The 55,549-nt window shown below is 69.3% G+C and carries 52 protein-coding genes and 5 pseudogenes; 35 read left to right on the top strand and 22 right to left on the bottom strand.

From position 1 onward, the window contains the following. Positions 1 to 94: 94 nt before the first annotated feature. The 3 genes and pseudogenes from AB0D57_RS03605 to AB0D57_RS03595 all read right to left on the bottom strand — a co-directional run. Positions 95 to 1,114 (bottom strand): hypothetical protein, encoded by a 1,020-nt coding sequence (locus AB0D57_RS03605; RefSeq protein WP_362066545.1) that lies wholly within the window; start codon positions 1,112 to 1,114, stop codon positions 95 to 97. Positions 1,115 to 1,170: 56 nt separating this feature from the next. After that, positions 1,171 to 1,412: pseudogene (locus AB0D57_RS03600) on the bottom strand (transposase family protein); the annotation flags it as partial. A 206-nt stretch (positions 1,413 to 1,618) separates the two neighbouring features. Next, positions 1,619 to 2,439, bottom strand: a pseudogene (locus AB0D57_RS03595) (helix-turn-helix domain-containing protein); the annotation flags it as partial. Positions 2,440 to 2,606: 167 nt separating this feature from the next. On the opposite strand from AB0D57_RS03595, the pseudogene AB0D57_RS03590 reads away from it, so the two are divergent. Then, a pseudogene (locus AB0D57_RS03590) lies at positions 2,607 to 2,789 on the top strand (IS5/IS1182 family transposase); the annotation flags it as partial. Between the two features lie 24 nt (positions 2,790 to 2,813). On the opposite strand, the gene AB0D57_RS03585 reads toward AB0D57_RS03590, so the two are convergent. Further along, positions 2,814 to 3,251, bottom strand: a complete 438-nt coding sequence (locus AB0D57_RS03585) for a hypothetical protein (protein ID WP_003974483.1) — start codon at positions 3,249 to 3,251, stop codon at positions 2,814 to 2,816. A 337-nt stretch (positions 3,252 to 3,588) separates the two neighbouring features. On the opposite strand from AB0D57_RS03585, the gene hemL reads away from it, so the two are divergent. From hemL to AB0D57_RS03535, 10 genes are all read left to right on the top strand, one after another. After that, positions 3,589 to 4,905 carry a glutamate-1-semialdehyde 2,1-aminomutase gene (hemL, locus tag AB0D57_RS03580; protein ID WP_362066543.1) on the top strand — a complete coding sequence of 439 codons (1,317 nt, stop codon included), beginning with the start codon at positions 3,589 to 3,591 and terminating at the stop codon, positions 4,903 to 4,905. Further along, positions 4,902 to 5,627, top strand: coding sequence for a histidine phosphatase family protein (locus tag AB0D57_RS03575; RefSeq protein ID WP_362066541.1), 726 nt, complete (start codon positions 4,902 to 4,904; stop codon positions 5,625 to 5,627). The genes hemL and AB0D57_RS03575 overlap by 4 nt, the downstream gene beginning before the upstream one ends. A gap of 130 nt (positions 5,628 to 5,757) precedes the next feature. After that, positions 5,758 to 7,104 (top strand): hypothetical protein, encoded by a 1,347-nt coding sequence (locus AB0D57_RS03570; RefSeq protein ID WP_362066539.1) that lies wholly within the window; start codon positions 5,758 to 5,760, stop codon positions 7,102 to 7,104. A gap of 66 nt (positions 7,105 to 7,170) precedes the next feature. Continuing rightward, a complete protein-coding gene (locus AB0D57_RS03565; protein ID WP_362066537.1) occupies positions 7,171 to 7,800 on the top strand; it encodes a TlpA disulfide reductase family protein in 630 nt (209 codons plus the stop codon). A 54-nt stretch (positions 7,801 to 7,854) separates the two neighbouring features. Further along, a complete protein-coding gene (locus AB0D57_RS03560; RefSeq protein WP_362066681.1) occupies positions 7,855 to 8,592 on the top strand; it encodes a cytochrome c biogenesis protein CcdA in 738 nt (245 codons plus the stop codon). 3 nt (positions 8,593 to 8,595) lie between these two features. Continuing rightward, a complete protein-coding gene (locus AB0D57_RS03555; RefSeq protein WP_362066535.1) occupies positions 8,596 to 10,386 on the top strand; it encodes a cytochrome c biogenesis protein ResB in 1,791 nt (596 codons plus the stop codon). Further along, positions 10,383 to 11,468 (top strand): c-type cytochrome biogenesis protein CcsB, encoded by a 1,086-nt coding sequence (gene ccsB / locus AB0D57_RS03550; protein ID WP_362066533.1) that lies wholly within the window; start codon positions 10,383 to 10,385, stop codon positions 11,466 to 11,468. Before AB0D57_RS03555 ends, ccsB begins: the two co-directional genes overlap by 4 nt. Before the next feature lie 86 nt (positions 11,469 to 11,554). Beyond that, a complete protein-coding gene (locus AB0D57_RS03545; RefSeq protein ID WP_362066531.1) occupies positions 11,555 to 12,169 on the top strand; it encodes an RNA polymerase sigma factor in 615 nt (204 codons plus the stop codon). Further along, complete coding sequence (locus AB0D57_RS03540) at positions 12,166 to 13,095, top strand: CU044_5270 family protein (RefSeq protein WP_362066529.1); 930 nt, start codon at positions 12,166 to 12,168, stop codon at positions 13,093 to 13,095. Before AB0D57_RS03545 ends, AB0D57_RS03540 begins: the two co-directional genes overlap by 4 nt. Positions 13,096 to 13,168: 73 nt before the next feature. Continuing rightward, on the top strand, positions 13,169 to 13,567 hold the full coding sequence (locus AB0D57_RS03535) for an SRPBCC domain-containing protein (RefSeq protein ID WP_362066527.1): 399 nt from the start codon (positions 13,169 to 13,171) through the stop codon (positions 13,565 to 13,567). Between the two features lie 34 nt (positions 13,568 to 13,601). Here AB0D57_RS03535 and AB0D57_RS03530 read toward each other — a convergent pair whose 3' ends face one another. From AB0D57_RS03530 to AB0D57_RS03515, 4 genes are all read right to left on the bottom strand, one after another. Next, complete coding sequence (locus AB0D57_RS03530; RefSeq protein ID WP_362066525.1) at positions 13,602 to 15,146, bottom strand: hypothetical protein; 1,545 nt, start codon at positions 15,144 to 15,146, stop codon at positions 13,602 to 13,604. Between the two features lie 42 nt (positions 15,147 to 15,188). After that, positions 15,189 to 17,285: a hypothetical protein gene (locus tag AB0D57_RS03525; RefSeq protein ID WP_362066523.1), complete on the bottom strand. Its 2,097-nt coding sequence runs from the start codon at positions 17,283 to 17,285 to the stop codon at positions 15,189 to 15,191. Positions 17,286 to 17,435: 150 nt separating this feature from the next. Next, a complete protein-coding gene (locus AB0D57_RS03520; protein WP_362066521.1) occupies positions 17,436 to 18,413 on the bottom strand; it encodes a 2-oxoglutarate and iron-dependent oxygenase domain-containing protein in 978 nt (325 codons plus the stop codon). Continuing rightward, positions 18,394 to 18,852, bottom strand: a complete 459-nt coding sequence (locus AB0D57_RS03515; protein ID WP_362066519.1) for a nucleoside deaminase — start codon at positions 18,850 to 18,852, stop codon at positions 18,394 to 18,396. Before AB0D57_RS03515 ends, AB0D57_RS03520 begins: the two co-directional genes overlap by 20 nt. Positions 18,853 to 19,123: 271 nt before the next feature. Between AB0D57_RS03515 and AB0D57_RS03510 the strand changes: the two genes are divergently transcribed. Next, a complete protein-coding gene (locus AB0D57_RS03510; protein WP_362066517.1) occupies positions 19,124 to 20,086 on the top strand; it encodes a LysR family transcriptional regulator in 963 nt (320 codons plus the stop codon). Positions 20,087 to 20,118: 32 nt separating this feature from the next. Here the strand turns inward: AB0D57_RS03510 and AB0D57_RS03505 are convergent, their stop codons facing one another. Then, positions 20,119 to 20,529 carry a hypothetical protein gene (locus tag AB0D57_RS03505; protein WP_362066515.1) on the bottom strand — a complete coding sequence of 137 codons (411 nt, stop codon included), beginning with the start codon at positions 20,527 to 20,529 and terminating at the stop codon, positions 20,119 to 20,121. A gap of 110 nt (positions 20,530 to 20,639) precedes the next feature. Between AB0D57_RS03505 and AB0D57_RS03500 the strand changes: the two genes are divergently transcribed. Both AB0D57_RS03500 and AB0D57_RS03495 read left to right on the top strand, forming a co-directional pair. Beyond that, complete coding sequence (locus AB0D57_RS03500; protein ID WP_362066513.1) at positions 20,640 to 21,590, top strand: helix-turn-helix transcriptional regulator; 951 nt, start codon at positions 20,640 to 20,642, stop codon at positions 21,588 to 21,590. Beyond that, the gene (locus AB0D57_RS03495) at positions 21,541 to 21,660 is read left to right on the top strand and encodes a DUF397 domain-containing protein (RefSeq protein WP_362066511.1); all 120 of its coding nucleotides are present in this window, start codon (positions 21,541 to 21,543) and stop codon (positions 21,658 to 21,660) included. The genes AB0D57_RS03500 and AB0D57_RS03495 overlap by 50 nt, the downstream gene beginning before the upstream one ends. Before the next feature lie 42 nt (positions 21,661 to 21,702). Here AB0D57_RS03495 and AB0D57_RS03490 read toward each other — a convergent pair whose 3' ends face one another. Beyond that, the gene (locus tag AB0D57_RS03490) at positions 21,703 to 22,944 is read right to left on the bottom strand and encodes a WD40 repeat domain-containing protein (RefSeq protein WP_362066509.1); all 1,242 of its coding nucleotides are present in this window, start codon (positions 22,942 to 22,944) and stop codon (positions 21,703 to 21,705) included. 25 nt (positions 22,945 to 22,969) lie between these two features. Beyond that, positions 22,970 to 23,950, bottom strand: a complete 981-nt coding sequence (locus tag AB0D57_RS03485) for an FAD-dependent oxidoreductase (protein ID WP_362066507.1) — start codon at positions 23,948 to 23,950, stop codon at positions 22,970 to 22,972. 124 nt (positions 23,951 to 24,074) lie between these two features. Between AB0D57_RS03485 and AB0D57_RS03480 the strand changes: the two genes are divergently transcribed. The 3 genes and pseudogenes from AB0D57_RS03480 (at position 24,075) to AB0D57_RS03470 (ending at position 26,681) form a co-directional block, all read left to right on the top strand. Next, complete coding sequence (locus AB0D57_RS03480; protein WP_362066505.1) at positions 24,075 to 24,968, top strand: LysR substrate-binding domain-containing protein; 894 nt, start codon at positions 24,075 to 24,077, stop codon at positions 24,966 to 24,968. Between the two features lie 147 nt (positions 24,969 to 25,115). Continuing rightward, positions 25,116 to 25,300: pseudogene (locus AB0D57_RS03475) on the top strand (helix-turn-helix domain-containing protein); the annotation flags it as partial. 382 nt (positions 25,301 to 25,682) lie between these two features. Then, entirely contained in the window at positions 25,683 to 26,681 is a 999-nt protein-coding gene (locus AB0D57_RS03470) for a DMT family transporter (protein ID WP_362066679.1), read from the top strand. On the opposite strand, the gene AB0D57_RS03465 is transcribed toward AB0D57_RS03470, so the two are convergent. Together AB0D57_RS03465 and AB0D57_RS03460 are read right to left on the bottom strand one after the other, a co-directional pair. Beyond that, on the bottom strand, positions 26,569 to 27,465 hold the full coding sequence (locus tag AB0D57_RS03465; RefSeq protein ID WP_362066503.1) for a LysR family transcriptional regulator: 897 nt from the start codon (positions 27,463 to 27,465) through the stop codon (positions 26,569 to 26,571). The genes AB0D57_RS03470 and AB0D57_RS03465 overlap by 113 nt on opposite strands. 10 nt (positions 27,466 to 27,475) lie before the next feature. Further along, positions 27,476 to 27,874: a PLD nuclease N-terminal domain-containing protein gene (locus AB0D57_RS03460; protein WP_362066501.1), complete on the bottom strand. Its 399-nt coding sequence runs from the start codon at positions 27,872 to 27,874 to the stop codon at positions 27,476 to 27,478. 247 nt (positions 27,875 to 28,121) lie between these two features. Between AB0D57_RS03460 and AB0D57_RS03455 the strand changes: the two genes are divergently transcribed. Beyond that, positions 28,122 to 29,573 (top strand): menaquinone biosynthesis decarboxylase, encoded by a 1,452-nt coding sequence (locus tag AB0D57_RS03455; protein WP_362066499.1) that lies wholly within the window; start codon positions 28,122 to 28,124, stop codon positions 29,571 to 29,573. After that, positions 29,573 to 30,475: a menaquinone biosynthesis prenyltransferase MqnP gene (gene mqnP, locus AB0D57_RS03450; protein ID WP_362066497.1), complete on the top strand. Its 903-nt coding sequence runs from the start codon at positions 29,573 to 29,575 to the stop codon at positions 30,473 to 30,475. Before AB0D57_RS03455 ends, mqnP begins: the two co-directional genes overlap by 1 nt. 17 nt (positions 30,476 to 30,492) lie before the next feature. Here the strand turns inward: mqnP and AB0D57_RS03445 are convergent. Then, positions 30,493 to 30,690: pseudogene (locus AB0D57_RS03445) on the bottom strand (RNA-guided endonuclease TnpB family protein); the annotation flags it as partial. Positions 30,691 to 30,711: 21 nt separating this feature from the next. Next, complete coding sequence (locus tag AB0D57_RS03440) at positions 30,712 to 31,794, bottom strand: transposase (RefSeq protein WP_362066495.1); 1,083 nt, start codon at positions 31,792 to 31,794, stop codon at positions 30,712 to 30,714. Positions 31,795 to 32,120: 326 nt separating this feature from the next. Between AB0D57_RS03440 and AB0D57_RS03435 the strand changes: the two genes are divergently transcribed. From AB0D57_RS03435 to AB0D57_RS03410, 6 genes are all read left to right on the top strand, one after another. Continuing rightward, positions 32,121 to 32,795, top strand: a complete 675-nt coding sequence (locus AB0D57_RS03435) for a UbiX family flavin prenyltransferase (protein WP_362066493.1) — start codon at positions 32,121 to 32,123, stop codon at positions 32,793 to 32,795. Between the two features lie 102 nt (positions 32,796 to 32,897). Continuing rightward, positions 32,898 to 33,353: an Lrp/AsnC family transcriptional regulator gene (locus AB0D57_RS03430; RefSeq protein WP_362066491.1), complete on the top strand. Its 456-nt coding sequence runs from the start codon at positions 32,898 to 32,900 to the stop codon at positions 33,351 to 33,353. Between the two features lie 85 nt (positions 33,354 to 33,438). Next, positions 33,439 to 34,602, top strand: a complete 1,164-nt coding sequence (mqnE, locus tag AB0D57_RS03425; RefSeq protein WP_362066489.1) for an aminofutalosine synthase MqnE — start codon at positions 33,439 to 33,441, stop codon at positions 34,600 to 34,602. A gap of 47 nt (positions 34,603 to 34,649) precedes the next feature. After that, a complete protein-coding gene (locus tag AB0D57_RS03420; RefSeq protein WP_362066487.1) occupies positions 34,650 to 35,204 on the top strand; it encodes a GNAT family N-acetyltransferase in 555 nt (184 codons plus the stop codon). 92 nt (positions 35,205 to 35,296) lie between these two features. Beyond that, the gene (locus tag AB0D57_RS03415) at positions 35,297 to 35,599 is read left to right on the top strand and encodes a DUF4229 domain-containing protein (protein WP_362066485.1); all 303 of its coding nucleotides are present in this window, start codon (positions 35,297 to 35,299) and stop codon (positions 35,597 to 35,599) included. 472 nt (positions 35,600 to 36,071) lie between these two features. Next, entirely contained in the window at positions 36,072 to 36,713 is a 642-nt protein-coding gene (locus tag AB0D57_RS03410; RefSeq protein WP_362066483.1) for a TetR/AcrR family transcriptional regulator, read from the top strand. Here the strand turns inward: AB0D57_RS03410 and AB0D57_RS03405 are convergent. Further along, entirely contained in the window at positions 36,655 to 37,542 is an 888-nt protein-coding gene (locus AB0D57_RS03405) for a MaoC/PaaZ C-terminal domain-containing protein (protein ID WP_362066481.1), read from the bottom strand. The two genes, AB0D57_RS03410 and AB0D57_RS03405, sit on opposite strands and share 59 nt — an antisense overlap. Positions 37,543 to 37,843: 301 nt before the next feature. Between AB0D57_RS03405 and AB0D57_RS03400 the strand changes: the two genes are divergently transcribed. Further along, on the top strand, positions 37,844 to 39,748 hold the full coding sequence (locus tag AB0D57_RS03400; protein ID WP_362066479.1) for an AMP-dependent synthetase/ligase: 1,905 nt from the start codon (positions 37,844 to 37,846) through the stop codon (positions 39,746 to 39,748). A gap of 10 nt (positions 39,749 to 39,758) precedes the next feature. On the opposite strand, the gene AB0D57_RS03395 is transcribed toward AB0D57_RS03400, so the two are convergent. Next, positions 39,759 to 40,265 (bottom strand): GNAT family N-acetyltransferase, encoded by a 507-nt coding sequence (locus AB0D57_RS03395; protein WP_362066477.1) that lies wholly within the window; start codon positions 40,263 to 40,265, stop codon positions 39,759 to 39,761. Positions 40,266 to 40,323: 58 nt separating this feature from the next. Between AB0D57_RS03395 and AB0D57_RS03390 the strand changes: the two genes are divergently transcribed. Beyond that, positions 40,324 to 41,127 carry an exodeoxyribonuclease III gene (locus AB0D57_RS03390; protein ID WP_362066475.1) on the top strand — a complete coding sequence of 268 codons (804 nt, stop codon included), beginning with the start codon at positions 40,324 to 40,326 and terminating at the stop codon, positions 41,125 to 41,127. A gap of 6 nt (positions 41,128 to 41,133) precedes the next feature. On the opposite strand, the gene AB0D57_RS03385 is transcribed toward AB0D57_RS03390, so the two are convergent. Further along, complete coding sequence (locus tag AB0D57_RS03385; RefSeq protein WP_362066677.1) at positions 41,134 to 41,769, bottom strand: MerR family transcriptional regulator; 636 nt, start codon at positions 41,767 to 41,769, stop codon at positions 41,134 to 41,136. Positions 41,770 to 41,946: 177 nt separating this feature from the next. Between AB0D57_RS03385 and AB0D57_RS03380 the strand changes: the two genes are divergently transcribed. The 4 genes from AB0D57_RS03380 (at position 41,947) to AB0D57_RS03365 (ending at position 45,658) form a co-directional block, all read left to right on the top strand. Then, positions 41,947 to 43,518, top strand: a complete 1,572-nt coding sequence (locus AB0D57_RS03380) for an NAD(P)/FAD-dependent oxidoreductase (protein WP_362066473.1) — start codon at positions 41,947 to 41,949, stop codon at positions 43,516 to 43,518. Further along, positions 43,515 to 44,432: an alpha/beta hydrolase gene (locus AB0D57_RS03375; protein WP_362066471.1), complete on the top strand. Its 918-nt coding sequence runs from the start codon at positions 43,515 to 43,517 to the stop codon at positions 44,430 to 44,432. Before AB0D57_RS03380 ends, AB0D57_RS03375 begins: the two co-directional genes overlap by 4 nt. After that, entirely contained in the window at positions 44,429 to 45,313 is an 885-nt protein-coding gene (locus AB0D57_RS03370) for an SDR family oxidoreductase (RefSeq protein ID WP_362066469.1), read from the top strand. Before AB0D57_RS03375 ends, AB0D57_RS03370 begins: the two co-directional genes overlap by 4 nt. An 84-nt stretch (positions 45,314 to 45,397) precedes the next feature. Then, the gene (locus tag AB0D57_RS03365; protein ID WP_362066467.1) at positions 45,398 to 45,658 is read left to right on the top strand and encodes a hypothetical protein; all 261 of its coding nucleotides are present in this window, start codon (positions 45,398 to 45,400) and stop codon (positions 45,656 to 45,658) included. A gap of 92 nt (positions 45,659 to 45,750) precedes the next feature. Here the strand turns inward: AB0D57_RS03365 and AB0D57_RS03360 are convergent, their stop codons facing one another. Continuing rightward, positions 45,751 to 49,050, bottom strand: a complete 3,300-nt coding sequence (locus AB0D57_RS03360; protein WP_362066465.1) for a S41 family peptidase — start codon at positions 49,048 to 49,050, stop codon at positions 45,751 to 45,753. Between the two features lie 223 nt (positions 49,051 to 49,273). On the opposite strand from AB0D57_RS03360, the gene AB0D57_RS03355 reads away from it, so the two are divergent. Together AB0D57_RS03355 and AB0D57_RS03350 are read left to right on the top strand one after the other, a co-directional pair. Continuing rightward, complete coding sequence (locus tag AB0D57_RS03355; protein ID WP_362066463.1) at positions 49,274 to 49,873, top strand: TetR/AcrR family transcriptional regulator; 600 nt, start codon at positions 49,274 to 49,276, stop codon at positions 49,871 to 49,873. A 134-nt stretch (positions 49,874 to 50,007) separates the two neighbouring features. Next, positions 50,008 to 52,230, top strand: coding sequence for an MMPL family transporter (locus AB0D57_RS03350; RefSeq protein ID WP_362066461.1), 2,223 nt, complete (start codon positions 50,008 to 50,010; stop codon positions 52,228 to 52,230). Positions 52,231 to 52,364: 134 nt separating this feature from the next. Here the strand turns inward: AB0D57_RS03350 and AB0D57_RS03345 are convergent, their stop codons facing one another. The 3 genes from AB0D57_RS03345 to AB0D57_RS03335 form a co-directional block, all read right to left on the bottom strand. Beyond that, positions 52,365 to 52,859, bottom strand: coding sequence for a hypothetical protein (locus tag AB0D57_RS03345; RefSeq protein WP_362066459.1), 495 nt, complete (start codon positions 52,857 to 52,859; stop codon positions 52,365 to 52,367). Then, positions 52,856 to 53,779 carry a hypothetical protein gene (locus tag AB0D57_RS03340; protein ID WP_362066457.1) on the bottom strand — a complete coding sequence of 308 codons (924 nt, stop codon included), beginning with the start codon at positions 53,777 to 53,779 and terminating at the stop codon, positions 52,856 to 52,858. The genes AB0D57_RS03345 and AB0D57_RS03340 overlap by 4 nt, the downstream gene beginning before the upstream one ends. Before the next feature lie 84 nt (positions 53,780 to 53,863). Next, positions 53,864 to 54,310: an ATP-binding protein gene (locus AB0D57_RS03335; protein WP_362066455.1), complete on the bottom strand. Its 447-nt coding sequence runs from the start codon at positions 54,308 to 54,310 to the stop codon at positions 53,864 to 53,866. Between the two features lie 136 nt (positions 54,311 to 54,446). On the opposite strand from AB0D57_RS03335, the gene AB0D57_RS03330 reads away from it, so the two are divergent. Next, the gene (locus AB0D57_RS03330; protein WP_362066453.1) at positions 54,447 to 55,292 is read left to right on the top strand and encodes a helix-turn-helix transcriptional regulator; all 846 of its coding nucleotides are present in this window, start codon (positions 54,447 to 54,449) and stop codon (positions 55,290 to 55,292) included. Further along, the gene (locus AB0D57_RS03325; RefSeq protein WP_362066451.1) at positions 55,289 to 55,486 is read left to right on the top strand and encodes a DUF397 domain-containing protein; all 198 of its coding nucleotides are present in this window, start codon (positions 55,289 to 55,291) and stop codon (positions 55,484 to 55,486) included. Before AB0D57_RS03330 ends, AB0D57_RS03325 begins: the two co-directional genes overlap by 4 nt. Positions 55,487 to 55,549: the final 63 nt, after the last annotated feature.

Raw genomic sequence — 55,549 nt, 5'->3', positions numbered from 1 at the left:
GCCCAGCTATACCAAGATCAAACCCTGCCAACTCCTTGACGCATGACAGGTGTTTGGATCGAGGATCGTCCTGAGGGTTGGGCGGGCCGTTCGTTTAGCTCAACGCGTTCACGAGTGCCTCGCAAAGGGTCTTTGCGTCGTCGAGCGCTCGGCGGCAATCGGCATCTGTCAGTACGAGGCGCTGGCCCATCCTCGCGGATGAATTGGGCACCCTGGTCAGGTACTTCGCGTCCACGATGCCGTCGTTGTGGGTGAAGACGTGTCGGGCGGCCCAGGTTCCGAGGAGATGCTGCCAAGTCTGCGGGCCGAGGGCGGTCCGTACGTCCGAGAAGCCGGCGTCGATGATCAGGTCGGCCATAGGGTCGAGACGCTGGAAGATGGCCCCTTTGCCGTTGAGGAGGCTGTTCGCGTTCGGTACGGCCGCGTGGAAGAGGGAGGAAGCCAAGGCTTCCACGACTCCGACCACGTTCTCCACGGTGTCGACCCAGTTGCGAGTGAACACTCCCTGCTCGCGCAGCACTGCCTTCGTGTCCGACGGCAGTGCTTCCAACACGTCGAGGCGTGCGGTGTCGGCCTGGAGCGCGTCGAAGGCGACCGATGCGGCGGGGAGCTGCCCGCACACGGGGCAGTACCGGTGTTCCCCGAAGACAGCGTAGTTATTCTGGCAGCCTCCGCATGTGCGGACGCGGACGAGCCGCTCCTCGTCGATGCCTGGCAACGGGCGGGGGTAAAAGGGCCGCGACTCGTACGAAAAGGAGACGCAGTCGCTGTGTGAGCTGCGAGCCAGCCCGCCGAACATCTTGTCCAACTCCTGGCTGACCATCTGCATAGCGAAGTCACCTGCGGCTTGCATGATGCGATCGCGCTGCTGCTCGGTCATGAATTCCGAGTGCTCCGCGTAGTGTCCACAATAGACGCACCAGAGGGTGAGGTCGTCCGGGAGCGCCTCATACTGCTGGGCGTCCATACGGAAGATCAAGGAACACTCCGGGCACTGGCGGCCGAAAAACCCGTTGTCATCGGAAGGGATGCTGACCCGCATCTCGAACGATTCGGTCTGGCGGCCGACGAGTTCCGCGCCGTCGGCCATTCTGAACCTGTGGTTGTCGCGCATTAGTTGATTGTTCCCCTCGGCACTGACAGTGCCCTGTGACTGAGCGTTTTCCAACCTCAACTTGAGCAGCTCAGGTGCGGTGTGAGGATGGCCTGGATGAGGCAGGTGATGCGGGTGGTGGAGCAGCGCAGCTTGCGCAGGAGCTGCCAGGCCTTGTGGGTGGCCATGGCCTGTTCGACGAGTGCGCGGATCTTCGCGTGTGAGCGGTTGGCGGCCTGCTGACCTGCGGACAGCGTCTCCCAGCGCCCCCAGAGGGGAACGCGGACGGTGTCACCGGCGCCCGGTAGCCCTTGTCGGCTCAGCACTCCACGCCGCGAGGGCCGGGGGGTCGCCCTGCGCCGCGAGCGTGAGCGTCAGCCGGCTCGGGGTGCGCTCGACCGCGCCCGTGACGGCGCCACGACCGCGGAGTTCACCGAAACCGGAGAACTGGCACTGGTCGCCTGACCGCAGCCCCAGACCGGGCGTCCAAGGTCGGTGACGTGAAACGCGGCCGCGCGGAGACCATCACGCGGAGGAGCGGGGGTGGTTCTGGTCGCGCCAGGCCCGAGGGGAGATTCCGTATGCCTGTTTGAACACCTTGCTGAAGTGGGTCGCGTCCATGAAGCCCCACCTTCGTCCTATAGCGGCGATGGTCCGCAGTCGGCCGTTCGGGCCGGCCAACTCTCGCCTGCATTCGGCCAGGCGGCGTGTACGGATCCAGTCTCCGAGGCTGATGCCCGACCGGGACAGCACAGCGTAGAGATGACGCACGGAGATGTCGTGTGCGGCGGCGATCCGTGCCGCCGACAGATCGGGATCGGCCAGGTGCGCCCGGAGGTAATGAGTGATCCGCAGGCTGAGTATCGCCTCCAACGGTGCTCTGGCCAGGCTGATTTGCCGTGCTGGGACGTCAGGGCGGCACGGAGGAGTTCGATGCTGGGTTCCACGACGGCGTCGGCGTGCGCGCCTTGGTGTATTGCGTCGCTGACGGCCAGTTGGGAGAAGTAGATGAAGGCGAGGCGCGCAATGGGGTTGTCGGGTCCCAGGGGGACCGCGGAGATGTCTCGTAGCAACCGCTCGGGGAGCGCGAGTGCCGCGCGGGGGAAACGGAAGAAGTGGTCGTCGATTCCCTCGTCGAAGAGAAGTGCGTAGGGGGCGGTCGATTCGTAGACGGCGAAGTCTCCCGGCCTCAGCAGGCACTGGTGACCGTTCTGCACCACCAGGCTGGTGCCCGTCGTCTGAAGACTGAGGAAGACGGCCAGCTCCTCGTCCTCCCGGGCCAGCCGCTCCGTCCGACGGAGAGTGGCCGCGGTCGCCCGCGCCGAACAGATCCTGAGGGGCCCAACGGCGTCGAACCCACCACTCTTGCAGGCTGAGTCGCTGGCACCGCTCAACCGACCCACGGAGGCGTTCCCAACCTGCGGGGCGAGCTGGGTAGTTGGGCTGACAGAACGGTGAAGCCCCTGATAGATGGGTTTTCGACCAAGAGGACTTTCTCCACCAGAGGCTTCGCGTGTTTGTCTACCCGTCCGGGCTGGACCTGTCCAGCTCTGCCCTGCGCTTCCTCACCACTCGCCTGCGAGAACACCGCCGGGTGCTCGGCACCCGCTGGCGGCGCCTGAGCGCCGGCTGGCAGGCCCTGCTGGCCCTCGCCCACCTCCGCAACGGCCACCCCTACGCCCAGCTCGCGGCTGGAGCCCGCTACCAGTGAAACCCCAGCTCACGGCCACACAAGGCAATACGGCTGATGCCCCGCCTCATGCAGCCGATGGCTGAAGTCCTGCCACTCGTGCAGCAGCTGGTACACGTTGAACGCGTCCCGCGGCCCGCCCCGGTCCGGGACCGTCGACCAGATGAAGGCGGCCGCGCCGACCGCTTCCTCGCCGATGCCGCGGAGGGGGTCGACGACGGTCATGGGGAGTTTCACCACGGCGTAGTCGGGGTGGAGGACGACCAGCTCCAGCGGGGGCACCTTGTGGAGGGGGACGCCCTCGATGCCGGTGAGGACCATCGCGGCCATCGTCTCCGGCTTGATCTTGGTGAACATGCCGTTCATGCCGAGCTCGTCGCCGCCGAGTTCTTCGGGGCGCATCGAGATCGGTACCCGGGCCGCCGTCGCGCCGTCGGGCGCGCCGAAGTATTTGTACGTCACCCCCACCCGGCCACCATTCCCGCTCCCTGCCCCGAGCCGGTCTGCCCTACGGTCCATGTAGTCCATACCGTCCATACGCGTCGACTGGTCGATCCGCTCAGGTGTCTCTGCCGCTTCCTCCGCCTCGCGCCGGTGCTTCCCCCGCCGGGCACGCCGAGGACCGAGGTCATCGGTCCCCTCGCCCAGTCCGCCACCGCGATGCATATCTCCACCCGACTGCTTTTCTAAGGCGCGCGACCCCCGCCACGCAACCCGATCATCGTGACAGTGACCTCCCCCACGGCCGCACGCCGAAACGTGCGTTGAAACACCTGTCCGCAGGATCTTCGCAGCCTCTGACACCATGGCTCATGTGAGCTATCCGTACGAAGCCCCAGTTTCGCAGAATCTCTTCGACCGTGCGGCTGCCGTCACGCCCGGCGGCGTGAACTCTCCGGTGCGAGCGTTCCGTGCCGTGGGCGGTACGCCCCGCTTCATGGTGTCCGGTAACGGTCCATACCTGACCGATGCCGACGGGAGGGAATACGTCGACCTTGTTTGTTCGTGGGGGCCGATGATTCTCGGGCATTCGCAGCCCGACGTCATCGCCGCCGTCCAGGAGGCCGTGGCGCGCGGCACCTCTTTCGGTACGCCGGGGGAGGGCGAGGTCGCCCTCGCCGAGGAGATCGTCGCGCGGGTCGAGCCCGTGGAGCAGGTCCGGCTCGTCTCCAGCGGGACCGAAGCGACCATGTCCGCCATCCGTCTCGCGCGCGGGTTCACCGGGCGCTCCAAGGTGATCAAGTTCGCCGGGTGTTATCACGGGCATGTGGACGCCCTGCTCGCGGCGGCGGGGAGCGGTGTGGCGACGTTCGCGTTGCCGGACACCCCCGGTGTCACCGGCGCCCAGGCCGGGGACACGATTGTCCTTCCCTACAACGACCTCGAAGCCGTGAACGAGGCCTTCCACGCGCATCCCGGTGAGATCGCCTGCGTGATCACCGAGGCCTCCCCGGGGAACATGGGTGTCGTGCCGCCGCGGCCCGGGTTCAACCAAGGGCTCAAGGACGCCTGCGCGAAGAACGGCGCCCTGTTCATTTCCGATGAGGTCATGACCGGGTTCCGGACCAGTAAGGCCGGCTGGTTCGGAATTGATGGGGTTCGTCCCGATCTCATGACCTTCGGCAAGGTCATGGGCGGCGGGTTCCCTGCCGCCGCCTTCGGTGGGCGCAAGGACGTCATGGGGCATCTCGCGCCTGCCGGGCCCGTCTATCAGGCCGGCACGCTGTCCGGGAACCCGGTGGCGACGGCGGCGGGGCTCGCGCAGCTGCGGCTGCTCGATGACGCCGCGTACGACAAGGTCGACGCCGTCTCCGAGCAGATCCGCGGGCTGGTCACGGAGGCGCTGAGCAAGGAGGGCGTCGCGCACCGGTTGCAGAACGCCTCCAACATGTTCTCGATCTTCTTCACCGGGCGCGAGGTGCGCAACTACGAGGACGCGAAGGCGCAGGAGTCCTTCCGGTTCACCGCGTTCTTCCATTCGATGCTGGCGCAGGGCGTCTATCTGCCCCCGTCGTCCTTCGAGTCGTGGTTCGTGTCCACGGCCCATGACGAGCGGGCCGTCCAGCGGATCGCCGACGCCCTTCCGGCGGCGGCACGGGCGGCTGCGGAGGCCACGGCATGAGCGACACGGGGAGCGGGGCCGACATGGGGATCGGGACCGAGAAGAACGACAGCGACATCACCGTCGTACACCTCATGCGGCACGGCGAGGTCGCCAACCCGGACGGGGTGCTGTACGGGCGGCTGACCGGCTACCACCTGTCCGAGCTCGGGCGGCAGATGGCCGACCGGGTCGCCGAGCACCTCGCGTCGCGCGACGTCACCCATGTCGTCGCCTCCCCGCTGGAGCGGGCGCAGGAGACGGCGACGCCCATCGCCAAGGCGCATGGGCTCGACCTGAACACCGATGGGCGGCTGATCGAGGCCGACAACGTCTTCCAGGGGAAGACGTTCGGGGTGGGCGACGGGGCGCTGCGGCGGCCCGAGAACTGGAAGCACCTCGTCAACCCGTTCAAGCCGTCCTGGGGTGAGCCGTACGTGGAGCAGGTCGTACGGATGATGGGGGCGCTGGATGCCGCCAAGGACGCGGCCCGGGGTCATGAAGCGGTGCTCGTCAGCCACCAGTTGCCGATCTGGACCGTGCGCAGCTACGTCGAGCGGCGGCGGCTGTGGCACGACCCGCGCAAGCGGCAGTGCACGCTGGCGTCCCTCACCACCTTCACCTATCGCGGCGACAAGATCGTCTCCGTGGGTTACACCGAGCCCGCCCGGGATCTCGTCCCGGCCCATCTCCTCGCGGGCGCCAAGCCGGTGAAGGGGAAGGGGAAGGCGTTCGGGGCGTAGGACGCCACCCGGTCGGAGTCTTCGTTTAATACTATTAATACGAGTTTGGTGGAACCCGTCCCCTCCTCGCGCCCTCTCATTGGGTGCCGGCTGAGAGCCGGCTGTGAGAGTGCGAGGAGATGGGGACCGAATGCGGGACATCAGCCGAAGGGGAGTCCTCGGCCTCGGGGTGGGTGCCGGGGCCGCGTGGGGACTCGCGGCGTGCGGCACCGCACAACATGACGATGGAAGGGGAGCCGGTGGTTCCGGATCGGGCAAACCGAGTCGGCCCGGCTCTCCCCGGCACACCGCCCGCCCGCTCGGCGACGGCTCCACCGCCTATACGGGCAAGCAGCCGAACCAGCCCGAGAAGCCCGTGCCCCTCGAACCCGGCGAAGCCCCGCCGCAGTTCGTGATCTTTTCCTGGGACGGAGCGGGAGAGGTCGGGAACGGTCTCTTCCCCCGATTTCTCCAGCTCGCCGAAGAACACGACGCGCACATGACCTTCTTTCTCTCCGGGCTGTATCTCCTGCCCGAGTCGAAAAAGCGCCTGTACGCGCCGCCCAATAACCCCAAGGGCGCTTCGGACATCGGCTATCTCACCGACGACCACGTCAAAGAGACGCTGAAGTACGTCCGGCAGGCCTGGCTCGAAGGCCATGAGATCGGCACGCACTTCAACGGTCACTTCTGCTCCGGCTACGGAACCGTCGCCAACTGGACGCCGGAGCAGTGGCGCAGCGAGATCGACCAGGCCAAGTCCTTCGTCACCCAGTGGCGGACCCATACGGGCTGGAGCGATCTGCCTGCACTGCCCTTCGACTACGAGAAGGAACTCGTCGGCGGGCGCACGCCTTGTCTGCTCGGCCAGGAGAACCTGCTGCCCACGGCCAGGGAACTCGGCTGGCGCTACGACGCCTCCTCGCCCGGCGGCCGCCAGTGCTGGCCGCGCAAGAACCAGGGGCTGTGGGACCTCCCGCTGCAGGCGATCCCCTTCCCGGGGCACAGCTTCGAGGTGCTCTCGATGGACTACAACATCCTCGCCAACCAGTCGATCAACTCGACGCAGGCGCCGTCGTACAACTACCCGGGCTGGCGCAAGCAGGCGACCGGGGCGTACATCGCCGGATTCCAGCGGGCATACGAGACAAATCGCGCACCCTTCTTCATCGGCAACCACTTCGAGACATGGAACGGCGGCATCTACATGGACGCCGTCGAGCAGGCCTTCACGCACATAGCCCGGGAGAAGGAGAAGGGCGGGGACGTACGCCTCGTCTCCTTCCGGCAGTTCGTGGACTGGCTGGACGTGCAGCGCCCCGAGGTGCTGGCCAAGCTCCAGACGCTGGACGTGGGGCAGCAGCCGGACGGCGGCTGGAAGACGTTCCTCGGTGATGCGGGCAAAGGCGGTGCGGGCGAAGGCGGTGCGGGCGAAGGCGGTGCGGGCGAAGGCGGTGCCGGCGAAGGGGCTTCCGCGGGGGCTGGGTCGGCCGCCTGAAATGGTGTTTTCCGCCCGCAAGGGGGGTGCGGAAGATCCTCGAAACGGGCATGCGAAACTTTTCACATGAGTGCCGCCTGCCGCGCCGAACAGCGGTCGAACCGCATCCGCACCCGTAGCCGCGCCGCCCTGTTCACCGCTGGGGCCGCCGTCGCCGCGCTTGTCCTGTCCGCGTGCGGTTCCGGGGGCACCTCCGGGGGATCGGGCAACACCAACTTCGTCGCGGGCAAGGACGGTATCTCCACCGTCAAGAAGGGCTCGCGCACCGACGCCCCCGACCTCTCCGGCAAGACCGTCGACGGCGGGCAACTCGACGTCGCGGATTACAAGGGCAAGATCGTCGTCCTCAACGTGTGGGGCTCCTGGTGCGCGCCGTGCCGCGCCGAGGCGCGCAACTTCGTCAAGGTCGCCAAGGACACCGCGGCGCAGGGCGTGCAGTTCGTCGGTATCAACACGCGTGACCCCAGCACCGGTCCGGCCCAGGCGTTCGAGAAGGAGCAGGGGGTCACATACCCCAGCCTGTACGACCCGACCGGCAGGCTGATGCTCCGCTTCAAGAAGGGCACGCTCAACCCGCAGACGATCCCCTCCACGCTCGTCATCGACCGGGACGGGAAGATCGCGGCCCGGACGCTGCAGCCCCTCAGCGAAGAGACGCTGCGCGAGATGCTCGATCCCATCCTCGCGGAGAAGTGACCTGACGTGTCCCTTCTCGCCGCGTCCACGGCCCTTGCCGCGTCGTCCGACGGAATGAACAGCACCGTTTACAGCGGGGCCCTGCTGCTCGCCCTGCCGGTCGCCGTGCTCGGCGGGCTCATCTCCTTCTTCTCGCCGTGCGTGCTCCCGCTCGTACCTGGTTATCTGTCGTACGTCACCGGGGTCACCGGCACGGATCTGGCGGAGGCCAGACGGGGGCGGATGGTCGGGGGCGCGAGTCTGTTCGTGCTCGGGTTCACCGTGGTGTTCGTCTCCGGCGGGGCACTGTTCGGGTACTTCGGGTCGACCCTGTACGAGTACCAGGGCACGCTGAGCAAGGTGCTCGGTGTGCTCATGGTCCTCATGGGTGTCTTCTTCATGGGGCTGATGCCCTGGCTGACCCAGCGTGAGTTCCGCTTCCACAAGCGGCCGGTCACGGGGCTGGTGGGGGCGCCGCTCCTCGGCGCGCTGTTCGGCATCGGCTGGACGCCGTGCATCGGCCCGACCCTCGCCTCGGTGCTGGCGCTCTCCTCCAACCAGGCCAGCGCGGGGCGCGGGGCCATACTGACCGTCGCCTACTGCCTCGGCCTCGGCGTGCCGTTCGTGCTCGCCGCGGTCGCGTTCCGCAAGGCCCTGGGCGCCTTCGGCTGGGTCAAGCGCCACTATGTCTGGGTGATGCGCATCGGCGGCACGATGATGATCGCGACCGGACTGCTCCTGCTGACCGGCGCGTGGGACAGCCTCGTGCAGGAGATGCAGGTCTGGTCCAACGGCTTCACGGTAGGGATCTGATCCATGAGCACGACCGACACCGACACCGACAAGACGACGGGTCAGGCGACCGCCAAGCGGCACATCGGAACCACCGCCGACGGCGATCTCGGCGAAGCCGGATCCCAGCTTTCCACCGCTCCGGTGGAGACGGCCGTGCCCGGCTCGTTCGGCGGGATGCGGGCGCCCGGTGCCGCCGGGTGGCTGGTGTGGACCGGCCGCGAGGTCATCGGCTGGGTCCGCTGGTTCTGGCGGCAGCTGACCTCCATGCGGGTCGCGCTGATCCTGCTGTTCCTGCTGTCGCTGGGGGCGATCCCCGGGTCGCTGATCCCGCAGTCCGGGACCGACGCGCAGCAGGTGGCGGACTTCAAGGACGCGCACAGCGTGCTCGGGCCGCTCTACGACAAGCTCGGGCTGTTCCACGTCTACAGCTCGGTGTGGTTCTCGGCGATCTACATCCTGCTGTTCGTCTCGCTCATCGGCTGCATCGTGCCGCGCACCTGGCAGTTCGTGGGGCAGCTGCGCGGCCGCCCGCCGGGCGCGCCCAAGCGGCTGGACCGGCTGCCCGCATACGCGACCTGGCGCACCGAGGCCGAGCCGGAGCAGGTCCGTGAGGTCGCGCTCAAGGTGCTGGGGCAGCGCCGGTTCCGGGCGCACATCGAGAAGGACGCGGTCGCCGCCGAGAAGGGGTACCTCCGCGAGACCGGCAATCTGATCTTCCACATCGCGCTGGTCGTGATGCTGGTCGCCTTCGCCTGGGGCCAGCTCTTCAAGTCCGAGGGAAACAAGCTGATCCTCGAGGGCGACGGCTTCTCCAACACGATGTCGCAGTACGACGACTTCAAGTCCGGCAACCTCTTCAGCACCGACGACCTCACGCCGTTCAGCTTCAAGCTCAAGGAGTTCACCGGCACCTACGAGCGGACCGGCCCCAACCAGGGCACCCCTCGCACGTACCAGACGGACATCACGTACAGCGAGGGCGCCTACGGCAAGGACAAGAAGAAAGTCGTCAAGGTCAACGAGCCGCTGGAGATCGGCGATTCGAAGGTCTACCTCACCGCGCACGGTTACGCGCCTGTCGTCACGGTCCGGGACGGCAAGGGCAACGTCGTCTACCACGACGCCGTGCCGTTGCTGCCGCTCGACTCGAACGTCACCTCGCAGGGCGCGATCAAGGTCATGGACGGCTACAAGAACGCGAAGGGTGTGAGCGAACAGCTCGGCTTCAGCGCCTTCTTCGTGCCGACCTTCGCGGGCGCGGGCGAGGGCACGATGTTCTCCCAGTTCCCCGCGCTGGACTTCCCCGTACTCGCGCTGAGCGGCTACCACGGCAGCCTGGGTGTCGATTCGGGCATTCCGCAGAACGTGTACCAACTGGACACCTCCAAGATGAAGCAGTTCAAGGACTCGAAGGGCAAGATCCTCAAGGCGCGGTTGCTGCCCGGAGAGACCATGAAGCTGCCGAACGGTGCCGGGTCGATCACCTTCGACAAGGGCGTCAAGGAGTGGGCGAACTTCCAGGTCACCCAGCAGCCCGGCAGTGACTGGGCGCTGATCGGAGCCTTCGCCGCGATCTTCGGTCTCGCCGGCTCGCTCTTCATCCAGCGCCGTCGGGTCTGGGTGCGGGCGACGGCCGGGGCCGACGGTGTCACCGTGGTCGAAATGGCGGGCCTCGGCCGCAGCGAGTCCGCCAAGCTTCCCGAAGAACTCGGTGACCTGGCCGCGCTCGTGCACGAACGGGCGCCAACAAAGACCGACGAACCCGACCCCGACGTCGAACCCCCCGTACCTGCCGAAGGGGCTGAGAAGTGACTCTCGCCACCGCCACCAACGAACACCTCGCCAACGTCAGCAACACGCTGATCTACTCCGCGATGGCCGTCTACACCCTGGCCTTCTTCGCGTACATCGCCGAGTGGCTCCTCGGCAGCCGCAGCAAGGTCGGCCGCACGGCCGCCGCGCTCACCGCCACGAAGGGCACAAAGAAGGCGGCGGCTCCCGCGGTCACGGTGAACAAGGCCGGCGGCACCGCCGTCCTGGAGCGGCCCCAGGTCGTCACCCGGTCCGCGGCCGGCGCCCGTGACGTGCCCGACGGGCCCGGGGCGCACGGCGGGGACGAGCAGGGCGACCTCTACGGCCGTATCGCCGTGTCCCTCACCGTGGTCGCCTGGGCCGTCGAGGCGGCCGGGGTGGTCGCGCGCGCTCTGTCGGTGCAGCGGGCGCCGTGGGGCAACATGTACGAGTTCAACATCACCATCTCCACCTGCGCTGTCACGGTGTACCTGGTGCTGCTCGCGCTGAAGAAGAACGTCCGCTGGCTGGGCCTTCCCCTGGTCACCACGGTCCTCCTCGATCTCGGTCTCGCCGTCACTGTCTTGTACACCGCCAGTGACCAATTGGTTCCCGCCCTGCACTCGTACTGGCTGTACATCCACGTCTCGACCGCGATCTTCTGCGGCGCGGTCTTCTACGTGGGCGCGGTCGGCACCCTGCTGTACCTCTTCAAGGACTCGTACGAGAACAAGCTGGCCACCGGCGGCACGCCGGGCCGTTTCGCGACCTCCGTCATGGAGCGGCTGCCCGCCTCGGCCTCCCTCGACAAGTTCTCCTACCGCGTGAACGCCGCCGTCTTCCCGCTGTGGACCTTCACGATCATCGCGGGCGCGATCTGGGCGGGCGACGCCTGGGGCCGCTACTGGGGCTGGGACCCCAAGGAGACCTGGGCGTTCATCACCTGGGTCGCGTACGCCTGCTATCTGCACGCCCGCGCCACGGCCGGCTGGAAGGGCCGCAAGGCCGCCTACATCGCGCTGATCGCCTTCGGCTGCTGGCTGTTCAACTACTACGGCGTCAACATCTTCGTCTCCGGCAAGCACTCCTACGCGGGCGTGTAGCCCCCGTACGACGCTTACGGCAAAGGCCGGTTCCCTGTGGCGTGAGTCACGGGAACCGGCCTTCGTCGTACGGACAGGTAGGAGGTGTGGAGACGACCCTGGGGAATCTTAGGAAGCGCATCCGCGCGGGGGACCACGAAGCCTTCGGCGAGCTCTTCGACGCGTACGCGCGCTCCGTCTACAACCATGCCTACCGGCTCACGGGCGACTGGGCGCAGGCCGAGGACGTGGTGTCGCTGACCTTCCTGGACGCCTGGCGCCTGCGCGACAAGGTCGACGAGGACGGGGGCTCGCTGCGGCCGTGGCTGCTGGGTATCGCCACGAACGTCACGCGCAATACGCGCAGGGCCGCGCGAAGACACGCGGCCGCCGTCGCCCGGCTGCCGCGCGACGAGGCCGTGCGGGACTTCGCCGACGAGGTCGCCGGGCGCCTCGACGACGCGGCCCAGCTGGATCTCGTACGGACAGCCCTTCGGGAACTGCGGCGGGCCGAGCGGGAAGTGCTGGCCCTCTGCGTCTGGTCGGGGCTCGACTACGCGGCGGCGGCCGAGGCGCTCGGGGTGCCGGTGGGGACCGTACGGTCGAGGCTCTCACGGGCGCGGATAAAACTCGCGAAACATATGGAACTACCCCTGGAGCGCGGACAGATGAAAGGTGACCGCACCACCGCGGTCGGGCCCATGAAGGAGGGGAACCGATGAACCGACTTCCCGAGAAGGACCTTCCGCCGGGCCGTCACCAACTCCTCAAGGAGCATCTGATGACCGAGATCCGGCAGAACGAGCAGGCCCCCCGGCGCCGCAACCCGTGGCTGCGGCCCGCGATCGCGGCGGCCGCCGTCGCCACCGCGGCGGCCGTGGCCTTCGTACTCCTGCCGTCGTCGGGCGGGGACGTGAGCGCGCAGCCGCCGAGCAGGGCGACCGTGGCGCTGTTGGAGGACCTCGCACTGGCGGCCGAGCACGAGGACTCGCCCGACGCGATCCGCGACGACCAGTGGGTGTACGTCGACGCGAAGGTTTCCTACTCGTCGAGCGGCGAGGGCAAGAAGACGGAGATCCCGCCGCTGCACCGGTTCGAGAGCTGGCACTCGGTGGACGGCACCCGTGCGGGGCTGTACCGGGAGACCGGCCGGGGTCAGTGGCGCGGTGAGGCAGACCCGAAGCCGGGCGAGGTCGCCTACGAACTCTCGACCAACTACCGCCACCTGTCGACGCTGCCCACCGACGCGGACAAGATGTACGACTGGCTGCACGAGGTCGCCCCGAAGTACAGCGGCCAGGAGACCGACCAGGCCATGTTCGTCCTCGTCGGCGACCTGATCCGCGAGGCCATCGTGCCGCCGGAGGTGAGCGCCGCGCTCTATCGGGCCGTCGCGAAGATCCCCGGCGTGACGGTGGTCGAGGACGTGGTGGACGCCGCCGGACGCTCGGGCGTCGCCATCGCGCGCAAGGACCCCGACAACCCGAGCCGCGACGAGTGGATCTTCGACAGGAAGACCCACGCATTCCTCGGCGAGCGCTCGGTCGCCACCAGTGACTGGTCGGGCGGGGTGAAGAAGGGCGATGTCACCAGCAACACCGCGATCCTGTCCCGTGCCGTCGTCGACAAGGCCGGTCAGCGCCCCTGACGCGCGCCCCCAGCGCGTGGCCCACGCGTGCCCCAGGCGTGCGAAACCCCCGGTCACGCGCCACGCTGGTGTCATGACCCGAGCCATCGAAGAGGGCACCGTCGAGATGCGGGGGGACACGCGCGTTCTGCACTACCTGCTGCACTTTCCCCAGCCTGTGGAAAACGTCTGGACGGCGCTGGCCACCCCCGAAGGGCTGCGGGAATGGCTGGCTGTCGCTCAGGTGTTCGAGCCGCGGCTCGGTGGCGCGGTCACCCTCGACGGGATCGGCGCCGGACGGGTCACCGCGTGGGATGTCGAGCGCATCGCCGAGTACACCGTGGCGGAGCGGGGGCGGATCCGGTTCCATCTGGAGCCGGGGGTACCGGACGGCTCCACCGTCCGGTTCACCCATGAGCTCGAGGCCGGGCAGGAGCCGCCCGGGTGGCGCGCCCGCTTCGAACGCCTGCTCCACATGCTGACCGCGCGCTGACCATCCGCGCGCTGACCGTCGGTGCGCTGACCGTCTAGGACGGCGGCAGGCACTCCTTCGCCGGTGGCTTCCCCTCCGGCCAGGCGATCTTCACGAAGCGGGCGCGGGACTCCGGGGTCAGCTCCACGATCGGTACGGCCTTGTCGTACGGATTGCCGTGGGCGTCCAGACAGATCCACCCGCTCGCCCCGTCGACCCGCAGCTGCGTGCCCTTCACCTGTGGCCACTGGAGCCCCACGTCCACCAGGGCCGGGATCTTCCCCGTCGGCGACGCCCCACGGATGCCGTGCACGGCGAGCCGCATGGCGTCGTACGCGATGATCAGCTGGCCGTCGTCGAGGGCGATCGGCCCGATCGGGCCGACCGGTTCCTTCTCGGCGTCGGTCAGCAGCTCCTCGAGCGCCTTCGCGTCGGTGGCGCTGCCGCCGGTCTTCGCGGTGTCCTTCAGCCAGGCGTCCGGGTGGGCGAGGGCCGTGTAACGCACGGTCAGCAGCGGGTCATCGAGGGCGGCCGGGTCGAGATCCTTGTCCCCGGCGAGATATGAGCCCTCGTCGCCGGTGAGCACGGTGAACCGGCGGTGGTCGCAGCCGCGCTGGCCCAACATGTTGATGAACTGGCGCAGTTGGGTGTGCCGGCCCGCGAACAGGACGGTGTCCGTGCTGGTCGGCGTGTCACACAGGATGTGGGTGATCTGCTCGAAGACGTTGGCGGTGCTGCCCTCCTTGCTGCGGTCGGCGGGCGGGGTGAACGGCTGCGCCCCGTAGCGCGAGCCCTTGAGCATCTTCTCGAAGGAGCTCTGGAGCGTGCGCGTGTACGGGTCGCCCGTGCGGTCGTAGACCAGGAACGCGTTGGCCGCCGAGACATTGGCGAAGGAGGCGAGAGCGCGAGCCTCGTCGGTGTTGGTGGGCGAGACGCGGGCGAGCCCGGGGAAGGGGTCCTTGCCATCCTGACCGTTGGCGAGGTCGTCGGCCGTGATCGAACTCCCGATCACCGGGATGCCCCGCCGAGTGAGCTCTGTGACCGCCCTCTTGTTGTTCTCGGTGCTCAGCCCGACCCCGGTCACCGCGCGCAGCCGGTCGGGGCCCGTCGTCATGCGCGCCAGCTGGTCGACCGTGTGCTGCCAGTGCGCGCCGGTGCCACCGGGGTTGGCCAGCACCAGCCGGATCTTCGGTTTCAGGCCGGTGGATTCGTGGTTGGCCCGGTACTGGGCCAGATAGGCGCCCTGGAGCTCGTGCAGCACATCGTTCAGGTTGTCGGCGTCGGTCGCGGTGAAGGGTTCGAGGAGAGCGACGGTGACGTAACTGCCGGGCTCCAGCAGGGCGTTCTCGCGGTGGATCGCCCGTACGGTGTCGGCGAACTGCGGACGTCCGAAGGCGTACGTCGTCGACGACACGCCCACGCATTCGTCGCTGTCCTCGGGCCGGACGACGCCCGGGGCGCAGGACCGGTCCTCCTTCGTGGCCGTCATGCCGCCCCAGATGCCGAGGCCCGCGAGGACGGCCGCGAGCGTCAGGGCGACATATCGGCGGAAACGTATCTCCCAGACGTCCTCACGCAGCCACACCCACAAGCGGCCCATCACTGCCCCCTGCCCTCAGTCATCCCTGACCCCTGCCCCGCGTCATCCCTGACTCCCGTCTTCGTCGTCGGCCGGGATGCGCAAGGGGCGGCCGGCGAGCGCGTCCGACGGCCACTCACGCGAGGCCCGCCACAGCAGCGGGTTGCCCGCGGGCCGCAGATTCGACAGTTGCTCCAGCTCGAAACGGAGCCGGTCGGACACCTTCGGGTCCGGCAGCACCAGCGGGTCGGTCAACTGCCACACGGCGTGCAGCAGCCTGCGCACCCGCAGATGCAGTACGGCGTCCACGCCGTCCGGCTGCGGCGGCTGGGCCGCGTCCGTGCGGCCGAGCGCGATGGCCGCGCGGTGGTCGTGGCCGGCGAAGTCGCGGCCCTCCGGGTCGTGCGCGTGGTAGTACGGCGCGGACGCGATGAAGACCAGCGTCGAGAGCCAGCCGCGGGTTTCGCTGACCGGGAAGGCCTCCCGGAGGTACGCCACCGCTAAGTCGGCTTTGCCCAGGGCGAGTTCGTGGTGCAGCCGGTAGCGGCCGCGGTCCGCCTGGTCCCCGTCGCCGTAGTGGTCGATGAGAGCGCGGTGGACGGCGCGCCAGCGGGCGTGGTCCGGGTCGCTGTGGTGCAGCCGCAGCAGGAGCAGCGCGCGCAGGAAGGGGTCGCCGACGAACTGCCCGTCGGCCGTCGCCCAGCCCTCCTCCGCGAGTCGCTCCTCCAGGTCGAGGACGCCCGACGCGCCGAAGTCGTCCGAGAGCTGGACCTCCGCGAGCGCGCACGCCGAGTCGCGGTCGTGGGCCGCGGCGAGCACGGTCAGCTCGTCCAGGCGGCCGCCGGGTACGAGCCGGTCGAGGAGTTCCTGGTAGGTGGGGCGGCCGTCGTGGTCCTCGTGGACGGCGACGTCCGCCGTGAGCATCTGGCCCAGGGAAGCGGACCCTTGGGGCAGGTTCTGCCGGGCGGATTCCGCGAGCAGGGTGACGCCGAGCGGGCTGCCGCCGGACAACCGGTGTGTGGCGTGCGGGAGTTGCGGCGGCATGTCGAAGCCCTGAGCGGTGCCGCCCACGAGGTGCAGCGTGTCGTCCGGGGTGAGCGGAGGCAGCGCGACGAGCAGGGCCCGCGAGGACGGCGAGGTGCCGGGTGTCCAGCCGGTGTGCCGGGCGACCTCGGGCAGGGCGCGGCGGCCCGCGTTGCGCAGCGCCGGGTGGGCGTATCCGCGCAGGGCGGCGAAGAAGACGACCTGGTCGGCGATGCCGTCGGCGCGGTCGCGCAGCACCGGCTCCATGAGGCCGAGGCCCGCCGGATCCTGCACGTTGTCGATCAGTACGACCGGGCGGCCCAGCCGGTGCGAGCGCTGCATGACCCCCGCGTACGCGTCGTCGAGGTCGGCCAGCAGGGCCCGTACGAGATAGAGCTCGGCGTGTGTGCGGGAGTCGCCGCCCGCCCGGAAGTGCGCGGAGAGCAGGATCAGGCCGAGCTTGGGATTGCCGCCGGCGTTCGGATAGTCGCGGTACCAGGCGGCCGCCCGGCGCAGTCGGCGGTGGGCGGGGGCGATCCCCTCGGCGAACGCCTCCAGGGTCGCCTCGATGATCGGTTCGACCACCGGCCCCGTACTGCTCATCGAGGCGACGAGCTTGGCGATGACCTTGCTCACCCAGCGTCCCGCGAACCCCGACAGCCGCGAGCCCGTCTCGTTCAGCAGCAGGATGCGCTCCGCCTCCTGCCGGATACGCGGCACGTCACGGTCGCTCCAGCCGCCCGCCGCCACGGCGAGCAGCCCGGACGCCAGCCGGGGAAAGCCGATCCGCCCGGCGCCCGTCACCGGCTCGGCGAGCTGTTCGGCGACGGTGGTGAGCGCCTGCCCGACGGGAGACCAGGCCTCCGCGGGCCGCTCCGGCGGCGGGCCGGTGAACTGCCGCTCCTCGCCGTCGATCAACGCGACCGGCGTATGGCCGCGGTAGGCGTCCCGCAGCTCGCGCAGCACCGCGCTCTTGCCGAGCCCGCGACCACCCGCGAACACCACGAAGGGCAGTTCCTTCGGGTGTTCGTACGGGGACGCGCGGTGCTGGTACGGGCGCAGGCCGACGAGCCGCGGAGCGAGACCGGGCGGATCGATGTCGAACAACGCTCCGCGTCCGTGCAGCCCTCTGTGCACCGCATCTCCCCCTGGCGCGGTCCGGTCCTGCTTATGCTGCTGTGAGGTGTATCAACACCAGGGTAAAGAGGGGGAGTTGGTTCGGACTAGGGCTGGCGATGTCCGTTTGGTTACGAAAGTTTTCCGCAGCGTTCCCGAACCCCATCGCACCTATCCGACGGTGATCGAGTCCAGCTTTTCGCGCAGATACACGTGAGAGTCCACGGGCAGGTACGCGACGCGGCCCACCGGAGCGGGCACGGACTCCACGACCGTCCCCGGTGTGCACTCCCCGAAGTAGACGAGGGACATCAGCTCCTCGGCGGGCGCGTCGGCGGGCGGCGGCAGCACGCGGTGCCGGCCCGAACGCCACCTGTCTCCGGTCCAACGGGCCATCAGGTCACCGATGTTGATCGTGAACGCGTCCGGGTCGAAGGGCGCGTCCTCCCAGCCTCCCTCGTCCGTGTAGACCTGGAGACCCCCCTTGCCCGCCTGCCGGTCGAGGATCGTGACCGTGCCGAAGTCGGTGTGCGGGCCGATACGGAACTGTCCCGGCTGGGGCTCGCCGATGACCTCCCTCCCCGGGTACCAGTTGATGTTGAAGCCGTAGGTGGGATGGTCCATGTGCCGGGTGAAGAAGTCGGGCTCCAGGCCGAGGGCTTCGCCGAGGAGCTCGAGGAGATGGTTCTCCAGCTCGCCCATCCTCGTCAGATACTCCTCGCACAGCTTCTGGAGTTCCGGGGCCTCGGCGGGCCACACGTTCGGCGCGTACCACTCCGCGTTGATCTCCGGGTCCTCGAACGGCTCGTGCGTCGCGAACGTCAGCGACTCCTTGAGGTCCGGCGGGGTCTGGGTACCCTCCGAGTACCCGTTCGCCTCGGCTCCCGGCCCGAGCCAGCCGCGCCCGCCGACCTGGGCGGCGTACGGCTGCTTCGTCTCGGCGGGCAGGGCGAAGAAGGCGCGGGCGGCCTCACGGATACGGGTGCGCAGGGCGGGGTCGACGCCGTGCCCGGTGACGAGGAGGAAGCCCGCGGTCCGCAGGGCGTCGTCGACGGTGCGGGCGATGCGGGTGCGCGCATCGGGGTCGCCGTCCAGCCAGGGCCGCAGGTCGATGGTCGGGATACGGGGCTCACTCACCGATGTCCTCATTCCACAGTGCCGGGTTGTTCTTGATGAAGTCGCGCATCACGGCGGTGCACTCGGGGTCGTCCAGCAGCACGATCTCCACGCCGTGCTCGGCCAGCCAGTCGTGGCCGCCGTGGAAGGTGGTGGCCTCGCCGATGACGACGCGGGAGATCCCGAACTGCCGGACCAGACCGCTGCAGTACCAGCAGGGGGAGAGGGTGGTCACCATGGTCGTACCGCGATAACTCTTCTGCCGTCCGGCGGCGCGGAAGGCCGCCGTCTCCGCGTGCGTCGACGCGTCGTCGTCCTGGACGCGACGGTTGTGGCCGCGGCCGAGGAGGGTGCCGTCCGCGCCGTACAGCGCCGCCCCGATGGGGATGCCGCCCTCGGCGAGCCCGGCGCGTGCCTCCGCGACGGCGGTCGCGAGCCACACGCGTGCCTGTGCCTGATCGATGCGCTCCATGACTCCCACTCTCCTGTGGCCGCAACACCAGGGCAACGTGCGGAAAGAATCCCTCCTTGGCCTGGAGGGCGGCGCGTGACCTCGGAAATCCGCGAGGGCCCTTGGTGGTCTTGGCGGTCGTCCGCTGTTACCGCACGCCCAGCAGTTCGAGGCCCCCTCGCGACAACCGATGCTTGGGTCTCTGCGTCACATCGGCCGCACCGTCACGGGATAGAACAACCGACTCCCGGGCGAGCCACAACCAACGGTTGGGCACGTTTATGCTGGATCAATGGATACCGAGGCGGTGCGATCGTTCGTCCGCGCGGCCGAGCTCGGACAGCTGCAACACGCGGCCGACGAGCTCGGCGTAACGCAACAGGCCGTGTCGAAGCGGATCGCAACCCTCGAGCGTGAACTCGACGTCCGGTTGTTCACCCGCACGGCCCGAGGGGTCGAGCTGACGCTCGATGGCCAAGCTTTCCTCCCGCACGCCCGGAACATCGTCACGGGTGTCGATCGCGCCATCACCGCGATCAGACCGGGCTCGCGGGCCCTTCGGATCGACGTTCTCGGCCTGCGATCCGCGCAGGCCGTCGTCCTGCACGACTATTGGCGGTCGCATCCCGAAACCGACCTCGACGTGGTGACCCTCAGGGTCAACGACCCGCGCGTGGCGGTCACCGCTGTCCAAGCAGGCGATATCGACGCCTCGTTCCGCTCGGTCACCGACCCGGCCACACTGCCGCGCGACGTGCAAATGATTCACGCGTTCGACTCCCCGCTGGAACTCCTCGTCGGCCCGAGGCACCCGCTCGCCTCCGCACGAACACTGACACCGTCCCAGCTGCGCCGGCACCGGATCTGGGTGCCGGGTATCGCCCCGCGAAGCGAATGGGCAGAGTTCTACGATCAGCTAGCCACCGACTTCGACCTGCGCATTGACGCCGCGGGCCCGAACTTCGGCAACGAGGTACTCCTCGACATCCTCGCGGACTCCGCAGACGTGGCGACCCTCGTAGGCTCGCGCGACCGGTACATCTGGCCGACGAACCACGACCTGCGCCGCATCCCGATCGTGAATCCGTCGCTCGCATACCCACTCTCGCTCATCTTCCCCCGAGCGAATCCGCACCCAGGGCTCCGGGCAATCATCAACCACTTCCGAAGCCTGGCACCGCTCCCCGCGACGGCTTGGCGCCCATCCTGGGCAACGACACCACCCCGCAGCGACGGAAACATCGAACACACCTGACGCTGGTCGCTTAACGCCATGACCGGCAACACCTAGCCGGTGGACGGTGTGCCGTGCTCTGCCCGCAGGTGGCGGCGCAGCAGCACGTTGGCGTCGGTCTCCTCGGTGCCGTCGCGTCGGGCGCGGGCGTCGTCGCGCTGTACGGCGAGTTCCGTGCACGTCGGGCAGTCGGGCACGGGGGTGGGCGGTCGGTTCAGGTCCTCGCCGTGCCGTACGGTCGCGGCGGCCTGTCCGGAACGGGCGTTGGCGGCCTTGAGCGTGGCGGCGAGCCGCTCGTCCGCCGTGGCCGGGCGGAGCCGCCCCGGGTCGGCCTGCCACTCCCGCCCGCCGCCCACGGGTCGCAGCATCACGTAGGGCCCCGCCCGGTCCCGGTACTCGCCCACCTTGCACGCCACCGGGTCGTAGACGAGCGTGCCGGGCTCCGGATGCGTCGTTTCCGTCATGTGCGTCCGTCCTCGCTGGTTACTCTGGGTGTGATCAGAGTTGCCCAGCGCAATGGCCGGGTTCAATGCCGGACGCGTGACAGTGGCTCACTGTCACGAAGGGGGATGTCATGAGCCGACGCAATGCCGAGGGGGGATCGGCGGCCACCACGGCCGTCGTGTTCGGGGAGGTGCTGAAGCACTTCCGGGAGGCGGCCGGCCTTCCCCAGGAGAGCCTCGCCCGCCAGATCCCATGCGATCGCTCACAGGTGGCGAGGGTGGAGGCGGGTGCGCGGGTCCCGCAGGACGCGTTCGCGAAGAAGTGCGACGAACTACTGGGTACGGGTGGGGTGTTGCTGCGGTTGTGGGCGCGGATCGACTGGTATCCGGAGGTGCAGCATCCGGACTGGTTCGAGCGCAGGGCCGAGATGGATGCGAAGGCGGTGGCCCTGCGCGAGTACCAAGAGCAGGTCATCCCAGGTCTGTTGCAGACGCCGGACTACGCGCACGCGCTGTTCTCGCAGATCGCGAGCGGTGACGAGGTGGAGGAACGCGTCCGGGCCCGGCTGAGCCGTCAGCCGCGCTTCCTGGCCGACGACGGCCCGTTGTACGTCGCTGTCCTGGACGAGAGCTGTCTGCGCAACGCGGTGGGGAGTCCGGAGGTCATGCGTGAGCAGTGCGCGCACCTGCTGGGTGTCGGGCAGCGCCCCAACATCCGTATCCAGGTGGCCCCGGCGGGACTTTACGGGCTCATTCGCCCGAAGGTTGCGATGTCGTTGATCAAGCTGCCCGACGGGCGTGAGTGGGTGTACTCGGAGTCGCTGGGCCGTGGCCATTTCAACGGCGATCCGGCCGTCTTCACGCGCCACAGCCAGACCTATGATGTGCTCAGGGCGGACATCCTGTCAGCCGGCGAATCCGCCGCTCTGATCAGCGACGTGAGGGAGGGGTGCGAGCACGATGGACAGTCACGAACTCGTCGCGGCGACCTGGATCAAGAGCAGCTACAGCGGCAACGACGGCGGCAACTGCGTGGAAATCGCCCCCGCTTTCCCCGCCGTCGTCCCCGTCCGCGACAGTAAGAACCCGCACGGGCCGCTTCTTGTGGTCCAGCGGGCTGCCTGGGCGGCGTTCGTCGCGGGCGTGCGGTAGGCGGCGGAACGCGAAAAGGCCCGGGTGTGAGGTCCGGGCCCTTCATCGGGCAGTCCACAGCCGCACCGTGTTGTCGAAGCTGCCGGTGGCCAGTGTCTTGCCGTCGGGGCTGAATGCCACCGTTGTCACGTCGTCGGTGTGGCCGGTGAGGGTGGCGGTGACCGTACGTGTGGCCACGTCCCACAGGCGGGCCGTTTTGTCGGTGCTGCCGCTGGCCAGTGCCTTGCCGTCGGGGCTGAATGCCACCGTTGTCACGTCGTCGGTGTGGCCGGTGAGGGTGGCGGTCACGGCGCCTGTGGCCACGTTCCAGAGCCGTACGGTCTTGTCGGCGCTGCCGGTCGCGAGCGTCCTGCCGTCCGGGCTGAACGCCAGCGGCTTGAAGCCGCGCCAGGCCGGGGCGTCGAGGACGGCGGTGATGGTTCCCAGGGTCACGTCCCACAGCCGCACCGGGCTGTCGCCGAGGTCCGCGCTGCCGGTGGCCACCGTCTTGCCGTCCGGGCTGAACGCCACCGACTGGACGACGAGCATGCCCTGGGTCGTGAGGGTGGCGGCGACGGTGCGGGTGGCCACGTCCCACACCCGGGCCGCGCCGTCACGGCTGCCGGTGACCAGCTTCCTGCCGTCCGGGCTGAACGCCAGGCCCAAGACGGGCTGGGCGTGGGGGAGGGTGACGGCACTGGCGCGGTCGGCCACGTTCCACAGCTCCACGCCGTTGCCGGTGGCGGCGGCCAGTGTCCTGCCGTCCGGGCTGAACGCCACCGATTCCACGTCGCTGGTCTGATCGCTGAAGGTGGTGGCGGTGTGTTCGGCCGCGTCCCACAACCGCAGCGTGCTGCCGTTGACGCCGACGATGGTGCCGGGGGCGGAATAGAGGACGGAACCAGCGGCCAGCGTCCTGCCGTTCGGACTGAACGTCACGCTCACGACGTGCTGGTCCTCATGGCCGCTGAGGGTGGCTCGGTGGGAGCCGAGGGCAGGGGTGCCTTCGGAGGATCTGGACAGCAGCACTCCGGCCGTGGTGGCGGCGGCCGCCGTTCCGAGCGCGGCGAGCAGGACCGTGCGGCGCCGCACCCGGGCGGGCTTGGCCGGCTGCCGACCGGAGCGCGGCCGGGTCTCGGCGGCTGCCACCGCGGGGGGCGTGTTCATCTTCGCGGGTTCGTCTGCGGGTTTGACGGATTCCATCAGGGCACACCCGATCCTTGAGAACTGTCGCGGTATGAGCGCGAGCGGTACGAACGGTCGGTACGAACGGTCGGTGCGTACGGTCATGGTGCGTACGGTCATGGTCCGTACGAGAGTTGCGCTGTGCTCAAGCCGCCCGATCGACCCCGAAGGCGAGGGCGGTGACGGCGTCCGCGCAGCCCCAGGCCAGGGTGACTCCGGCGCCTCCGTGACCGTAGTTGTGGACCAACCGTTTCACCCGGCCGGGGGGCTGGGCGTCGGCCTCCAGGCGGACGCCGCTGCTGCGATGAGGCCGCAGGCCCACCCGGTGGCCGACGACCGGGGCGCCCGCCAGTTCCGGCAGCAGCTCGGTGCAGCGGCGCAGGATCGCGGCCGCGGTGGCGGGACACGGCGTGGTGTCCCACTCGCCGATCTCGAAGGTGCCCCCGAGGACGATGTCCGTGCTGCGGGGATGGACGTAGGTGGAGCCGTCGGCGTTGTCCTCGTCCCGTACGGACGTGAGCAGCCCCGGGTTGGCGACGAGGACCAACTGGCCGCGCACCGGCTGCACTTCGGCATCCGCGCACAGCGAACGGGCGCCCAGGCCGGAGGCGTTCACCACCACGGGAGCCCATACGCCCGCCTGCTCCAGGGAGTCGATACGGCGCCGGATCAGCGTGCCGCCCGCTTCGGTGAAACGTCGCTGCAGCCACGGGAGGTAGCGGGACATCTCCACGGACGGAACGGTGAACGCCCAGCCCGAGGTGAAAGGGGCCCGCACCTCCTCCGTCCGCAGTACGCGCAGGTCGGGAAGGGCCGCCGCCCACCAGGGAACGTCGGGCGTCTCGCCGCGCAGCAGCATCCGGGTGGGGCGCATGACCACGCCGGGCACACCGTCCGCGGCCTGGCGGACGAGTTCGTCGAAGGTGCGGGTGGCCCAGTCCAGTACGCGTGGTGCGAACGGTGTGCGGGTCGGGTACCAGACGGCCGCCGCCACCGATGACGTGGTCTCGCCCGGCGGCTCGGCCGTGACCACGGCGACGCGGGATCCCGCCTCCTGCAGTCGCAGTGCGCTGGTGAGCCCGATGACTCCGGCGCCGACGATGACCGTGTCGAACATGTCGCCCATGCCTCCCCTTTGTGCTTGCTGCGTGTGCATCGCACCCGCAGGGGTTTCCACTGTCAGCGGGGAGTTGTTGAACTGTCCAAGACCAGTCATGTTCCTTGCGATAAGGGACGCTTATAGTCCGTGGATGGACTTGCGGCGGATGCGGTACTTCGTGGTGCTGGCCGAGGAGTTGAACTTCACCCGGGCCGCGCACCGGCTGCACATTGCCCAGCCCGCCCTGAGTCAGCAGATCAAGGCGCTCGAGCGGGACATCGGCGCCCCGCTGATCGAACGGAACAACCGGGGCTGCACGTTGACCGCCGTCGGCGACGTGGTGGCCCGCGAAGCCGGCGAACTGCTGGCCCACGCGGCCGCGTCGCAGGAGCGGATTCGTGCGGCGGTCGCCGGACGGCAGGGAGAACTGCGCCTGGCCCTCACCCGTTCCGCGCGCGGCGGCCCCGTCGACGCCCTCATCGCCGAGTTCCGCAGGCACAACCCGGGCGTGGATCTCGCCGTACAGACGGGGTGGACGGCCCACAATGTCACCGAACTGCTCGCCGGACGCCTGGACGCCGCCTTCGTCCGGCCCCCGCTGGACACGGCGGGCATGGAGTGCCGCCACATCGCCCGCGAGGAACTCCTGCTGGCCGTCCCCGCGGATCATCCGCTCGCCCGCGAACGCAGGATCACCCGACGGCGCATCGCCACCGAACCCGTGATCCTGTGGCCTCGCGAGAACGGCCCGGGAATGCGCGACCGGATCGTCCAGCAACTGTGGCCCGACGGCGGACCGAGCATCGTGCGGGAAGAACCCGACGACGAGCAACTCCTCCTCAGCGTCGCCTCCGGCGCGGGCATAGCCCCGGTGCCCGAGGGCCGGGCCCGCGCGCTGCGCATGCCCGGCGTGCGCCTCAAACACATGACCGCACCCAAGCCGACCGTGGACCTCGCCCTGGCCTACCAGCCGACCCGCGTCACTCCGCCGCTCCAACGCCTCCTGACCCTCATCGCCCCCTGGCCGCCCCCGCCGGCCCCCTGAGCCCTGCACAGCACAGACAGCAATGGGCAGATGTGTCCCACAGGTCGGCAGCGTGGACCGCGATACGACAGTGGTGTCACGGCCTGCCTGTGGAACACATCTGCCAAACGTCGTCAGTGCTGCAGTGCCGGGGGTGCGGTCGGGTGCTTCGACGTGCCCGTCGGCAAGCGGCTCTCAGTCACCATCTCGCCGTGCTGCACGGCGCCGGGCTCGTCGAGCAGCGCGACGAGGGGCCCAAGCGCGTCAACCGGCTACGTCGCGAGGAGTTCGACGCCCGCTTCCCCGGCCTCCTCGCGCTCGTCCTGCGCGAGGAACCGCCGGACAGGCCCTGACCAGCGCCTGCGCCGGAGTGCCGCGTACAGCGCCGCCGGCGAACGCGGCCGTCGGGGTCGCTCCCTCGGAGGCCGCGATCGTCGCCGACGCCGCGCCGATGAGGGCGACGACCGCGGCGATGACTCTGTCGCCGTACTCGGGGGCGATCGGTGCGGTGGTGTCGGCGGGAGCGGTCGTCATGCACCGTAAGTGTCCGGGGGACCGCCGCACCCGGCCAGAGGCGCATTGTCCGTTTCGGGAGGCACACGGACGTACACCTTGTAGGGGCGGCGCACCCGCCCCGAAGCGGTATCGAAGGCGCCGATGGGCCCATCGGCAGGACGCCCCACTGGCTCGTGGACCACGCCCGGCCCCCGCTCCTACCTTCGGGCCATGACCTCGATGACTCCCACTTCCAAAACCCTCAAAGGCGCCTCCGCGAACCTCGAGCGCAAGGGCACCGCCCAGCTCACCGCCGCCATGATCCTCTCCGGCACGCTCGGCGTCTTCGTCGTCGAGTCCGGAGCGTCCCCCTTCAACGTCGTCTTCTTCCGCGTCCTGTTCGGCGCCCTGGCGCTCGGCTCGTACGTCGCCGCCCGCGGCTGGTTCCGCGGCCACGGCTTCACCCCGCGCACGCTCGGACTCGCCGCACTGGGCGGGGTGTTCATCGTCTTCAACTGGGTGTTCCTCTTCCAGTCGTACGAGAACACGTCGATCTCCGTGGCGACCGTCGTCTACCACACACAGCCGTTCTACGTGGTCCTGCTCGGCGCCCTCCTCTTCCGCGAGCGCCTGACGGCCGGGAAGGTGGGCTGGATCGCGCTGGCCTTCGCGGGCCTGATCCTGGTCTCCGGCATCCGCCCCAGCGACTTCACCGGCGGCGACAGCACCTACCTCCTCGGCATCGGCCAGGCCCTGCTCGCCGCGCTCCTCTACGGCCTGTCCACCCTGGTCACCAAGCGCATCACCGGCGTCCGCCCGCACCTCATCGCCCTGGTCCAGGTCCTCGTCGGCATCCCCCTGCTGCTCCCCTTCGCCGACTTCGGCGCGATGCGCGGGACGGGCGCGGCGGGGTGGGGCTGGCTGGCCGGGCTGGGGCTCATCCACACGGGCCTGATGTACGTCCTCATGTACTCGGCGTACGCCAAGCTCCCGACCGCCAAGATCGCCGTCCTCGCCTTCACCTACCCGGCGGTCGCGATGGTCATGGACTGGGCGGTGTACGGGCACCACATCGGCCTCGTCCAGGCGCTCGGTGTCCCGCTGATCGTGACGGCGAGCCTGAAGGTCACGCTGGCGAAGTCTGCTCCCGCACCAGCCGCCGCGCCTGCTCCACGAACAGCCGCACATGCGCCGGAAGCCGCTTCCCGGCCCGCCACGCCAACTGGGTCCGAAGTGTGAACGGCGGCTCCCAGGCCAGCCGTACGAGACTCCCGTCCGCCACCTCCGCGGCGACCGTCACCTCGGGCAGCAGCGCGATCCCGAGACCGGCCGCCGCGGCGCGTTTGGTCGCCTCGATGGTGCCGAACTCCGTGAAGGAAACCGGCTGCGGGGCAAGGGAGTTGACCTCCCGCTCGAACAAGTCCCGGTAGGCGCAGCCGGGTTCGGTCGCGAGCAGCGACTCCCGTACGAGATCGGCCGTGACCGCCGCCTTGCCCGCCAGCGGATGGCCCGGCGCCGCGACCAGCGCCAGCGGCTCCACCGCCAGCACGTCGACCTCCAGACCCGGGTGCTCGGTCTCTTCCTCCATCAGGAAGCCGACGTCGTACGTCCCCTGCCGCAGCGCCTGACGGGTCTCGTCGCCGATGGTCGTACGCAGCGACAGCCGCACCCCGGGGTAGCGGTGGTGGAACAGCTCCAGCAGCGGCAGCAGGCGGTACGAGGTCAGCGACTCCATCGTGCCGACGGTCAGCGTGCCGCTCGGCTCCTGCGCGCCGACGACGGCCGCCCGCGCCTCCTCGCTCAGCTCGATGATCTGCCGGGCGTAGGGGAGCAGCCGCTCGCCCGCCTCCGTCAGCCGGATGCGGCTGCCGAGCCGGTCGAAGAGCTCCGTGCCGAGCGAGGATTCCAGGGCGCGGATCTGGCTGGTCACACTGGACTGGGCGTACTTCAGCTCGGTCGCGGCCTGCGTGAAGCTCAGCACGGTCGCGACCTTCTCGAAGGTCACGAGGAGTCTCAGCTCCATGTCGGGACCCTCACGCCTCGTCGTCGGACGTGCTGTCCCGCTCCCGCCGCTTCAGCTCCTCCTCACGGCGTCGCAGGTCGGCCTCCCAGTCCTTCAGAAGCGCCTCGTCCTTGCGGTTCTCGGCCTTGAGCGAGTTGAGGAACTCGGGGTTGTCGTCGGGAGCGACGTACTGCGTGCGCTGGTTGCGGTGCCACTCGGACGGCGTGGAACCGCCCGCCGGCCCTTTGCGCCCCTTGCCCGCGACGAGCCAGGCGATCGGCCCGACCAGCACCTCGCCGAAGAGCAGAATAATGATCACCCACACCACCTTCGGCAGGCCCCGGACCTCTTCCTCGGGCGTGTTCAGGCAGTCGATGAAGGCGTAGATCCACAGTGCCAGGACCAGCAGGAACGGCAGATACCTGAGCATGGCCGAACGATCCCCCAGTGAGCGACGGCGGGGCGGCGTAAGACCCCGGTGACGCGGCCAGGTTAGCGGCGTCGGGCTCCGCCGTTGCATCCCGGGGGCTCTGTCCCCTGGGCCCCTTGCAGGGGCTCCGCCCCAGGCACCTCCCCAGGCCCCGCCGGTGGTAGGGGCGGCGGGGACGAAACACCTCCCACCCGCCGACGGTGGGGCGCGCGCAGTCGCCGCGTGAGCCTCGGCGATACTGGGACGCATGGCTTACGACGATCTTCGCTCCCTGCTCCGGGCACTGGAGCGCGAGGGTGACCTCAAGCGCATCAAGGCCGAGGTCGACCCGTATCTGGAGGTCGGGGAGATCGTCGACCGGGTGCAGAAGGCGGGTGGACCCGCGCTGCTCTTCGAGAACGTGCGCGGTTCGGCGATGCCGCTCGCCATGAACGTGTTCGGGACCGACCGGCGGCTGTTGAAGGCCCTGGGGCTGAAGTCGTACGGCGAGATCAGCGAGAAGATCGGCGGGCTGCTCAAGCCCGAGCTGCCGCACGGGTTCGTCGGTGTCCGCGAGGCTTTCGGGAAGCTCGGCGCGATGACCCACGTACCGCCGAGGAAGGTCAAGGAGGCGCCGGTCCAGGAGGTGGTCTTGCGGGGTGACGACGTCGACCTCGACGCCCTCCCCGCGCTCTTCACCTGGCCTCAGGACGGCGGCTCCTTCTTCAACCTCGGGCTGACTCACACCAAGGACCCCGAGTCCGGCATCCGCAACCTCGGGCTCTACCGCCTCCAGCGCCACGACAAGCGCACCATCGGCATGCACTGGCAGATCCACAAGGACAGCCGCAACCACTACCAGGTCGCGGCGCGGCGGGGCGAGCGGCTGCCGGTCGCGATCGCCTTCGGGTGCCCGCCCGCCGTGACGTACGCCTCGACGGCCCCGCTGCCCGGTGACATCGACGAGTACCTGTTCGCCGGGTTCATCCAGGGCAAGCGGATCGAGATGGTGGACTGCAAGACGGTGCCGTTGCAGGTGCCCGCGAACGCCGAGGTCGTACTCGAAGGCTGGCTGGAGCCGGGCGAGATGCTGCCCGAGGGGCCGTTCGGTGATCACACCGGGTTCTACACGCCGCAGGAGCCGTTCCCCGCGCTGACGATCGACTGCGTCACGATGCGGAAGCGGCCGCTGCTTCAGTCGATCGTCGTAGGCCGTCCCCCGACGGAGGACGGACCGCTGGGCCGGGCGACGGAGCGGTTCTTCCTCCCCCTCCTGAAGATCATCGTGCCGGACATCGTGGACTACCACCTCCCCGAAGCGGGCGGCTTCCACAACTGTGCGATCGTGGCGATCGACAAGAAGTACCCCAAGCACGCCCAAAAGGTGATGCACGCTGTCTGGGGCGCGCACATGATGTCGCTGACGAAGCTCATCGTGGTCGTCGACTCGGACTGCGACGTCCACGATCTGCACGAGGTCGCGTGGCGGGCGCTCGGCAACACGGACTACGCCCGCGATCTCACCGTCGTCGAAGGGCCGGTCGATCACCTCGACCACGCCTCCTACCAGCAGTTCTGGGGCGGCAAGGCGGGCATCGACGCGACGCGGAAGTGGCCCGAGGAGGGGTACACGCGGGACGGGGGGTGGCCGGAGATGGTGCTGTCCGACCCGGAGACGGCGGCGACGGTCGACCGCCGCTGGAAGGAGTACGGACTCTAGTGAGCAGCGCATCAGCCGCGATCCCGCAGCCGGGGCGCACCAAGGCGTTCCTCCGCCTCGTCATGATCGAGCACTCGGTGTTCGCGCTGCCCTTCGCCTACATCGCCGCGCTGACCGCGATGTTCCAGATGGACGAGAACATCCACTGGGGCCGGCTGCTGCTCGTCACGATCGCGATGGTCGGGCTGCGCACCTTCGCGATGGCGGCGAACCGGATCATCGACCGTGAGATCGATGCCCGCAACCCCCGTACCGCCCACCGTGAGTTGGTCACGGGCGCGATGACGGTGAAGCACGCCTGGACGGGCGCGCTGGTGGCCCTGGTCTTCTTCCTCGGCGCGGCCGCCCTCCTGAACCCCCTGTGCCTCGCCCTGGCGCCCATCGCGGTGATCCCGATGGTGGTGTACCCGTACGGCAAGCGGTTCACGAACTTTCCGCAGGCCATCCTGGGTCTCGCCCAGGCCATGGGCCCGGTCGGCGGCTGGCTGGCCATCACCGGCGAGTGGTCCTGGGACGCGGTGATCCTGGGGCTCGCCGTCGGGATCTGGATCGGCGGCTTCGATCTCATCTATGCCTGCCAGGACGTCGAGACGGACCGCGAGGTCGGCGTGATGTCGGTACCGGCGCGCTTCGGGATCCCGGCCGCGATCCGGGGCGCCCGCGTCTGCCACGCCATCACCACGGCGCTCCTCGTCTGGTACGCCCTCGCCACCGACGCGGGTGCGTTCTTCTGGTTCGGCCTGGTCATCGTCGCGGGCGCCTTCCTCTACGAGCACTCCATCGTCAAGCCGCACGACCTGTCCCGCCTGAACCGGGCGTTCTTCTCGACGAACGGTTTCATCGGGATCAGCCTGTTCGTGTGCGCGCTGCTCGATCTGCTGGTGCGGGGTCTGACCGTCTGATTGACATCCTCCCCCTCTTAAAAGAGGGGGATTCCAACCGGTTTGGGTTGAGGTTCACGGACGTTCTTCGACCGCGTGGGCGGTGTCGTCCCTCCGGCACCGGCTGTTCGCCGGGGGCGGGGGATCCCGCCCTGTCCTGCCGCGACGTTGGATGCTGCATTGGTGTCCGCGTTACAGGTGAAGCCGCAGGACACGCACTCGAAGTCGGCTTGGCTCTTGCGCGACTTCTTGTCGGTTCACCCGCAGGCACTGCACCGCAGAGACGTGTACGGGGCTGGCACATCCTCGACCCGACCAGGGGCTTTGTGCCCAGTGCGCTGCCGGAGCAGGCCCCAGCCCTGGGCGAGGATGCCCCGGTTCAGCCCCGTCTTCTGCGCCACGTTCCTGCCGGGCTGCTCCACGGTGCCCCTCGCGGAGCGGGTCATGTTCCTGATGTCCAGCTTCTCGAACCGGATCAGGTCGTAGGTGCGGGCGAGCAGGGTGCTGGTCTTCTCGCACCAGTCCTTGCGGCGGTTCGCCTCCCGCGCCTTGAGGCGGGCGACGGCCGCGTAGGCGGCGGTCTTCCGCTCGCTGCCGCTGGGTGCGCGGGCGGCGCGCCGCTGGTGCTTGCGGATCTGGGCGCGCTCCCGAGCGGTGAGCTGCGGGCAGTTCAGTTTCCGCCCGTCGGAGAGGGCGGCGGTGATGGTGACGCCGCGGTCGATGCCGATGACCTCACCGGTGCCGGGCGCGGGCACCGGCTCAGGGATGACGGCGAACGCGGCATGCCACTGCCCGTTACGGAAGGTGACCCTGAACGTCTTCGCGCTGGGGAGCTTCGCTCCCTTTCCCTGGGCACTGAGGCGGAAGCGGACCCAGCCGCAGCCGGGCACCTTGACCTGCGCCCACCGCCGGTTCAGCTTCCGCACGACCACCGAGCGGCCCATGACCTGCCTGCCGGTCTTCGGGTTCAGCTTCGCCGTGCCGTCGTCGTCGTACTCGGGGGCGCGGTCGGTGCCGATGACGCGGAAGCCCTCGTGCTTGAACCTTTTGCGCCAGGTCGGCTCGCCGAACCCGGAGGTGAAGCGGGCGTTCTTGGCCTTCGCGAAGTCCTTCAGCGCCTGTTGCTGCACGTCGGCGTTCCCGGCCGCCAGCCACTCGTTGTCGCGCCGGGCCTCGGTGAGCTGACGGCACTGCTCGGCGAAGGAGGGCGCGGACCTGCGGCCCGGCTTCCAGTGCGCATGCTGTTCCACGGCGAGGTTCCACATGTACCTCGCGTGCGCGCAGTGCAGCAGCATCTGCCGCTCCTGCTCGCTCGTCGGGTACATCCGAAACCGTGCCATGCCGTGAACGTAGACCACACATTCCCCGCCCGCGCACACCATCGATCACCATCACCCGTGCGAGTGAACACCCCACCCACCGCCGACCATCAACCACCGGCCCCGGACCCTCGACTCCCCGTCACCACCACCCGTCCGCGGCCACCCTCCACATCCCGGACGACGCCGGATCGCCCTGACGGCGATCCGGCTACCCCTGCCCCGCTCCGCGGGAGCGGGCATTCACCCCGGCCCTGAAGGACCGGGCACCCTGCCCGAAAGCCAGGTGGACCCGAAGGCGTCCGGCCGGTCCTGAGCGTCGTCCGACTCGCCGGTAGCATCAGGGTGTGAACGCAGGAGAAACACAGCGCACGCCTTGGATCGTGGGGGTGTCGGGCGCCTCCGGTACGCCGTACGCGGCCGCTGTGCTGCGTGCCCTTCTGACAGCGGGGGAGAGCGTCGACCTGGTCGTCAGCAGGGCCTCCCGGCTCACTCTGCTCGACGAGACCGGCCTCCCCTTCCGCGACGCCCACTGGCGGGACGACCTGCGGGAATGGCTCGCGCGGGGCGCCGACGGAAAGCCCGGCGTCTTTGACGTACCCCTTGACGACGTACGGCACTGGAGCGCTGGCGACCTGGCGGCGGGGCCGTCCTCGGGCTCGTACCCCGCGAAGGGCATGCTCATCGTGCCCGCCTCGACGGCCTGTGTGGCCGGAGTCGCCCTTGGGCTCTCGAAGGACCTGTTGCAGCGCGCCGCGAGTGTGACGCTCAAGGAGGGGCGCAAGCTGGTCGTCGCCGTGCGGGAGACCCCGCTGAACGGGCAGACGCTGCGGCATCTGGTCTCCCTGGACGACGCGGGAGCGACCGTGCTGCCCGCCTCGCCGGCGTTCTACGCGGGGGCCACGCACATTCAGGACCTGGTGGACTTCGTGGCCGGGCGGGTGCTGGACGCGGCGGGCGTCGGGCACCGGCTGTACCGCCGGTGGGAGGGCGAACTCGGCGGCGGCTCCCGTACGACCTGAGCAGCACCGTACGACCTGAGCAGCACGTACGACCTGAGCAGCACCGGGCAACATCGCACCACCCACGACTCACACATACTTCAGCGGAAGGCTAGCGATCGCATGGACGCGGTGGACAGGCAGCTCATCCAGGCCCTGAGAGAGAACGGCCGGGCCTCCTACGCGGAGCTGGGGCGCCTAGTCGGTCTGTCGGGGCCCAGCGTCACCGACCGCATCAACCGGCTGGAGGCGGCCGGTGTCATCACCGGCTACCGCGCCACCGTCGACTCCGCCTCGCTCGGCCTCGGCGTCACGGCCCTCATCGGCATCTCGCTCTCCGACGCCGCCGACCACGAGGACGTGGCCCACCGGCTGCGGGACCTCAGCGAGATCGAGGACTGCTGGTTCATCGCGGGCGACGACTCGTTCATGCTCAAGGTGCGGGCGAGCGATGTGGACGGTCTGGAGAAGACCATCCGACGGCTGTCCGGAACGAAGGGCGTCTCCCGGACCCGTACGACGATCGTGCTCTCCACGAAGTGGGAGAACCGGGTGGGTGAGCTGCCTGAGGAGCACTAGGCGCGGAGCGCCGTATGGGGGCACCGCCCGCCCGAAGGGTGGGGGAGTACGGTTGGGACGGTTCGTCACGAGGAGAGGTAAAGGCATGGATGTCGGGCTCAAGCGCGAGCTGGAGGACAAGGTCCGGGCCGGTGAGCGGCTGACCCGCGAGGACGGCATCGCACTCTACGAGTCGGACGACCTGGCCTGGCTCGGCGGTCTCGCCCACGAGGTGCGGACGAGGAAGAACGGCGACGTCGTCCACTTCAACGTCAACCGCCACCTCAACATGACGAACGTGTGCACCGCGTCCTGCGCGTACTGCTCGTTCCAGCGCAAGCCGGGCGAGAAGGACGCGTACACGATGCGCATCGAGGAGGCCGTCCGCCTCGCCAAGGCGATGGAGAACGACAACCTCACCGAGCTGCACATCGTCAACGGCCTGCACCCGAACCTGCCGTGGCGGTACTACCCGCGGTCGCTCAGCGAGTTGAAGAAGGCGCTGCCGAACGTCTCGCTGAAGGCGTTCACGGCGACGGAGATCCACCACTTCGAGACGATCTCCGGCATGTCGGCCTCCGACATCCTGGACGAGCTGATCGAGGCCGGTCTGGAGTCCCTCACCGGCGGCGGCGCGGAGATCTTCGACTGGGAGGTCCGACAGCACATCGTCGACCACCGGACGCATTGGGAGGACTGGTCGCGCATCCACCGGCTCGCGCACGAGAAGGGGCTCAAGACCCCGTGCACGATGCTGTACGGGCACATCGAGGAGCCCCGGCACCGGGTCGACCACGTCCTGCGTCTGCGTGAGCTGCAGGACGAGACGAACGGCTTCCAGGTCTTCATCCCGCTGCGCTACCAGCACGACTTCGTGGACATGAAGGACGGCAAGGTCCGCAACCGCCTTCAGGCACGCACCCAGATGGCGACCGGCGCCGAGGCCCTGAAGACCTTCGCGGTGTCCAGGCTGTTGTTCGACAACGTCCCGCACGTCAAGGTGTTCTGGGTCATGCACGGCGTCCAGACCGCGCAACTCGCCCTCCAGCACGGCGCCGACGACATGGACGGCTCGGTCGTCGAGTACAAGATCACGCACGACGCCGACAACTACGGCACGCCGAACAAGCTGACCCGCGAGGACCTGCTCGACCTGATCCGCGACGCGGGCTTCCGGCCGGTGGAGCGGAACACGCGGTACGAGATCATCCGCGAGTACGACGGTCCGGACCCGGCGCGCAGGGAGTCCCCGCAGCCGATGCGCGTCTGACGCCCTGACCCCGGCGTCCCACCCTCGGCGTTCTACCCTCGGTGCTTGTGCCACTGACTTTCACCGTCTTCACGCGGGACACGAAGCCGACCCACCCCCTGCCCGACCAGTTGCTCACCCTCTGGACGGATGTCACCGACGCGGGAGGTGCGGTCGGCTTCGTGCCGCCGGTGACGCCCGCCGACATACGGCCCCGGGTCGAGGACCACCTCACCGCGATAGCCGACGGCCGCACCCGCCTCGTGGCCGCCTTCACCGCCGACGGCCGGCTCGCAGCCACCGCGTTCCTCGCCTTCAACGACCACCCCCTGATGCGTCACTGGGCCTGGCTCTACACCGTCATGGTCGACCCCGCCCTCCAGGGCCGCGGCTACGGCGCAGCCCTGCTCCGCGCGGCCGAGGACGAGGCCCGCTCGCTGGGCCTGGAGGCGCTCCGGCTCACCTGCCGGGGCGGCATGGGCCTGGAGCGCTTCTACGCCGCCGCCGGTTACAAGGAGGTGGGCCGTGTCCCCGACGCCATCCGGGTCGCCCCCGGTGACGACCGCGAGGACATCATGCTGTTGCTGCCCCTCCCGCAGGGTGACCGACGCGTGGGTGACTGAGGCCCGCCTGCAAGATCGTGCCGTCGTCGTGCTTCACTGGACGGTGGATTTTGGGAATGTTCCGGCGGTTCGAAACGGAAGAGTGGATTGAGATGCTCCGCTACACACTGATGCGCCTGGGTATCCTCGTGGGCTGCTTCGTGGTCGTCTGGGGCCTCGTCTACTCGGGTATCGCCCCGCGCGGCCTGGGATCGTCCAACGGCATGTGGATCGTGCTGCTCTCGCTCGTGCTCTCCGCACCGATCAGCTACGTGGTCCTGCGCAAGGAGCGTGACCGCGCGTCGGTCCAGATCGTGGAGCGGGTGGACCGGGCGAAGGCGAACCTGAACGCGAACCGCAACCAGGAGGACGACGCGGTCGACGAAGCGGCGCGGGCGCAGGGTCAGGCCTCTTAGGCCCTGTCGGCCGAGGGCCTGTCCGGCGGACCATGCCGCAGACGCGGGGCCTGGCCCGGTCGGACGAAAACACGGCAACCGGGGCCGTCGAAATCAGGCCCCGGGGCCGCGGGCCTAGGCTGTGGCGTATGGGTGCATTGAATCCTCCCCCAGCTGAAGCAGGGGGATTCCTGGCTCACGCTGCCTGCGGGTCAGCGACCCGACAGGTCTTCCACGATCAACACCAGCCGGGTTGAAACCAGCCCGGTTTGACAGGGCAAAGCTTGGAGGTGCATGTGCTGTCTTGGCTCTCGATCAGCACGGTGTACGCGCTTGGTTCTCGCAACGCACGGCGCGCAGCCTACCCGATCAGGTGGACGGTGTTTCGCCCTGGGGGCGAAATCCCGTTTCCTGCCCTGCTCCGCAGGAGTCCGATTCCTCCCCGGCCTGAAGGCCGAGGCATCCTCGGAAGAACCCGGTGAAGAGCAAGCGGATGCCACGTGCGGTACGTGAACAGCAGATGCTGGACGCGGCCGTGCGCACCTTCGGTCAACGGGGTTACCGCGCCGCTTCCATGGATGAGATCGCCGATTTCGCGGGCGTGTCGAAGCCGCTGGTGTACTTGTACCTGAACTCCAAGGAAGACCTCTTCACCGCCTGCATCCGCCGCGAGGCGACCGCACTCACCGCCGCCGTCCGCGCGGGCGTGCACCCCGGCCTGCCCGCCGACCGCCAACTCTGGGAAGGGCTGCGGGCGTTCTTCACGCACACCGCGGAGAACCCCGACGGCTGGGCGGTCCTGCACCTCCAGGCCCGTACGCACGGTGAACCCTTCGCCGCCGAGGTCGCCGCGATGCGCGAGGAACTCGTCGCCTTCGTCACGGAGTTGATCGTGGTCGCCGCCCGCGAGGCACACCGTGACCCGAATCTCCCGGAGCGCGAGGTGGCCGGGCTGGCCGAGGCCCTGGTCGGCGCCGCCGAGTCCCTCGCCGCCTGGGCGAACGCCGCCCCCGGCGTCTCGGCCAGGCAGGCGGCGGCGACCTTGATGAACTTCGCGTGGGCGGGCCTCGGCAACCTCATGGAGGACCGGCCCTGGTCGGCTCCGCAGGAAGCAGGGGGTGGATCTCTCCGGTGAGGTGGAGAAGGGGGCGTTCGCCCGGACCCGCGCCCGGTCCGCGGAGTGCGAAGGCGGGGCCGTCGGCGGCGTAGGCGACGGTGCCCGGGAGGAGCACGGGGGCCCTGAAGTCGGCGTGGACGCGCACCGCGGACTGCGGGCCGTGTTCGGCGAGGCAACGGGCGACGGTCCACATGCCGTGGGCGATGGCGCGCCGGAAGCCGAACAGGCGGGCGGCGAGCGGGTGCAGGTGGATGGGGTTGCGGTCGCCGGAGACGGCGCCGTACCGCCGCCCGACATCGCCGCCGAGACGCCATTCCGCGCGGACGGGAAGGGGTTTGCTCTCATCGGGGGCCCGCTCGGGCGTGCGCACCCCGGTGGTTGTCCGGTGCCGGGCGAGATACGTACTCCTCGACTCCCACACCAGCACGCCGTCGACTCGTGCCTCGGTCACCACGGCGGCCTCGGTACCGCGTCGGTGCGGCGCCAATCCCTCGACCCGCACGCCGAGTTCGTACGCGCCGGTGGCGGCCAGCTCCTGCCGCTGCCTGATCTCGATCGAGGTGTGGACGAGCCCCAGCAGCGGCAGCGGGAACGAGCGGCTCGCCATGATCCGCATGGCGAGCGGAAACCCGAGAACATGCGGGTACGTGACCGGCAGGGCGTCCACCCCCGTGGCGAACCCGCAGACCCGCTCGTACCTGGCGAGCCGGGCGACATCGATGCGGACGCCGCGCAGGACGAGGCGGCTCGGGTGGACTTCGGCGCCGGAGCGCGGGCGCTTGAACGGGGAGAGCAGGGCGCCTTGCGCCAGGAGGGGGGTCAGGGCGGGGGAAGAGCGGTCGGCCATGGTCCAACTCCCAGCTCGGACATGTATGTACTCCAGAGTAAGGTTACCCAGGGTAAGGGCATGTTAGGCAGGGTGTTCAGCCCGTCCGGCGCTCGAGGCCGAACCTTTGCCGGCGCGTCGGGTAACTCGCACCCCGCCCGCCCCGGACACCCACAAACCCCACACCCCGGCGCCGTACGATCCCGAGTCACCCCTGCCACGAATGCCTCACATGCTCTCGCATGAACCCCCCACCCCCCAGGCCCGTATGAGGCTTTAGCACCTCACGTCACCCTGGCCCCGGCAGACAAGGAGCCGCCCCATGTCCAGCCCGTCCAGCCCGTACTCCTCCGCACCCACCCTCGTGGAGCCCGAGATCAGGCGGCTGGACGGAGTCGTGCGCGAGGTGGCCGTGCCACCGCTCGTGGGCGAGGTGACCCATGGCTCCCTCGCGGACATCCCGTTCGACAACGCGATCACGGCACCCGGGGAGGCGGTCCTCAGCCGCAAGGGCCCCGACGGCGCATGGCAGGACGTGACCGCGTCCGAGTTCGCCGCACAGGTGCTGGCGGTCGCCAAGGGGCTGATCGCCGAGGGCCTGGTCCCCGGGGACCGGCTCGCGATCATGGCGCGGACGACGTACGAGTGGACGCTGCTGGACTTCGCGGCCTGGGCGGCGGGCCTGGTCACCGTCCCCATCTACCCCACGTCCTCCCTCTTCCAGGTCCGCTGGATCCTCCAGGACTCGGGGGCGGTCGCCCTCGCCACCGAGACCGTCGCGCAGGCCGCCGCGATCGGCCCGGAACGCGACCGGATCCCCGACCTGCGGCACATGTGGGTCTTCGAGAAGGGGCATGTGGAGCGGCTGGCCGAGCTGGGCCAGGACATCCCCGACCAGGAAGTCGCCGTACGCCGTGGGGTGTTGGGTCCCGCCACGCTCGCCACCCTCATCTACACCTCGGGCACGACCGGCCGCCCCAAGGGCTGTGTGCTCACCCACGGCAACTTCTTCGCCGAGATCGACAACGCGATCGACCTGCTCTACCCCATTTTCAAGGCGAAGACGTCGGACCCCGCGTCCATGCTCCTCTTCCTTCCCCTCTCGCACGTCTTCGGGCGGATGGTCGCGATCGCCTGTCTGCGGGCGCGGGTGCGGCTGGGGCATGCGCCGAGCCTGCGAACCGATGACCTGCTGGCGGACCTGGCGAGCTTCAGACCGACCGTCCTGCTGGCCATCCCGTACGTCCTGGAGAAGGTCTACAACACCGGCCGGGCAACGGCCGAGAAGATGGGCCGCGGCTCGTCCTTCGACCGGGCGGCGGGCATCGCCGGCCGTTTCGGGGAAGCGGTCGAGGCCCGGCAGCACGGCACGGGCCCGGGCCCCTCGCGCTCCCAGCGGGCGGCCCGCGCCCTGTACGACCCGCTCGTCTACCGCCGTATCCGCAACGCCCTGGGCGGCAAGGTCCGTTACGCGATCTGCGGCGGCTCCCCGCTCGGCCGCCGCCTCGCCGCGTTCTACGCGGGCGCCGGCATCGAGGTCTACGAGGGATACGGCCTGACGGAGGTGACGGGGGCCGCGACGGTCACGCCGCCGCTCAAACCCCGGCTGGGGACGGTGGGCTGGCCGTTGCCGGGCACCCGGGTGCGGATAGCCGGGGACGGCGAGGTACTGCTGAGCGGCGGGCAGGTGTTCCGCGGGTACTGGGATCCGCAGGCGGGCGGTGTGGTCGACGCGGCCCCGGACGGCTGGTTCGCGACCGGTGACATCGGCGAGCTGGACGACGGCGGCTATCTGACCATCACCGGCCGCAAGAAGGAGATCCTGATCACCGCGGGCGGCAAGAGCGTGGCCCCCGCGCCCCTGGAGAACTGGCTCCGCTCACACCCGCTGATCGCGCAGGCCATCGTCCTGGGCGACCGCCGCCCCTACGTCACCGCTCTCATCACCCTCGACCTCAACGGCATCACCCACTGGCGTCAGATGATCGGCAAGCACCCCGTACCACCCGAACTCCTCGTCGACGACCCGGAGTTGCGGGACATCATCCAGCGCGCCGTCGACGAGGCCAACAAACTCGTCTCCCGGCCCGAGTCCATTCGCCGCTTCGCCGTCCTCCCGGTGGACTTCACGGAGGAGGCGGGCCATGTGACCCCCACCATGAAGCTCAAGAGGGAGGCGGTCGAACGGGACTTCAGCAAGGAGATCGAGGAGTTGTACGTGCGCTAGGGTCGCGGCACTAGCTGCTCTCCGCTCCCTCCGCGACGGTCAGCGGCTTGGCGAAGCAGAGGCTCAGCTCGTCGAAGCGGTAGTGGCCGAACTTGGCGCAGGGCTCGTAGCCGCTGGATATGTAGAGGGCGACCGCCTCCGGCTGCTTGGCGCCGGTCTCCAGGACCATGCGGGTACGGCCGGCCGTGCGGGCGTCGTCCTCCAGGGCGGCCAGGATGCGCCGGGCGAGGCCGAGGCCGCGCGCCTCCTGGGTCACGAACATGCGCTTGAGCTCGGCGTCGCCGTCCGAGTACCCCTCGTCGTTCTCGTCCTGGCTGCGCCAGCCGCCGGTCGCGACCGGGCGGTCCTGCTCGTCGTACGCGAGGAGGTACAGGCCGAGCGGCGGCTCGAACATCGACGCGTCGAGCGGGGTGACATCGCCCTCGCCGCTGCCGTAACGCTCGGCGTACTCGAGCTGCACCGTGGCGTTGAGTTTGACGGCGTCGGGGTGGTCGAACGGGACCGGACGGATATACATGCGAAGCATCGTACATCTATGCATATGGTGAGCGGTAGGGATTAAGTATCGTGCCCGGGTGCTGACTATTACCTCGGTCAATGTGAACGGGCTCAGGGCCGCCGCGAAGAAGGGCTTCGTGGAGTGGCTCGCGCAGACCTCGGCGGACGTGCTGTGTCTTCAGGAGGTGCGGGCCGAGCCCGGACAGCTGCCGCCGGAGGTCCGCGAGCCGGACGGCTGGCACGTCGTGCACGCGCCCGCCGCTGCCAAGGGGCGTGCGGGCGTGTCCCTGTACACGCGGCGCGAGCCGGACCGCGTCCAGGTCGGGTTCGGGTCCGAGGAGTTCGACTCCAGCGGGCGGTATGTCGAGGTCGATCTGCCGGGTGTCACCGTCGCCAGCCTCTACCTGCCCTCCGGCGAGGTCGGGACCGAGCGGCAGGACGAGAAGATCCGGTTCATGGGGGAGTTCCTCCCCTATCTGAAGGGGCTGCGCGAGCGGGCCGCCGCCGACGGGCGCGAGGTCGTGGTCTGCGGCGACTGGAACATCGCCCACCAGGAGGCCGACCTCAAGAACTGGCGGGCGAACAGGAAGAACTCCGGGTTCCTGCCCGAGGAGCGGGAATGGCTGGGGCGGGTCTTCGACGCGGCTGACGGCGGGTACGTCGATGTCGTGCGAGAGCTGCATCCGGATGTCGAGGGGCCGTACTCGTGGTGGTCGTACCGGGGGCGGGCCTTCGACAACGACTCGGGATGGAGGATCGACCTCGCTGTCGCGACGCCGGGGCTCGCGGGCAAGGCGGTCAAGGCGTTCGTGGAGCGGGCCGCCAGCCATGGGGAGCGGTGGTCGGACCACGCTCCGGTGACCGTGGTCTTCGAGAGATGAGGGTGGTCAGTCGATCTGGAGGGGCCGTCGGCTGAGTCTGCGGTCCAGGGCCAACGACAGTTCCGCCTCCACCACGCTCTTCGCCAGGGGGCGCAGGCGCCGCAGGTCCTCCGTGGTGCGGTCCTCGGCGAGGACGAGGGCGGTGAAGAGTTCGGCGAGGGCGTCGGCGTGGTCGCGGACGCGGCGGGCCGCGGCCAGGACGTCGGACAGCGGGATGCCCTCGCGGACCAGGGCCGCCGAGACGTCGAGCAGACGCCGGCTGATGTGGACGATCTCGCCGCCGTCGGTGCCGAGATAGCCGAGGTCGAGCGCGGCGGCGAGGTTCTCCGGGGTCGCCTGGCCCGCGAAGACGTCGGCCAGCTCCTCCGGAGAGATGCGGACCGGGGTTTCCTCCGTCGCCTCGCCGAGGCCGAGCAGCTCGCCCACGTCGCGGCCGTGGTCGAAGGCCTCCGCCAGTTCCGCGATGCCGCTGAGGGTGTGGCCGCGTTCGAGGAGCGCCGAGATGGTGCGCAGGCGGGCCAGGTGCGTGTCGTCGTACCAGGCGATACGGCCCTCGCGGCGGGGCGGCGGTATGAGCTTGCGCTCCCGGTAGAAGCGCAGGGTGCGCACGGTGATGCCGGCCTCCTTGGCCAGCTCCTCCATCCGGTACTCGCGCTTCTGTGTCACGGGCGAAACCCTACGTCGTGCCGTCGGCACCCGCGGCGGAGCCGCTGATGTGAACGCCGTGGCCGCGACCCCTACCCATGAGTACGGACCTGCTCTACCCTCCCCATTGCGCCAGTATTCACTGGCAGGGTTGGGTGGCTAGGGAGGCGTCGGATGAGCGACGGGACGACCGGGCGCGAGGACGGGACGACCGAGCACGAGAACGGGACGACCGAGCGCGAGCATGTACGAGTGGCGGTGATCGGGTCCGGGTTCGGTGGCCTGGGGGCGGCGGTGCGGCTGCGCCGCGAAGGGATCACCGACTTCGTCGTCCTGGAACGGGCCGACAGCGTGGGCGGCACCTGGCGGGACAACAGCTACCCCGGGTGCGCCTGCGACGTGCCGTCCCACCTCTACTCGTTCTCGTTCGCGCCCAACCCCGACTGGCCCCGCACCTTCTCCGGACAGGAGCACATCCGCGCGTACCTGGAGTACGTGGCGGACGTCTTCCGGCTGCGGCCGCATCTGCGCTTCAACTCCGAAGTCAAGATGATGACGTGGGACGCCGAGCAGCTGCGCTGGGAGATCGAGACCAGCGGCGGGTTCCTCACCGCCGACGTCGTCGTGTCCGCGACCGGACCGCTCTCCGATCCCAAGGTCCCGGACATCCCGGGCATCGACACCTTCCCCGGCAAGGTCTTCCACTCGGCCCGCTGGGACCACGACTACGACCTGCGCGGCAAGCGCGTCGCCATGATCGGCACGGGCGCCTCGGCCATCCAGATCGTGCCGTCGATCCAGCCGGAGGCCGCCCGCCTCACCCTCTTCCAGCGCACCCCGCCGTGGGTGATGCCCCGGGTCGACCGTGCCATCAGCGGCGCCGAGCGCTGGCTGCACCGGCAGCTGCCCTTCACCGCGAAGATGCGGCGAGGACTCCTGTGGGGCATCCGGGAGGTGCAGGTCCACGCGTTCACCAAGCGGCCCGATGAGCTGGGGATGGTGGAGAAGCTGGCGAGGCGCAATATCGCCCGGGCCATCAAGGACCCGGCGCTGCGCGCCAAGCTGACCCCCGACTACCGCATCGGCTGCAAGCGCATCCTGCTCTCCAGCGCCTACTACCCGGCGCTCGCCCAGCCCAACGTGGACGTGGTCGCGAGTGGGCTGAGCGAAGTCCGCGGCTCCACCCTCGTCGCCGCCGACGGCAGCGAGGCCGAGGTCGACGCGATCGTCTTCGGTACGGGCTTCCACGTCACCGACATGCCGATCGCCGACCGGGTCGTCGGCGCCGACGGCCGGACGCTCGCGGAGAGCTGGAAGGAGGGCATGAAGTCGCTGCGCGGCGCCACCGCCGTCAATTTCCCCAACTGGATGACGATCATCGGGCCCAACACGGGACTGGGGACCTCCAGCATGATCCTGATGATCGAGTCCCAGCTGAACTACATGGTCGACTACATGCGGCAGTTGGACGTCCTCGGCGGGCGCGTCGCCCTCGCCCCGCGGCCGGGCGCCGTGGACGCCTGGAACGACCGGGTCCAGGAGCGCATGAAGCGCACGGTGTGGAACACCGGCGGCTGCACCAGCTGGTACCTCGACGCGAACGGCCGCAACACGACCATCTGGCCGGGCACGACAGCCGAGTTCCGGAGCAACACGCGGCGCGTGGACCTGGGCGAGTACGAGGTCCTGCGGGCACCCCGGCCGCGTACCGAGAACCCGGCCGAGAAGCTGGAGGCCGGAGCGTGAGCCGACCGACCCCCGTGGCGAGCGGCCCGTACGCCCCGCCCACGCCCGCGCGCGAACTGACCGCTGTCTCCGCCGACGGCGCCCGGCTGCACGTCGAAGTGCACGGAGCCGAGAACGCGCCCCCCGTCGTCCTCGCCCACGGCTGGACCTGCTCGACCGCCTTCTGGGCCGCCCAGATACGGGATCTCGCCGCCGACCACCGGGTGATCGCGTACGACCAGCGCGGACACGGACGCAGCCCCGCGAGCGAGGCATGCGGTACGGACGCACTCGCCGACGACCTGGAAGCCGTCCTCGCGGCCACGCTCGCGCCGGGCGAGAAGGCGGTGCTCGTGGGGCACTCCATGGGCGGGATGACACTGATGGCCGCCTCGGCCAGACCACGCTTCCGCGAGCATGCGGCCGCCGCTCTGCTGTGCAGCACGGGCAGTTCGCGACTGGTCGCCGAGTCGCGGGTGGTGCCGATGCCCGCCGGGCGGCTGCGCACCGGGGTCACCCGGCAGATCCTCGGATCGCGGGCGCCGCTCGGGCCGGTCACGCCATTGGCCCGGCGGATCCTCAAGTACGCGACCATGGGCCCCGGTTCGTCGTCGGGCATGGTCGAGGCCTGCGCGCGGATCGTGCACGCGTGTCCGCGCACGGTGCGGCACGCCTGGTCACAGGTGCTCGACCGGCTCGATCTCGACCACGGTGTACGGGAGTTGACGGTACCGACAGCCGTAGTGGCGGGTACGGCGGACCGGATGACGCCCGTGACACACGCCCGCGCCCTCGTCGCGTCGCTGCCGAACTGCGTCGGCCTCACCGAGCTGACGGGGCTTGGGCACATGACGCCGGTCGAGGCACCCGAGCTGATCACTTCCCGCATACGCGAACTCGTCTCCACGCACGTACAGATGAAGGAGGGCGCATGAGCAGGGTCAGTCTGGAAGGGCAGGTCGCCGTCGTCACGGGAGCCGCGCGGGGCGTCGGCGAACTCCTCGCCCGCAAACTCTCCGCGCGCGGCGCCAAGATCGCGCTCGTCGGTCTCGAGGCGGACGCCCTCAAACAGGTCTCGGAGCGGCTGCACAGCGAGAGCGGCCACTGGCACGCCGACGTCACCGACCACGAGGCGATGACGCGGGTCGCGGCCGAGGTGAAGGAGCGGTTCGGCAAGGTGGACATCGTCGTCGCCAACGCCGGTGTCGCGAGCGGCGGTCCCTTTGTGGACTCCGATCCGGTCGCCTGGCGGCGGGTCATCGAGGTCAATCTGATCGGATCGGCGGTCACCGCCCGCGCCTTCCTGCCCGTACTCATGGAGAGCCGGGGCTACTTGCTCCAGATCGCCTCGCTCGCGGCCATCACGCCGGCGCCGATGATGACCGCGTACTGCGCGTCCAAGTCGGGCGTCGAGGCGTACGCGCACAGCCTGCGCGCCGAGGTCGGCTACAAGGGCGTACGCGTCGGGGTCGGTTACCTGTCCTGGACCGACACCGACATGGTGCGCGGCGCCGACCAGGACGACGTGATGCGCGAACTGCGGCAACGACTGCCGTGGCCGTCCAGCAAGACGTATCCGCTGGGCCCGGCGGTCGATCGGATCGTGGCGGGCATCGAGCGCCGCTCCAGCCATGTGTACGCGCAGTGGTGGCTGCGGGGGATGCAGGGTGTCCGGGGATACCTCCCCGGGATCATCGGGGCGGTCGGGCAACGGGAGATGCGGCGCTTCGAGCCGCGGCTCAAGGGGGTCGGTACGGGGCTCGTCGGCGCCGGTGGAGCGGCCGACGAGCAGCAGCGGCAAGGGATCTCACCGTGAGTAACTGATCGAAATGCGCAGCATGTTCCCCCGTGTAACTCTGGTCGAGGCCCGATCCCCCTCACCCACAACGGAGTGATTCTCATGGGCATGCAAGACCAGTTCAAGGACAAGGCTGAGCAGCTGAAGCAGCAGGGCAAGAAGAAGATGGGCGAAGCGAAGGGCGCGGCGAAGGAGCAGACGGGCGAGCGCACGTCCAAGGGACGCGCCCGTACCCCGCAGGAGCCTGAGCGCGGCCGTTCTCCGCAGGAGCGCCGCTCCCCGGAGGCGAGCCGCAACCAGCAGGAGACTGAGCGCCTGCAGCGCGAGGCCAAGGACCGCCTCGACCAGGACTACGACGTCTGACGATCGTTGCACTGGGCTTTCGGCAGAGTGTGGGGCGCCCTCTTTCTCGGGGGCGCCCCACGCTTGTCGTGGGGCGCCGGTCCTCGCGTCTCTTACGGGGTGCCCCTTGGCGGCAGCTTCGGTCTTGTCCTGTCCGGGACGTTGGAATAGTCCGGTGGGGAGGACGCGGGGTGGGTGGCCAGGAGGTCCAGGGCGAGTTGGATCGCGGTGTCCATCTCGGTGTGGTGGCCCTCCGCCCAGTCCAGCGGGGTGCGAAGGACTTCCAGGTCCGGGGTGACGCCCCGGTTCTCGATGGACCAGCCGTACGTGTCGAACCAGGCCGCGTTCATCGGCACCGTGATCACCGTCCCGTCGCCAAGGCGGTGGCGGCCGGTCATGCCGACGACTCCGCCCCAGGTGCGCTGACCGACCACCGGACCGAGCTTCAGCAGCTTGAACGCGGCCGTGATCATGTCGCCGTCGGACGAGGTCGCCTCGTCGGCGAGGGCGACCACCGGGCCCCGTGGGGCGTTCGACGCGTACGACACCGGCTGGGCGTTGCGTGTCAGGTCCCAGCCCAGGATCGCGCGCGTCAACTTCTCGACGACGAGCTCGCTGATGTGGCCGCCCGCGTTGCCGCGCACGTCGACGATCAGCGCCGGGCGTGAGACCTCCAGACGCAGGTCACGGTTGAACTGGGCCCAGCCCGAGCCGCCCATGTCCGGGATGTGCAGGTAGCCGCAGCGTCCGCCGCTCAACTCCCGTACGACATCCCGGCGTTTGGCCACCCAGTCCTGGTAGCGCAGGGGCCGCTCGTCGATCAGCGGGATGACGGCGACCCGGCGTGAGCGGCCCTCGCCCTCCGTCGTCGTGAACGTCAGCTCCACCGTCGTACCGCCCGCGCCCGCCAGCAGCGGATACGGCCCCGTCACCGGGTCCACCGGGCGGCCGTCCACATGCGTCAGTACGGCGCCCTCGCGAATGCCGGTGCCGGCGAGGGGGGAGCGGGCCTTGGAGTCCGACGAATCGCCGGGGAGGATCCGCCGGAGGGTCCAACTCCCGTCGTGGCGGACGAAGTTGGCACCCAGTAGGCCCTGCCAGCGCTGGTAGTGGGCCGGGCCCTCGTTGCGGCGGGCGGCGGCGACGTACGCATGGGAGGTGCCGAGTTCACCGAGGACTTCGCGCAACAGGTCCGCGAACTCGTCCGGGGACGCGACCCGTTCGACCAGCGGGCGGTACTGCGCGAGCACCGCGTCCCAGTCGATGCCGCACATGTGGGGTTCCCAGAAGTAGGAGCGGATGATGCGGCCCGCCTCCTCGTACGCCTGGCGCCACTCGGCGGGCGGATGCACCTCGTGGATGATGCGGCGCAGGTCGATCCAGACCGTCGTGTCGCTGTCGCCGGACTCGGTGGCGGGGACGGCGCGCAGGTCGCCCTCGTCCACGACCACCAGCCGGGAGCCGTCGCCGCTCACCGCGAACCAGTCCAGATGCTCGACGAGTTCGGACTTCTTCGCCTTGGCGATGTTGAAGTACTCGAGGGTGGGACGGCCGGAGATGTCGGCGGGGTTGACGAAGGTCTCGCCCAGCGCGCCCGAGATCGGCCAGCGCAGCCAGACCAGGCCGCCGCCCGCGACCGGGTACAGCGCCGAGTACTTGGACGCGGTGACCGGGAACGGCGTCACCCGGCTCTCCAGCCCCTCCAGCTCGACGCTCACCGCACCATCGGCGCCCTCGTCCTCGACCGGGTCCAGGCCCCCGGCGACCGGCCGCCCGTCGGGGTTCAGCGCGAACGGGGACGGGGTGGCGGAGGACAGCGGCACCAGGTAGGGGCGGCAGCCCAGCGGGAAGGAGAGGTCGCCGGTGTGGACGTCGTACACCGGGTCGAAGCCGCGCCAGGACAGGAAGGCCAGATACCGGCCGTCCCGGGTGAACACGGGGTTCTCGTCCTCGAAGCGTCCGTTGGTGACATCGACGATGAGCCGGTCCTTTATACGCGCCATCTTGATCTGGCGCAGGGACCGGCCGATCCCGGGGTGCGACCACGTCAGCCACGCCCCGTCCGGCGAGAAGGCGAGATCCCGCACCGGCCCGTTGATGGACCGGATCAGCTCCGTGACCTCGCCGTTCGACTCCTCTGTGCCCGCGGCGGCAGCCGCTTCATCGGACACAGCCGTCAGGAGCAGCCGCCCGTCGTTCGACGCGATCGCCAGCCGCTCGCCCTGCGGATCCGCCACCAGTTCCAGTACGCGGCCCAGGTCGCCGGAGGTGGGCCGGCGCGCCTCGCGTTCGCCGGAGGCCCGCGGCAGAGAGGCGATCTCGATCGTGTCCTCGCCGTCCGCGTCCGTCACATAGGCGACCTGGTCGCTGGAGCCGAGCATCTCGGGGAGCCGGACCCGTACCCCCGGGGTGTCCGCGATGGTGCGCGCGGGGCCGTCGCGGTGGGTGAGCCAGTACAGGCTGCCGCGTACGACGACGGCGCTGGCCCGGCCCGTCTCGTCCACGGAGATGCCGTCGATGTGCTGGGTGGCCGGCACCTGGTACGTACGCCGTCCGGCGCGCGGCCCGCCCAGGCGGACGTCGAGACGGCGCGGCAGCGAGTCCGGGGACAGGTCGTCGACGATCCACAGATCCCCGGCGCACTGGTACACCACCCGGTTGCCGTCGCTGGACGCGTGCCGCGCGTAGAAGGCGTCGTGGTCGGTGTGGCGGCGCAGGTCGGAGCCGTCGTAGGCGCACGAGTACAGATTCCCGACCCCTTCGTGGTCGGAGAGGAAGGCGATACGGCCGCCGACGAACATGGGGCAGTCGAAGTGGCCTTCGAGGCCGGCCAGCAACCGCTGCCCGTGCAGCCACAGTCGGCCCGTCGCGCCACCCCGGTAGCGCTTCCAGGCGGCGGGTTCGTGTGGCGGGGCGCCGGTGAGCAGCAGGGTCTTGCGTTCGCCCTCGATGTCGGCGACCTGGATGCCGGCGACCGGGCCCCAGGGGAGCCTGCCGCCGGGGTCGCCGTCGGTGGGGACGCTGTAGGCCCAGGTGAAGTACGAGAAGGGCTGGTTGTGCGAGGCCACGGCGAGGATGTCGCCGTCGGGGGACCAGCCGCAGACCTGGGTGTCGGCGCTGCCCCAGTAGGTGAGCCGTCTGCCGGGGCCGCCGTCGACCGGCGCGAGATGGATCTCCGGCACGAAGCTGCGCCAGCTGGTGTACGCGATGTGGCGGCCGTCGGGGGAGAAGCGGGGGTGGCCGATCTTGGTGCGGTCGACGGTGAGCCGCCAGGCGCGGCCGGGGCCGTCGAGGGGGGCAACCCACAGGTCGTCCTCGGCCGCGAAGCAGAGCCGATCGCCGCTGAGGTGGGGGAAGCGGAGGTAGCCGGGGGTGTTCTGGTCCTGGGGCGCCTTCTCGAACTCGTCGCTCACCCATCCATGCTTTTCCCCCTGACGGGCCCTGGCAACTTGTGAGTGCGCGTGGCGTGTGCGTGGTGCGTTCGTGCGTGGACGGGGCGAGTGACTCAGGACACGTACGAAACGGTTTCGTTTCGCTTGCCTTCAGGGTATCTTCAGAGACGTACCAAGGTGAGGTACGAAACCGTGTCGTTCGGAGCAGGCCGCTTCGGGCGTGGAGCAGGGGAAGGTGAGTGGGATGGCTGAAGTCGCAACGGCGCGCCGCAGTCGGATCACGCCCGAGCGTGAGGCCGAGTTGTACGCGGCCGTGCTCGAACTGCTCCGGGAGGTCGGCTACGACGCCCTGACGATGGACGCCGTGGCCGCCCGCACCAAGTCCAGTAAGGCCACCCTCTACCGCCAGTGGGGCGGTAAGGCCGAGCTCGTCGTCAAGGCGCTGAAGAGCCAGAAGCACGTGGTCTCCCTCAGTGATGGCGATGTCGACACCGGGTCCCTGCGGGGCGACTTCCACGCGATAGTGCGACGTGGGGACGACTGCGACCTGGAACAGAACTCCGCGCTGATGCGGGGTCTGGCCATGGCGATGCACGGGAACCCCGATCTCCTCAGAGCCTTTCGGGAGATGATCATCGAGCCGGAGCTCCAGGAGATGCGGCTGGTGCTGCGACGTGCCGTCGACCGGGGTGAGATCCGTCCGGACAACCCCGCGATGGACTACGTGCTGCACATGATGATCGGCGGCTTCGCGGCCCGGACCATGATCGACGAACAGCCCCCGACGCAGGCCTTCCTCACCTCGTACATCGATGCCGTGATCCTCCCCGCTCTCGGCGCGTAACCACCCAACACCCCAGACAAGTCCCCGAATCTGCACCTGACGCGACCGCTCACGTCGTCGGGCTGACAACCCATGCCCAACCGGGTGACCACACCAGCCCCTGCCATCCACGACCTGACCGGGAGTACTCCCTCGTGGCCACATTCCTCTATAAACTCGGCCGATTCGCCTTCCGGCGACGGCACTTCGTCGCCCTGATATGGGTGGCGTTGCTGACACTCGCGGGCGTCGGTGCGGCCAGCGCCCCCGCCGCCGGCACCACGTCGTTCTCGATCCCCGGCACCGAGGCGCAGAAGGCCTTCGACCTGCTGGAGCAGCGCTTCCCCGGCTCGAGCGCCGACGGAGCGACCGCACGTGTCGTCTTCAAGGCGCCCAGCGGCGAGAAGATGGACGACCCGGGCAACAAGGCGACCGTCAAGGATGCCGTCAAGGCGCTCGGCGACGGCTCCGAAGTCACCTCCGTCACCGACCCCTTCAAGTCCCACGCCGTGAGCAAGGACGGATCCGTCGCCTACGCGTCGGTGTCCTACAAGGTCTCCGGCATGGAGCTGAAGGACTCCTCGACGGAGGCCCTGGAGGAGGCCGCGCAGGACGCGCGGGACGCCGGGCTGGATGTCGAGGTGGGCGGTGACGCGCTCCAGGCGACGCCCGAGACCGGCTCCACCGAGATCATCGGCATCGCGGTCGCCGCGATCGTCCTCGTCATCACCTTCGGTTCACTGATCGCGGCCGGGCTGCCGCTGCTGACCGCGATCGTCGGCGTCGGCATCGGCGTCTCCACCATCACCGCCCTCGCCAAGGCGCTCGACCTCGGCGACACCACCTCGACGCTGGCGATGATGATCGGCCTGGCGGTCGGCATCGACTACGCGCTGTTCGTCGTCTCCCGCTACCGGGCCGAGCTGGCCGAGGGCCGGGAGCGCGAGGAAGCGGCCGGACGGGCCGTCGGTACGGCGGGCTCCGCGGTGGTCTTCGCGGGTCTCACCGTCGTGATCGCACTCGTGGGTCTCTCGGTCGTCAACATCCCGATGCTGACGAAGATGGGCGTCGCGGCGGCCGGCACGGTCGCCATCGCCGTCGTCATCGCGCTGACGCTGATCCCGGCGCTGCTCGGGTACGCGGGCAAGAAGGTCCAGCCCGCCGGCAAGAAGAGCAAGCTGCTCGGCGGCGGCCGGGCCTCCAAGAACGAGGGCAAGCCCAACATGGGCACCCGCTGGGCGAGCTTCATCGTCCGCCGTCCGCTCGCCGTGCTGCTGCTCGGCGTCGTGGGCCTGGGCGCCGCCGCCGTCCCGGTGGCCTCGCTCGAACTGGGTCTGCCCGACGACGGTTCACAGCCGACGTCCACCACGCAGCGCCGGGCGTACGACGCGCTGTCCGACGGTTTCGGGCCCGGCTTCAACGGTCCCCTGATGCTCGTCCTGGACGCCAAGTCGAGCGACGACCCCAAGGGCGCGGCCACCCAGGTCGAGGACACCGTCAAGGACCTGAACGACGTCGTGTCGGTGAGCCCGGCGGCGTTCAACAAGGCCGGGGACACCGCGACGATCACGGTCATCCCCGACTCGAAGCCGTCGTCGGTCACGACCGAGGACCTGGTGTACGCCATCCGCGACGCGGGCGGCGACATCAAGGCGGACACCGACGCGAACGTCTACGTCACCGGCACCACCGCGATGAACATCGACTTCTCGCAGAAGCTCAACGACGCGCTGGTCCCGTATCTGGCGCTGGTGGTCGGCCTCGCCTTCCTGCTCCTGATCCTCGTGTTCCGCTCGATCCTGGTCCCGCTGAAGGCGGCGCTCGGCTTCCTGCTGAGCGTGATGGCGGCGCTCGGCGCGGTGGTCGCGGTCTTCCAGTGGGGCTGGCTGTCCGGCCTGATGGGCGTCGAGGAGACCGGCCCGATCATGTCGATGATGCCGATCTTCATGGTGGGCGTCGTCTTCGGTCTCGCCATGGACTACGAGGTGTTCCTCGTGACCCGGATGCGCGAGGCGTACGTCCACGGCGAGAAGCCCAACCAGGCCATCGTGACCGGCTTCAAGCACGGCGCCCGGGTGGTCACGGCCGCGGCCGTCATCATGATCGCCGTCTTCTCCGGTTTCATCGGCTCCAGCGAGTCGATGATCAAGATGATCGGCTTCGGCCTCGCGATCGCCGTCTTCTTCGACGCGTTCGTGGTCCGCATGACCATCGTCCCGGCGGTACTCGCCCTGCTCGGCAAGAAGGCCTGGTGGCTGCCGAAGTGGCTGGACCGCGTCCTTCCCAACGTCGACGTCGAGGGCGAGGGCCTGCGCGCCCTGTCCGAGAAGAGCGACGGCGGCGGCAAGGACGAGGACCGGGAGTTGGTACGGGTCTGAGGCCTGAAGTCTCGGGGCTGGGTCTTGGGCCTGGGCCTCGGGGCTGAGGTCTGAAACTTGACTGATGCGGTGAGGGGCACCCTGCGTTGTGGCGGGGTGCCTCTCTCTTGGTTCCTGTGGGTCCTTTGGTGCCGTTACTTCGCTTGGTCGGCGGGGTCCTCGGCGAACACCTCGGGGGTGGAGGTGGCGGTGATGGCTCGGTTGAACCAGCGGGTGAGGGTGTCGAGGTTGTTGCAGGTGGCGATGCGTTCGCGGTCGGCGTCAGGGACGAGAATGCCGCGGCGGTCGAGGAGGAGTAAGACGTCAGCGGTTCTGCCCTGCGAATACCCCTTGAGGTACTCCCAGGATGTCTCTCTGACGTAGATCTCGCCGTATCCCCGGGCAAGCTCCTTGCGCACTCGCTCGGCGCGGACATCCCGGGCCAGCGCGCCGACGGGCACAGGCTCTTCGGGGAACGCCTCGGAGAGTGGGGTGACCTTGGAGACGGACACGCCCACGCGGTTCAGGGCCGTAAGGATGCCCTCGGCCGCGACCTCGGCGGGAATGTCCGAACGCTCTGACCAGGAGGACGATGTGAGTGCCCGGCAGAGCTCTTCGGCTGGTCCGTCGTTCGGGGGGTTCTCTGTCACTGCGTCTCACCGGGTTCCTGGTCGGCCGGGTCCTCGGTGAACACCTCAGCGGTGGAGGTGGCGGTGATGGCGCGGTCGATCCAGTGGGTGAGGGTGTCGGGGTTGTCGCAGGTGGTGATGCGGTCCCGGTCGGTGTCGGAGACGGGGATGCCTCGGCGGTCGAGATGGTGGAGGAGGTAGTTGGCGAGCGCCTTGACCTCCCCCTCGGCGCGTCCTTCGTCGCGGATTTCCTGTGACAGCGATGACGTGAAGAATGAGGTTTCGGCGGCCAAGAGTTGCCTCCAGAGCTTGAGGGCCTCGGTCTTGTCCAGGCCCTGATTGGCGAATTCCGCGAAGACTCGCGCGTTGTCCGGGTCGCGGGCCTCCATGGCCCTCAAAGCTGCTGCCAGTACCTTCAGTGTGGCATCGACGGACCGGTCCCGGGCGTGCAGAACGGCGGACAGAACGGTCATCGGGACGTCGCGGGTGGCTTCGTCCAGGGTTTCGATGAGGGGGATGTCGTCGGGTCCGAAGACCAGGGGCCGCAGGGCGAGACCTTGCCACTGCGGGGGGCCGATCTTCACGGGGCGGGCAGCCCAGTCTGCGGTTTTCCGGTCCCGGCAGATGACGAGGAGTACCGGAGGGACCTTGTACTTGTCGTTCACGAAGGCCATGTACCAAGCCCAGCTGGCGTGTTTGCACTCGTCCGGTTTCCCCTGGGCTTCGACAGCGACGATGTAGCTGCCGGCCGCCTCCTTGATTTCTAACAGCGTGTCCACCCGCCTCTCCACCGGGTGGTTCTCGCTGAGGTCGGTGGGGAGTTCGGTGACGGAGATCGGCGTTCCGAACTCCGGGATACCGAGCCTGCGGGTGACGCGGGCGAAGAGTCCCGGGTCCTGCCGGAAGATCCGGTGCATCGCTTCGTGTGGGGAACTGACCATCGTGGTGATTGCGCTCCTTTCGTGTCGAACAGGCGTGAGCATATGACCGAGGTATATGCAGTTGCGCGGCTAATTGGGTGACGATCACCCGTGTGGGTGATGAGTCCCGCGTACGTTCACGTCCGCCCAGACCGTCTTCCGGGGCGCCGGCCCGAGCGCCACACCCCAGCGGGCGGCCAGCGCGGCCACGAGGAGGAGACCCCGGCCCTTTTCCGCTTCCGGGCGCGGTGGGGCGAGGTGGGGGAGGCGGTCACCCCGCGTGTCCGTGACCTCGATACGGAGCGTGTCGCCGACCACGTACAGCGTCAGCCGGAAGTCACGGCCCGCGACCCTGCCGTGCGTGGCCGCGTTGGCCGCCAGTTCGGCGACGATCTGGCTTGCCGCCTCCAACGGGAGTCCCCAGCTGCGGAGTTGTTCGACCGCGAGCAGACGGGCCAGGCGGGCGCCGCGAGGTGTGGGGGACAGAAGGACGCTGAAGTTGCGGATGGGGGAGTCGAGTTGGGGGTGGGGGGCGGCGGTTTCTTGGTTCACGTCACTCAGAGTGGCCGAGTCTGCGTACGGTGAGGAGTCGCGGCGCGTGTGCGTACGGTGACTGTCCGGGGTTTGTCTCGGGCTGTCTCGGCTGTCTCCGTGCCGTACGGGTACGGGTGCGCGTTGGAGGTGGGCGATGAGCGAGGACGTGGACGAGGCGGGTTGGGGGATCGAACCCGGGGACGAGATGGCGCCGATGATCGAGGTCGTCGGAGGCGTGATCAAGTTCCACCGGGAGGCCGCGGGGATGCGGGCGGTCGACTTCGGGGAGGTGATGGGGTACGGCGAGGACATGATCCGCAAGATCGAGCGCGGGGCGCGGATCCCCCGGCTGGAGTTCCTCTACCAGGCGGACGAGGTGCTGAACGCGGGCGGGGCGATCACTGCGCTGCGGACGCACACGGAGAAGGCTCGGTATCCGAAGAAGGTGCGGGAGCTGGCGCAACTGGAGGCGCGGTCGGTCGAGTTATTGCTGTACAGCAACCACAACATCCATGGACTGTTGCAGACACCCGAGTACGCGAAGGCGCTGTTCGAGACCCGGCAGCCCGCACTCTCGTCGGACGTGGTGGCGCGGGAGACCGATGCGCGGATGGCCCGTAAGGCGATCTTCGAACGGGAGCCCGCCCCGACGCTCGGTTTTGTCCAGGAACAGGTGACGCTGGAACGCCCCATCGGAGGGAAGATGGTGTTGCGTCGGCAGCTTGAACACCTGTTGGAGGTAGCGCAGTTGCGGAACGTCATGCTCCAGGTCATGCCAACCGAGCGGGAGGACCATGCCGGAATGGACGGCCTGATCGAGGTGCTGAAGTTCCAGGACGGCACGGGGGTCGGGCGTTCCGACGGGGCGTTCAACGGTCGCCCGGTCTCAAGTCCCCGGGATCTTCGGGTCCTTGAGCTGCGGTATGGCATGATCCGGGCGCAGGCTCTCACGCCGAGGGAGTCGCTGGCCTTCATCGAGCACGTGCTGGGAGAACTATGAGCACCCGTGAACTCCAGTGGTTCAAGAGCAGCTACAGCAGCAGCAGCGAGCCCGGCGACTGCGTCGAGATAGCCGTGGCCCCCGCCACCATCCACATCCGTGACTCCAAGACCCCCGCCGCCCCTCACCTCACCGTCGCTGCCACCACCTGGACCGACTTCCTCACGTACGCGTCGTCCAACCGTCAGTACTGAAGTGGCCGTGGGGGCCGCCCGCTTCTTGGTCAGTGTCGTGCTTCCGCGAGCCGAGTCAAGGGC

Source organism: Streptomyces sp. NPDC048275, assembly GCF_040652275.1.
Lineage (GTDB): Bacteria > Actinomycetota > Actinomycetes > Streptomycetales > Streptomycetaceae > Streptomyces.
This window is presented reverse-complemented; position numbering and strand designations above follow the sequence as displayed.

Excerpts from the sequence above, each read along its gene's own strand:
- AB0D57_RS03605 (WP_362066545.1), bottom strand. The coding sequence starts at position 1,114 with ATGCGCGACAACCACAGGTTCAGAATGGCCGACGGCGCGGAACTCGTC.
- hemL (WP_362066543.1), top strand. The coding sequence starts at position 3,589 with ATGGCTCATGTGAGCTATCCGTACGAAGCCCCAGTTTCGCAGAATCTC.
- AB0D57_RS03575 (WP_362066541.1), top strand. The coding sequence starts at position 4,902 with ATGAGCGACACGGGGAGCGGGGCCGACATGGGGATCGGGACCGAGAAG.
- AB0D57_RS03570 (WP_362066539.1), top strand. The coding sequence starts at position 5,758 with ATGCGGGACATCAGCCGAAGGGGAGTCCTCGGCCTCGGGGTGGGTGCC.
- AB0D57_RS03565 (WP_362066537.1), top strand. The coding sequence starts at position 7,171 with ATGAGTGCCGCCTGCCGCGCCGAACAGCGGTCGAACCGCATCCGCACC.
- AB0D57_RS03560 (WP_362066681.1), top strand. The coding sequence starts at position 7,855 with ATGAACAGCACCGTTTACAGCGGGGCCCTGCTGCTCGCCCTGCCGGTC.
- AB0D57_RS03555 (WP_362066535.1), top strand. The coding sequence starts at position 8,596 with ATGAGCACGACCGACACCGACACCGACAAGACGACGGGTCAGGCGACC.
- AB0D57_RS03540 (WP_362066529.1), top strand. The coding sequence starts at position 12,166 with ATGAACCGACTTCCCGAGAAGGACCTTCCGCCGGGCCGTCACCAACTC.
- AB0D57_RS03535 (WP_362066527.1), top strand. The coding sequence starts at position 13,169 with ATGACCCGAGCCATCGAAGAGGGCACCGTCGAGATGCGGGGGGACACG.
- AB0D57_RS03530 (WP_362066525.1), bottom strand. The coding sequence starts at position 15,146 with ATGGGCCGCTTGTGGGTGTGGCTGCGTGAGGACGTCTGGGAGATACGT.
- AB0D57_RS03520 (WP_362066521.1), bottom strand. The coding sequence starts at position 18,413 with ATGAGGACATCGGTGAGTGAGCCCCGTATCCCGACCATCGACCTGCGG.
- AB0D57_RS03515 (WP_362066519.1), bottom strand. The coding sequence starts at position 18,852 with ATGGAGCGCATCGATCAGGCACAGGCACGCGTGTGGCTCGCGACCGCC.
- AB0D57_RS03510 (WP_362066517.1), top strand. The coding sequence starts at position 19,124 with ATGGATACCGAGGCGGTGCGATCGTTCGTCCGCGCGGCCGAGCTCGGA.
- AB0D57_RS03505 (WP_362066515.1), bottom strand. The coding sequence starts at position 20,529 with ATGACGGAAACGACGCATCCGGAGCCCGGCACGCTCGTCTACGACCCG.
- AB0D57_RS03500 (WP_362066513.1), top strand. The coding sequence starts at position 20,640 with ATGAGCCGACGCAATGCCGAGGGGGGATCGGCGGCCACCACGGCCGTC.
- AB0D57_RS03490 (WP_362066509.1), bottom strand. The coding sequence starts at position 22,944 with ATGACCGTACGCACCATGACCGTACGCACCGACCGTTCGTACCGACCG.
- AB0D57_RS03485 (WP_362066507.1), bottom strand. The coding sequence starts at position 23,950 with ATGGGCGACATGTTCGACACGGTCATCGTCGGCGCCGGAGTCATCGGG.
- AB0D57_RS03480 (WP_362066505.1), top strand. The coding sequence starts at position 24,075 with ATGGACTTGCGGCGGATGCGGTACTTCGTGGTGCTGGCCGAGGAGTTG.
- AB0D57_RS03470 (WP_362066679.1), top strand. The coding sequence starts at position 25,683 with ATGACTCCCACTTCCAAAACCCTCAAAGGCGCCTCCGCGAACCTCGAG.
- AB0D57_RS03465 (WP_362066503.1), bottom strand. The coding sequence starts at position 27,465 with ATGGAGCTGAGACTCCTCGTGACCTTCGAGAAGGTCGCGACCGTGCTG.
- AB0D57_RS03460 (WP_362066501.1), bottom strand. The coding sequence starts at position 27,874 with ATGCTCAGGTATCTGCCGTTCCTGCTGGTCCTGGCACTGTGGATCTAC.
- AB0D57_RS03455 (WP_362066499.1), top strand. The coding sequence starts at position 28,122 with ATGGCTTACGACGATCTTCGCTCCCTGCTCCGGGCACTGGAGCGCGAG.
- AB0D57_RS03440 (WP_362066495.1), bottom strand. The coding sequence starts at position 31,794 with ATGGCACGGTTTCGGATGTACCCGACGAGCGAGCAGGAGCGGCAGATG.
- AB0D57_RS03430 (WP_362066491.1), top strand. The coding sequence starts at position 32,898 with ATGGACGCGGTGGACAGGCAGCTCATCCAGGCCCTGAGAGAGAACGGC.
- mqnE (WP_362066489.1), top strand. The coding sequence starts at position 33,439 with ATGGATGTCGGGCTCAAGCGCGAGCTGGAGGACAAGGTCCGGGCCGGT.
- AB0D57_RS03415 (WP_362066485.1), top strand. The coding sequence starts at position 35,297 with ATGCTCCGCTACACACTGATGCGCCTGGGTATCCTCGTGGGCTGCTTC.
- AB0D57_RS03410 (WP_362066483.1), top strand. The coding sequence starts at position 36,072 with ATGCCACGTGCGGTACGTGAACAGCAGATGCTGGACGCGGCCGTGCGC.
- AB0D57_RS03405 (WP_362066481.1), bottom strand. The coding sequence starts at position 37,542 with ATGGCCGACCGCTCTTCCCCCGCCCTGACCCCCCTCCTGGCGCAAGGC.
- AB0D57_RS03400 (WP_362066479.1), top strand. The coding sequence starts at position 37,844 with ATGTCCAGCCCGTCCAGCCCGTACTCCTCCGCACCCACCCTCGTGGAG.
- AB0D57_RS03395 (WP_362066477.1), bottom strand. The coding sequence starts at position 40,265 with ATGTATATCCGTCCGGTCCCGTTCGACCACCCCGACGCCGTCAAACTC.
- AB0D57_RS03385 (WP_362066677.1), bottom strand. The coding sequence starts at position 41,769 with ATGGAGGAGCTGGCCAAGGAGGCCGGCATCACCGTGCGCACCCTGCGC.
- AB0D57_RS03380 (WP_362066473.1), top strand. The coding sequence starts at position 41,947 with ATGAGCGACGGGACGACCGGGCGCGAGGACGGGACGACCGAGCACGAG.
- AB0D57_RS03370 (WP_362066469.1), top strand. The coding sequence starts at position 44,429 with ATGAGCAGGGTCAGTCTGGAAGGGCAGGTCGCCGTCGTCACGGGAGCC.
- AB0D57_RS03365 (WP_362066467.1), top strand. The coding sequence starts at position 45,398 with ATGGGCATGCAAGACCAGTTCAAGGACAAGGCTGAGCAGCTGAAGCAG.
- AB0D57_RS03355 (WP_362066463.1), top strand. The coding sequence starts at position 49,274 with ATGGCTGAAGTCGCAACGGCGCGCCGCAGTCGGATCACGCCCGAGCGT.
- AB0D57_RS03340 (WP_362066457.1), bottom strand. The coding sequence starts at position 53,779 with ATGGTCAGTTCCCCACACGAAGCGATGCACCGGATCTTCCGGCAGGAC.
- AB0D57_RS03330 (WP_362066453.1), top strand. The coding sequence starts at position 54,447 with ATGAGCGAGGACGTGGACGAGGCGGGTTGGGGGATCGAACCCGGGGAC.
- AB0D57_RS03325 (WP_362066451.1), top strand. The coding sequence starts at position 55,289 with ATGAGCACCCGTGAACTCCAGTGGTTCAAGAGCAGCTACAGCAGCAGC.